This is a genomic window from Lysinibacillus sp. KCTC 33748 (assembly GCF_002237755.1).
Classification (GTDB): Bacteria; Bacillota; Bacilli; order Bacillales_A; family Planococcaceae; genus Lysinibacillus.
The window spans coordinates 57,672-115,342 of record NZ_MWSJ01000007.1 but is presented as its reverse complement, the minus strand read 5'-3'; the positions used below and the strand labels follow the sequence as shown (position 1 = coordinate 115,342).

Below are 57,671 nucleotides of genomic sequence, written 5' to 3'. Positions count from 1 at the left end.
TTGCCAGAAAGATGATTGTAAATTATGTTGTAAAGAGTAGAATAATGTTATTACTTTAGAGGAGGTACATCATATGGATTGGTTACAAGCTGCAAAGGAAAGACAAGATGAATTGATACAAGATTTACAGGAGCTTGTGCAAATTAATAGTGTTCTCGATGAGAATACGATCACTACTGAAGTACCTTTTGGTGTTGGTCCATTAAAGGCTCTTGAATGGTTATTAACAAAGGGCGAAGCTGAAGGATTACAAACTAAAAATATTGATAATTATGCTGGTCATATACAGATGGGTGAAGGTGAGGATTTATTAGGTATTTTATGTCATGTTGACGTGGTACCAGTTGGTGATGAAACAGATTGGACATATCCACCCTTTAGTGGCACTGTAGCAGATGGAAAGCTATTTGCTCGTGGTGCAATAGATGATAAAGGCCCAACAATTGCAGCATGGATGGCCATGAAACTTGTCAAGGATGCAGGTATTGAGCTTAATAAAAGAGTTCGTATGATAATCGGTACGGATGAAGAAACTGGCTTCCGCTGTGTCGACCACTATTTTAAACATGAGGAAATGCCGACGATTGGCTTTGCACCAGATGCGGATTTCCCGCTCATCAATGCTGAAAAAGGCATTGCAGAGCTAGTGTTCTCTCAAAATAGAACAGGCGATGCTTCGAAAGAACAGCTATTACTATTTAATGCTGGAAAGCGACCAAATATGGTACCAGATTTTGCAAAAGCAACAGTTCAATTTGTTTCCGAACAATTCGAACAGAATTTTCACACATTTTTAAGCAAAAATCAGCTAGAAGGCTCTTTATTAATTGAGGGTTCTCACTATATAATAACTATCAAAGGTAAAGCAGCCCACGCAATGGAGCCGGAAAAAGGTGTCAATGCAGCTGTTTATCTTTCAGCATTTTTACAACAAGAGTTGACGACAGAGGCAAGTAAGCAATTTGTCGACTTTACCGCAGATGTTTTTTATCAAGACCATTATGGCAACAAGCTTGATTTACAATTCGAGGATGAAATGTCTGGTAAAACTACATTAAATCCCGGAATTGTAACTTACGATGTAGCTAAAGGTGGTAGCTTGGTCATTAGCATGCGCTATTCTGTCACATATCCGTTTGATGAAAAAATCACGGAAGCACAACGTTTAGCTGTGGCAAAAGGATTTTCATTGGATATTCAAGATGACTCTAAACCTCATTATGTAAGCGAGGATGATGCATTTATCCAAACTTTAGCAAATATCTATAGACGTCAAACAGGAGATTATGAAACGCCTTTACTGTCTACTGGTGGTGGGACGTATGCGCGTGTCATGAAAAAAGGGGTAGCATTTGGCATGTTATTCCCAGGTGAACCTGACGTAGCGCATCGTGCGAATGAGTTTGTCGTCATTGAAAATCTTATAAAAGCAACAGCTATTTATGCTGAAGCAATTGTTGAACTTGCAGGAAATAAATAAATTAGATATGAAAAGGATGAACGAAACATGGCATATTCATTATGGAATGATCAAATCGTTGAAGAAGGATCTATTACAGTATCTCCAGAAGACAGAGGTTACCAATTTGGTGACGGCATTTATGAAGTAATAAAAGTATATAACGGAAATATGTTCACAGCACAAGAACACATTGATCGTTTCTATGCGAGTGCCGAAAAAATTCGTCTTGTCATTCCTTATACTAAAGACGTATTACACAAATTATTACATGAACTTATTGAAAAAAATAATTTAGAAACAGGCCATGTTTACTTCCAAATCACACGTGGTACAACATCTCGCAATCATATTTTCCCAGATGCAAGTGTTCCAGCTGTATTAACAGGGAATGTTAAAGCAGGAGAGCGTTCATATGAAAACTTTGAAAAAGGTGTTAAAGCTACCTTCGTAGAGGATATTCGCTGGTTACGTTGTGATATTAAATCATTAAACTTATTAGGTGCTGTAATGGCAAAACAGGAAGCATCTGAAAAAGGTTGCTATGAAGCTATTTTACATCGCGGTGACATCGTAACAGAATGTTCATCAGCAAATGTTTACGGCATTAAAGATGGTAAGCTATATACACACCCTGCAAATAACTTCATTTTAAACGGTATTACACGCCAAGTTATTTTAAAATGTGCTGAGGAAATTAATTTACCTGTTATTGAAGAACCAATGACAAAGGCTGATTTATTAACAATGAGTGAGATTATTGTGTCATCTGTATCTTCTGAAGTAACACCTGTTATCGATGTTGATGGTAACAAAATTGGTGCTGGAGTTCCAGGTGAATGGACTCGTAAATTACAACAAGCATTCGAGGCGAAATTACCACTTTCTATTTAATGGATAAGTGAATCTTGTAAGAGAGCTACCCTAAACTTTAGGTAGCTCTCTTTTTCTATAGAACAAATTATGGATGTTTTCTCCTGGAACGTCATGTAAAATAAAAACGATGACTACAGTTGTAGAATGATTGCCATCGGGATTTAATTTCAATGAGCAAATGTCGATGTAATGTATGCAATTGTCTATTTCTCTTCATTTAGCAATGTTTGCGACAACGCAATTACGTCAAGGCGAAATTGTTATTGCAATTGATTTGCTTTCTAAGCAAGAGTGGAGAAATTAGCAAATTAGATATAGGGCGAGTAGGATTGGAGTGACCAAAACACATGGCACAATTGGTGAAATTACAAGATTATATTTCACGCTATCAAATTGATTTAGCAAGATATCCAACACAATTTGTACGCTTAAAGCAAAGTCAGTGGGAGCGTGTTAAGCGACAGTGGGAGTTAGGAGAAGAAATTAGCGAGTGGCAACATAACGACGGCGATTCAGAAAATGATTCTTTTGAGGAAAAAGAAAGATTCTCTTTATTCAAAAAAATTTTTGCTGGTCGTCAGAGGGAAGAAATTGAGGATATTGAAGAGGTCGAAATAACGAATGAACTAGTGAGTGATGAAGATAGCATACCAGAAGAAGAAACGACTTTAACATTTGAACCAAAAATTGTTTACGCACCACAATCTATTCATGAATTAAAACGAATGTTTATCGATCAATTTTTCCATTTCCAAATGAAATGGGCAAGTTCAACACTACGTGAAAAGTCGTATGTGGATCCTCGTTTTATGCGTGATCCCTTGTTGCGAAATTTGTTACAAAAATTACCTGATAACTATTTGCTTTTTTATTATCCTATTTTACAAATTAGAAAAGCACCTATAGAGCTTGATGTCGTGCTAATGTCACCGACAGAATGTATTTGTATAACAGTACTAGAAGCTGAAAATCAAGCAGTTTATGTAGGAGGCAGTGAGCGATTCTGGATAAAGAAAGTAGGGACGAAGGATTCAAAAGTACTTAATCCAATGATAAGTTTAAATCGTATGGAGTCCGTATTAACTCAATTATTTAAGCAGGATAATATCAATATGCCGATTCGCAAGGTTATTTTATCACAGAATGGCTATTTCGATTATCCAGGCTCGCCTTACGGAATTCAATTTGTTGATCGTCGAAATTATGGAGAATGGATGGAGCATTTAAGGAAAGTTTCCTCTCCTATGAAGCATATGCAAATTCGTGCTTCTCAAACGATTTTAAGCAATGTACAAACAACTTCCTTTAATCGAGATATTTGGCAGCAATCTTCTCAACCAGCTGGGGATTAGTTAATGCAAGTATTATTTATTGTGAATGAAGCAGCAGGGCACGGGAAAGGTAAAAAAGTTTGGCATCGTCTTCAACAGCATTTAACAATTAACTATGACTTCGCCTTTACAGAATATGAGGGACATGGGCAGGAGCTTGCAAAAAATTGGGCGCAAGATGCTCAAACAAAAAAATTAATTGTTATTGTTGGCGGTGACGGCACAATACATGAGGTTATTAGTGGCGTTGTACATAATAAATTAATAGTTATTGGTGTAGTTCGTGCTGGTTCTGGTAATGATTTTGCACGATACTTTTCTACATTTCAAGATGCCTATCAAATTGAAAGCTATATACAAAATGAAATGGTTCACCTCCCAATGGATGTTGGTGCCATTCAGCTTGGAGATCATCAGCACGAGATATTTGTCAATAATGCGGGTGTGGGCTTTGACGCATTTGTCACTAAACGTATTAATACATCCCGTTTGAAGCTTTACCTCAATAAAATAGGGCTCGGTAAGCTATCCTATGCTGTGGCTGTTGTAAGGGGACTTTTTAGTTTTAGACGCTTTGATGTAAAGATACAAGCGGACAATCAAGAATGGCACTTTCAACAGGCATGGTTTGTTACGATGTGCAATCAACCTTATTTCGGAGGAGGAATGAAAATTTCACCTACTTCTAAACCTGATGATGGTCATATCGAAATAACAATCGTTCACGGTATTTCCCGACTTAAATTGTTACTAGTATTTGTCACAGTGTTTTTTGAAAAACATACAAAATTTAAAGAGATTACTTTTTTGCAAGGCCATCAATTTAATATTTTCGTGCACGGAAATGATGTTGATTGTCATACTGATGGTAACTATATTGGAGAAATAAGAGAGGGAACGAGGATTCATAGTACAGTGCAACGCGATGCTTGGCAGGTACTATCGGAGAAACATTGATATAATCGGTTTCTAACTAAAAGTTGGGGATGACAATTGTTAAACTATGCTATGCATAAAAGTTGATCTTCGTTACGACTGGGCGACTCCTTGGGGATCAGCGATATAGAGGAACGAAGGCTAAAAGCATCACGTCCTGTGATAACGCCTTCGTGACCAACAACAAAGCGCCCAGTCGGAACGGAAATCAACCCCACGTTATAGTGATGAGACTGAAAAATACCATTTCGCAATAATTTCATGCGAATTTTATAGTAATACGTTATACTATAAAAAATTAATAATTTCATGAAAAAGAAATGAGGAAGAAAATTGAGATTAAGAAATAAGCCTTGGGCGGAGGAAATGATTACGGATCATCCAGAGGTGATTGTTCCAAATCCTGAAGACTTTAAAGGAAATTGGCAGGTTGTTTTCGGAAATGACAACCCACTACATATTGAAGTAGGTACTGGGAAAGGACAATTTGTCACAGGTATGGCCTTACAAAATCCAGATATAAATTATATTGGCATTGAGCTTTATGATAGTGTAATTGTTTGTGCATTGGAAAAAATTTTAGAGGCTAAATCTCCAGCGAATTTACGACTATTAAAAGTAAATGGCGCAGATTTAAATAAATATTTTGAAAAAAATGATGTGGATCGTGTGTATCTGAATTTCTCAGATCCTTGGCCAAAAACGCGCCATGCTAAGCGACGTTTAACGCACGAGGGTTTTTTGAAATTATATGAGTCGATTTTGGTGGATAATGGGGAAATCCATTTTAAAACGGACAACCGTGGTTTGTTTGAGTATTCATTAATGAGTATATCTGAATATGGTATGTTACTAAAGTATGTATCACTCGACCTACATGCGAATATGCCCGAGGGTAATGTTATGACTGAATATGAGGAGAAATTCTCTGCTAAAGGACAACCAATTTATCGTCTAGAATCGCAATTCTTAACTAACTAGGGGGAGAATGGATGGATCAGTTAAAGTTTCACAATATGTCATTATCATGGCTAAACGGGGGTGTCACTTGCCTTGATGGGGGTGCTATGTTTGGAGTTGTGCCAAAGCCACTTTGGGCACGCAAATATCCAGTCAACGAAAAAAATCAAATCGAGTTACCAACTGAGCCAATATTAATTCAATATGAAGGCAAAAATTATATTGTTGATACAGGCGTTGGTTTTAACAAATTAAATGAAAAGCAGCTACGTAACTTTGGGGTAACTGAGGAGTCAACATTAGCGGCTAGCTTACAGGAGCTAAGATTAACAACTGCTGATATTGATGTAGTATTAATGACGCATTTACATTTTGACCATGCTGGAGGTTTAACGCAATGGGAAGATGATGTACTTGTGCCAACATTCCCGAATGCAAAAATCTTTGTAACGAAAATTGAGTGGGATGAAATGCGTGAGCCAAATATCCGCTCGAAAAATACGTATTGGAAAGAAAACTGGGAGCCAGTTCAGCACTTAATCGAAACGTATGAAGGTACGTTAGAGGTAGCTCCGGGTATTGAAATGATTCATACGGGTGGACATAGTGATGGACATGCCATTATAAAATTGACTCAAAATGGCGAAGTATTATTGCATATGGCAGATATTATGCCAACACATGCACATCAAAATCCATTATGGGTTTTAGCGTATGATGATTATCCAATGGCGAGTGTCTTTGCGAAGGAACGTATAATGAAAGAAGCGTTGGCGAATGGCTACGGCTTTATCTTCTACCATGACGCGTATTACCGCATGATTAAATGGGATGAAACAGGTAAAGAAGTTGTAGATAAATTAGAACGCAGCAGACAAGCTGTTATTACATTCTAAATAAAAAACGTGTGAACCTTTTGTGTTCGCACGTTTTTTATTGCGTTGAAAGTATCAATAAAATTAAGGAATTAAATAAAGTATTGCTCATTTGCAAAATTAGGTTTGATTTCCGTTCCGACTGGGCGCTTTGTAGCTGCCGCTTCGCTTTCGCTACAGAAAACATTTGTTGTTGCTGTCGCTACGCTTTCGCACAGAGCAAAGCTTCCTGGGGGCGTCCGATGAGCCGCTTCACTCGCGTTCCTCTATATCGCTAATCCCTAAGGAGTCGCCCAGTCGTAACGAAGATCAAACGCTTCACATAGTATGTCTCTCTGTTATGCCACTCTAATTTATAGTGATAAAACTGAACTTCAGCATTTGTTTTATATGCAAACGTATGCCATGCATATAAATTATTGAAGTTAAACTGTCGGAACGGAAATCAACTTTACGTTATGGTGATGAGCCTAATTGTCTATACTCCATCTTTTTGACACTTTTTTCGTGAACATTTTGGAAAATATGATACACTAAAAACTATACTAAAACACAAAAGAGAGTTGAAAATACATGGCAACGGAGCAACCATTTTTACCAGTATTACTAGGATCAGATATGAATGCATATGGTATGGCACGTGCATTTTATGAGGCATATGGAATTAAACCACTTGTATTAGGACGTTCACATTTAACGGCAACGCAAGACAGCCATATCATAAATTTCCAAGAAATTGATCGCTTAAATGAACAGGATGTATTTGCACCTGCACTTGCAAAGGTCGCAAAAAAATATTCTGATAAAAAACTATTGTTGTTAGCATGTGGAGATGATTATGCAAAGCTTATTATCAAAAATAAGCCAGCATTGCAGGAGCATTTTACAGTACCATATATTGACGAATCATTAATGGATGAAATTTTATTAAAAGAAAATTTCTATAAAATGTGTGATAAGTACGATTTTAAGTATCCAGGTACGACGACTGTGACAGCTGACAATTACGAAAACTTTACACCACCTTTTGAATATCCAATTATTTTAAAGGCATCGAACTCGGTGGATTACTGGGCATGTTCATTCCCAGGTAAGAAAAAAGTGTTTGTTGCACATGATGAAGCTGAAAAAACAGCTATCTTAAAAGCAATCTATAGCTCAACTTATCAGGATACAATGATTATTCAAGAATTCATCCCAGGTGACGATTCTTATATGCGTGTATTAAATGCATATGTAGGGAAAGACGGCAAAGTGAAGCTAATGTGTCTAGGAAATCCAATCTTAGAAGAGCATTCACCTGAAGGAATTGGTAGTTATGCAGCAATCGTTACAACATACGATAAAGAATTAATGGATCAAGTACGATTCTTCTTAGAGGATATCGGTTATACTGGCTTTGCTAACTTCGATATGAAATACGATATGCGCGACAAACAGTATAAGCTGTTTGAAATCAATTTGCGTAATGGTCGCTCAAGCTACTATGTTACAGCAAGTGGTCATAATTTAATGAAATATGTAGCTGATGACCATATGTTAAATATTGAGCAGGAAGTAACTTATGTTCAGGATAAGCATTTATGGATGATTATTCCTAAAGGTGTATTATTTAAATATGCATCTAATGAAAAGCTTAAACTAGAAGCTAAAAAATTAATTCGTGAAGGGAAATATACAAACTCCCTTTACTATAATCAAGATATGAATGCGAAACGTTGGGTGAAGCTAACGTTAAATAATTTAAATTATTACCGAAAGTATAAAAAGTACTTTAACAATAAAGGTTTGACTGAATAAAACAAAGAAGCCATCTCAATTAAATGAGATGGCTTTTTCGTAGAGTCGGAAAACTAAATTCCTTAATAAATGAGGGGGATTTCCGTTCCAGGCTACTCGCTTTGTTGTTGTTGTCGCTACGCTTTCGCACAGAGCAAAGCTTCCTGTGGGCGAGTGTCGAGCCGCTTCCTCCGCTAAAGGAACGAAGGCTAAATGCGTCATGTCCTGTGACAAGGCCTTCGTGACCAACATCGTGCTACTGCCGCTACGTTAGCACTACGCTTTCGCGCAAAAAACTTCGAGACCTTGCAGCGAAGCGAAGCGGCTCATCGGACGCCCCAAGGAAAGCGCTCAGCCAGAACGAAAATCAACCCCTCGTATTGCAGAAGGGCCACACTTTAATATGACCTTAATTTGATTGATATAATAGTTTTTCAACAACATGAAAGAAGCCCTCTCAAAAACTGAGATGGCTTCTTTTTAGGATTCTATAATATTTGTTCGAGTAATACTGTGTAAGATTATACTTCTTGTAGCTCTACTACAACACCTGAGCGAGCGTCAGCAGCAAATTCAAATGTTTGCATTTCACCCTCGTGTAAACGAGAGATACCTCCACGGTATACAGGAATTGTCATAATGCCGTTTGAGAAATTGTCTGTTTTCATAAAAATCCAAGAACCGTCAATCGGTGAATCTTTTTTAAATTCCTTTTTTATGTTTTCGAGTACTTGTCCTGCAGGTACATACGGAGAAACCTTTTCACTTGCTTCTTTAACAATGACTGCGGCAGCAAGGCCAGTAGCAACACCAATTAAAAAATCACGTAATTTCATGCTCTTTTCCTCCTTTTTCTATAGGTTCATTTTAACATAGCATACAGAGTGAATGCACGTTCACACGTTAGCACTTTTTTATGAAATGTATCATATTTGGAATTTGACATTCAATTTCACCTTGGCATAATTGTTGCTGTCGCTTCGCTTTCGCACAGAAAATAATTGTTGCTGTCGCTACAAATAAATACTTCAGCGAATTTGGGATACACTATGAAGAAAAACTACATGCGCACTTTTTCGCTACTCATTGGAAAATGGGAGTCTTCCGTTGAATATAGATAAATATGTTACAATGGACAAGGAAGAATATTCTACTTCGTGGGGAGAGAGTCAACATGAATGAAGAAACATTACAATTATTTAAAACATTAACAGAATTACCAGGTGCGCCGGGTAATGAACATGCGGTACGTGCATTCATGCGTTCTGAGTTGGAAAAGTACTCGGATGAGATCGTTCAAGATAATTTAGGGGGTATTTTCGGTGTAAAGCATAGTGAAATTGCTGACGCACCAAAAGTGTTGGTTGCTGGTCATATGGATGAAGTGGCATTCATGGTTACTTCTATTACCGATAACGGGATGATCCGCTTTCAAACATTAGGTGGTTGGTGGAACCAGGTAATGCTAGCGCAACGCGTTGAGGTATTTACTAAAAATGGCGCGATTCCAGGTGTGATTTCATCAATACCACCACATTTATTAACAGATACTGAACGTTCTAAACCGATGGATATTAAAAATATGCTTATAGATGTTGGTGCAGACAATAAAGAAGATGCTATTGCACTTGGCGTTCGTCCAGGTCAATCAATTATCCCTGTCTGCCCATTTACACCGATGGCTAATCCGAAAAAAATTATGGCCAAAGCTTGGGATAACCGCTATGGCTGTGGACTGGCAATTGAATTGATGAAAGAAGTTAAGGATGAAAAGCTAGCTTCACATTTATATTCAGGTGCGAATGTGATGGAAGAAGTTGGTTTGCGCGGCGCGCAAGTGTCTGCAAATATGATTAAACCAGATTTGTTTTTTGCTCTAGATGCTTCACCTGCAAATGATATGTCAGGTGAAAAAAATCAATTTGGTCAGCTTGGAAAAGGGACATTATTACGTATTCTTGACCGTACGATGGTTACTCATAAAGGCATGCGTGAGTTCATCTTAGATACTGCTGAAACGAATCATATTCCTTATCAATATTTTGTATCACAAGGGGGTACGGATGCAGGACGTGTGCACACAGCGAATGACGGTGTTCCTAGTGCAGTAATTGGAATTTGCTCACGCTATATTCATACGTCTGCGTCGATTATTCATATTGATGACTATGCAGCTGCAAAAGCTTTAATTGTAGAACTAGTGAAAAATGCAGATCGTTCGACATTAGCAACGATTCGCGCTAATGTGTAAAATAAGACATCCGTTGAAATAAGTTAAAAGATGCCTTTAGGGGCATCTTTTTCTATGCAAAGAAAGAGGGATTAGAAAATGAACATAGCTATTGGTACAACAAACAAAGCAAAAACAGAGGCTGTTGAAGTTATAGCTAGAAAGTATTTTGATAAACCAATTTTCACCTGCGTTAAGGCTGCATCACAAGTGTCTGATCAACCGATGACTCATGAAGAAACACGCATAGGCGCAATAAACCGTTCGAAAAACGCAATTGATGAGACGGGTGCCCAACTATCGTTTGGATTAGAGGGTGGAGTGACTGAAATTGATGGTGTGATGTATGTTTGCAACTGGGGAGCTCTTACAGTATCAAATGGCACAACTTATACAGCTTCGGGTGCACAAATTATATTACCAGAAGAAATTGCCCAGGAAATAAGAGCAGGGAAGGAACTTGGACCTGTAATGGAGCAATATACACAACGTAGGGATATCCGGCAAGGTGCGGGAGCTGTAGGTATTTTTACACAAGGATTAGTAAGTCGTCAGATGATGTTCGAACATATAGTTTCACTTCTTGTTGGTCAATATTTATTCTCATTAGCGCATGAGTAGTGTTTGTTAATTAGTAAAAATGGAATAGTGAAGTTGCATAATTGAAAAAGCTTTTTTAAAATAGAAAAAGGTTAGCAATGAAAGGAAGAAGAACATGTCTTTTACATCGGTGAGAGTTGTTGGCTTACTACTTTTACTTTTGGGGCTTACTGGTTGTAATCAATCGGTTGATGAACAAATTCAAGATGGACTTCAAAATACGAAGACCGTTTTTGCAGAACAACCAGAGGAGCAAACAGATCGTATTGGGGATGTAGAATTATACTTACCTTCAAACTTTAAGGTTGACGACAGTTCAGATGCATATAATATATTAGTAACGAAAGGAAAAGAGAGTTATATTCTTTTCATTAATGATCGTGAAGATGCAGATAGTAAACTATATTACATTCTATTAAAAGCTGATAGTTCAAAAAACATAATCGAAGAAAATACTTATGAAAAGAATGGTATTTTCGGCTTTGCTGCTGTTTTAAAAACTGATAATGAGAACGAATTTGAGCTTATTGTTAGTAATGGTGGTGTAAAAATGACGACCATTTCTCACGCGAAACATATTAAAGATAATCTACACGAGATGACGAAAATCGTTCATTCGGTTAAGATTAAATAATTGGATAGTTTTGAACAGAGCGGTTCACAAACATGTGAGCCGTTTTCTCTTCATTTGGTATATTTTAAGCTACAATAAAGGAACTCAGTTTATAAACGTCACATCCAGTGACATTATCTGCGCAACAGTGCTGAACCTAAATTGATTTTGAAGAAAGGATGTGAGCTAGGTGAAACAAATTAAATCAGAACAACTTGTGTCCCTATTAAAACAACAATTGAATGAGGAAAAGTTTGATTTTGAATTTGACAAAAAGCACGATAAATTACGTCTAAACCATAAAAAAATCGGTAAAGGGATGGAGCTTTCCCTGCCAGGCATTTTAGCCAAATATAATGACAAGCAAGAGGCTGCAATCGATGAAGTCGTTTATACAATCGAGCAAACCTTTAATGCGATGGAGCAAGAGATGGAGCAAGGATTCCAAACGACTACAAAAATTTATCCAGTTATTCGTGCGACATCCTACCCTCAAGCCTCAAAGGAGGGGCGTGCATTCATCAAAACTGAACATACAGCTGAAACACGTATTTTTTATGCACTTGATTTAGGAAAAACTTATCGTTTTATTGATGAATCCATGTTAGAGGTACTACAATTAACAGTAGAGCAAGTTCGTGAAATGGCACGATTCTCTGTAAAGCAACTACCAACAGTTTATAAGAAAGATGAAGTTGCAGGGAATGTTTTCTATTTTGTTAATGCTAATGATGGCTATGATGCAAGTCGCATTTTAAATGAAAGCTTTTTGAATGAAATGCAGACTAAAATTGAGGGTGACATGACGCTATCTGTGCCACATCAGGATGTATTAATAGTAGGTGATATTCGTAATGAAACAGGGTATGATGTATTAGCACAGATGACAATGCATTTCTTTGCTGTCGGTACTGTACCGATTACGTCATTATCTTTTATTTATGAAGATGGGGAACTTGAACCAATCTTTATATTAGCAAAAAACAGAATTAAAAAGGAGCAAGAAAAACAATGAATGTATTTTACAACAAAGAGCATGTAGGCGATGTATTGCTAGTACAATTAGCGACAGAATCAATCGTTAAAACAGTGGTAGAGCGTGCGGGTGATATCGCTATTTTAAAGGAAGCACAAACAGGAGAAATTAAAGCATTTAATTTATTTAATGCTAGTAACTATATACAAACTGAAGCACAAGGTTTAGTTGAAGTTACTCCAGAATTAGCTGCACAGCTAGAGGCAGCTATCACAAAAAACGGAGCTGAAATCAGCTTAGATGTAGATTTTTCTCCAAAATTTGTTGTGGGCTATGTAGAAACAAAGGACAAGCATCCGAATGCTGATAAACTAAGCATTTGTGCTGTAAACGTAGGTGACGAAACATTACAAATCGTATGTGGCGCACCAAATGTGGAGGCGGGCCAAAAGGTTGTCGTAGCGAAAATCGGTGCAGTTATGCCTTCTGGAATGCTTATAAAAGAAGGTAATTTACGAGGTGCTGAATCATACGGTATGCTATGTTCAGCACGCGAATTAGCAATACCAAATGCACCTTCTGAAAAAGGGATTTTAGTATTGCCAGAAGATGCGATAACTGGTAGTGCGTTCGAAGCGCCAACTAAATAAAGTCTTGGGAAACACGGTTTAGCTTTGCGAAAGTAAGCGATAACCCAATTTACACCAATATCAAATTGATTATATGTACTTAAAATCGTTATGCTACTAATATGCTAGTAACATAACGATTTTTTTGTCTAGAATGAGCCTCTAAATACAAGTTTCTATTACATTTTTATGGTATGCTTTTTGTTATAGACATTTAACTTCTTTCAGCAAAATGTTTTCTGTAGCGACAGGTACAGAAGTCTCCTATCTCTATAGGTGGTAGATGAAAGCAGATTTAGGCTACTTTTCAGCTGGTGTCCAAATATCTGCTGAAGCAGAGGAACCCAGCCTAAGAACGCCGCGTCCTGTGGTAATGACTGACTGACCAACATCGTGTTGGCCCAAAGCCTCCGGCGGATGTCACTGAATCGGAAAGGTGCTCACATAGGATGTTAGCCTAAAACCATCGCATACATGCGATATCGGCTAACTGACCTGCATCGGTAAAAACGTCACGTCCTGTGGCATTTCTGAAATGACCGACATCGTGTCGGCCCTCGTGCAGTCCCTAAGACAAAGCCGATTCCGGACGCAATTAATGCTGAGTCATAATTGATTTAGTTAATGCTATAAATGAAGTGTAAGAGAAATGAGTGAAACAATGTGAATTGGTTAAAAAAACAAATGGATAAATTTTTAAATAAAGATGACAATGATTACGAATATGAAGAGTTTTATGAAGACTATGAAGAAGAACAATCTGAGCAACAAAACTCATTTAAAGAAACAACAGTAGCAAAGCAAAAAACTTTTCGTTTTCCGTTAATTGAGGATGATGAATTTTCAACTCCACCATCATCAAAAGAAGCATTCAATCAAATGGACGATGTATTCTCTGAACAAATTGAAGATTTATCGCTACCGAGGCATTTAAATAATCATATTGTGGATTCAAGTGTGTATGATATTGAGATTTCAGGTATTCGAGAACTATTAGCAAATCGAACGAAAAGAACAGGTAGAACGACGATTACGCGAAGTCAGCCTGAACTAGAGAATCGTTCGAGGGCAAGTCTTGTTTTTCGAGATGCACAAAATGAATTACCTACATCGCCTAAGGAAACGAAGTATCCATTAGAAAAAACAGATGAAAGTGATTTACCCGCTAATCGCAAACGTTTTGTACCAACTGATGTTCCTTCACCAGTCTATGGTTTTACTAAGCCGAGCCCAATTGAGCAACTATTAGAGAAACGGAAGGAAGAGCACGACAAAAAAGAGTTAGAAATACCTACAGCAACTAAGTCTATAAAAGAAGCGACAACAAATGAGGCCATTGAAAATATACTAGAAGAAAAAGAGCCTATTAGCGCAGAGCAAAAAGATGGACTTGAACAGTTCCCTGAAACAATTGAAGCACTTACGAAGCAACCGATTACTTTTGATGATAAATTATCAGACGAAACCAATCATCCTAAAGATAAAACGACGGTGGAATTACCTGTACCGCTAACAACTTCTTTTGCCGTAGAATTTGAAGAACAAGTGAAAGAAGCTGTTCAGCATGAGCTGAATATTGAACAACTTCCGGTTGATCAATCAGAAATTCATGTGAAAGAAGTAGTTGTAGAACAAGTACAAATCGAAAATTCTACCATCCACATTGGTGAAGTTACTGTAGTCCAGCCATCCATGAATGAAGATAATGAGCAAGATATATTGCAAGAACAATCTGTAGAAGAGCAACCGGTAGAAAAGAAAGAAAAAAGTGGTGGCGTTCCATTCAATGTTTTAATGCTAAAAACAGATAAAGAGAAATGGAGAATTCGACAGCAATTAAAAAATACGAAGCCGACCCCTACAATTGTTGAAAATTATCAAGAGGAACAGGAGTCTTCTTCTGAGCCGTTTCATTTAGAGAAAGAACATCGATCTAATAAAGATCAGATTCAACAATCTATACATTTAGAAATTAGTGAGCTAAAGATGGATGATACAACAGCACCACAATCGTCGGAGGAAGACGAGGTTTCTATTCCAAATACTGCTCCATTCAATGCTACAACAGAGAGTGTGTCAGTCATTTCAATGGCACCAGTAACATCAATGTCGAACGTTTCGACATTAGAAAAGACTGTGATTGATGTTGGAAGCTCCGACGAAATTTCAGTGACTACTGAAAAGGAAGTAGAAGTACCCGAAAAGGAAGTGGAAGTAACTACTGAAGCGGAAATGGAAGCAACTGCCGAAAAGGAAGTGGAAGTAACTACTGAAGCGGAAATGGAAGCGACTGCCGAAAAGGAAGTGGAAGTAACTACTGAAGCGGAAATGGAAGCGACTGCCGAAAAGGAAGTGGAAGTAACTACTGAAGCGGAAATGGAAGCGACTGCCGAAAAGGAAGTGGAAGTAACTACTGAAGCGGAAATGGAAGCGACTGCCGAAAAGGAAGTGGAAGTAACTACTGAAACGGAAATGGAAGCGACTGCCGAAAAGGAAGTGGAAGTAACTACTGAAACGGAAATGGGAGCGACTGCTGAAAAGGAAGTAGGGGTAACTACCGAAACGGAACTAGCATCAACTACTGAACAGGCGCTTACTACCGAAAATGTAGTGATTCCCGAGGAGAATGATATTGATCTAGAAGAGTATCCAGAACAACCTTCTAAATCAGCTGATACATTCGTGGAAAATCAAGTGATGGAAATGCCTCGAAAACCTGTGCATGTGTATCAAAAGCCAGATGATGAGTTTTTAGAGCCACCTGAGGAAAAAACACAGGATACGGAGTGGATGGAGCAACAGGGAGATACGCTGGTAGAAGCTTTGTCTTATTTCCAAGTCTCAGCTCAAATAGAATCCATTATGCAAGGACCTGCCGTGACGCAATTTGAAATAACAGTGAGTCATGGTACGAAGGTTAGTAAAATCCGTAATCTATCAGATGATTTGAAGCTTGCATTGGCAGCGAAAGATATCCGCATCCAAGCACCGATTCCTGGGAAGAGCTCAATTGGCATTGAGATTCCGAACCGTGTATCTCGCGCTGTTCGATTATCGGAAGTGACAAATAGTGCTTCTTTCCTTGAGTCAGATTCACCGTTAGAAGCAGCATTGGGTCTGGATTTAACAGGGAAGCCTGTAACCATTGATTTACGAAAAATGCCACATGGTTTAATAGCCGGAGCTACAGGTTCTGGTAAATCAGTTTGTATTAATTCAATTTTGGTTAGCTTATTATATAAAGCTGCACCACATGAATTAAAACTGATGCTAATCGATCCTAAAATGGTAGAATTAGCACCGTTTAATCATATTCCACATCTAGTTAGTCCAGTCATCACAGATGTTAAAGCGGCTACAGCTGCACTTAAATGGGCAGTAGAGGAAATGGAGCGTCGTTATCAGTTATTTGCTCATGCGGGTGCGCGTGATATTACACGTTATAATGCAATTGCGGATAAAAATAATGAACATAGTTTAAAATTACCGTATATTCTAATTGTCATTGATGAATTAGCAGATTTAATGATGATGTCTCCTGCAGATGTAGAGGAGGCAATTTGTCGTATTGCGCAAAAGGCACGTGCTTGTGGTATCCATTTAATTGTTGCAACTCAAAGACCTTCTGTTGACGTTATTACAGGGCTTATTAAATCAAATATTCCTACACGTATTGCATTCGCGGTATCTTCACAAATCGATTCGCGTACTATTTTAGATGGGCAAGGTGCAGAAAGATTACTTGGACGGGGCGATATGTTATATTTAGGCAATGGTATGTCTGCTCCAGTGCGTTTGCAGGGTACATTTGTGACAGATGATGAAATTGAAGCGATTATTGAGCATGTTCGTGAACAAGGAGAGCCGGATTATATATTCGATCAAGAGGAACTTTTAAAGAAGACGGAAGTTTCGGCTGAGCAAGATGATCTGTTTGAGGATGTATGTCGATTTGTTTATGAGCAGGGAGGTGCTTCTACGTCCTTGATTCAGCGCAAATACCATATTGGTTATAATCGTGCTGCTCGTTTAATCGATATGTTGGAATCACATGGTTTTGTGTCCGAGGCAAGAGGCAGTAAACCAAGAGAAAGTTATATTACAGAAGAAGATTTAATTGCTATGTTTGAATAAGAATTGTATTGTTTTCGTATAGATTATCTTAATTACGTCGAAATTAGTTTTTTTAGAAAAGTTACACATTTATCCTTATGCATAAATAGTGCTATAATAGACGAGATGTGTTGATTAGTACGTATTTTTTTGTACTTCCAAAGGTATTAATACCTAATAATTAGTGAAAAAATACGTTACACCTAATAGATGATAGAAGGGATATTGAATTCCCGGGGGGTTTAATTAATGACAGTTTTTCATTTCACAGGCATTAAAGGTTCTGGCATGAGTTCACTTGCACAAATCTTATTTGATGCTGGTGAACAAGTACAGGGCTCAGATATTGATAAATATTTTTTCACGGAACAGCCGTTACGTGAGCGTAATATTTCAATTTTTCCATTTAATGCAGATAATATTAAAGAAGGTATGACAGTTATTGCAGGGAACGCATTTCCTGATGATCATCCCGAATTAGAGCGTGCACGTGAAATCGGTGTAGAAGTTATTCGTTACCATAAATTTTTAGGTGAATATATCGGTAATTATACGTCGATTGCTATTACGGGTGCACATGGTAAAACATCTACGACAGGCTTAATGTCTCATGTTGTAGGAGGTTATAAGCCAACTTCTTATTTAATCGGTGATGGAACAGGAGCTGGGCATGAAAATGCTGACTTCTTTGTGATGGAAGCATGTGAATACCGTCGACACTTTTTAGCTTACAATCCCGATTACGCAGTAATGACTAATATTGATTTTGACCATCCTGACTATTTTGCAAACATAGAGGATGTATATTCAGCCTTTCAAGCATTAGCATTACAAGTTAAAAAAGCCATTATTGCTTGCGGTGATGATGAACATTTACAACGTATTCAAGCGAAAGTACCGGTTGTTTATTATGGATTTGGGGCTGAAAATGATTTTGAGGCTCGTAATGTTGAAAAAACAACAAAGGGTACAAAATTTGATGTATTTGTCCGTAATGAATTTTATAGTACATTCTTTATCCCGTTGTTTGGCGATCATGCGGTATTAAATACCTTAGCTGTTATTACGCTTTGCCAATATGAAGGTATTTCACCAGACATCGTTCAAGAACGTTTAAACACATATAAAGGTGTGAAAAGACGTTTTACAGAGACGGAAGTTGGGAATAATGTTTTAATAGATGACTATGCACACCATCCAACTGAAATCCGTGCAACGGTTCAATCGGCACGACAAAAATTTCCGGATCGTGAGCTAGTAGCTATTTTTCAACCACATACATTTACACGTACACAAGCTTTTTTACAGGATTTCGCAGATAGTCTAAGTCTTGCAGATACAGCATATTTATGTGATATTTTTGGCTCTGCAAGGGAAACACAAGGCGCACTTTCAATCCAAGATTTAGCGTCTTTAATTGAAGGCAGTGCAGTGATTACCACTGAAGGAATCGATGTGTTGACAAAGCATAAGGGCGCAGTATTTTTATTTATGGGCGCTGGCGATGTTCACAAATTCCAAGATGCTTTTGAAGACGTGCTAAAGAACAACGAAACAGCTTAATCCGCAAGGAATAAGCTGTTTTTTCTCAAAAAAGAGAAGGGATTCCGTTTTTTTTGTCGAAAATAAGGAAATGAATAGTAAAGAGAATTTGTACTTGCAGGAGGTCTAGTTATGGAAGTTATTTTGTATATTGCAGCAATCATCGCAGCAATCGGTTTTTTAATTTTTTGTGTGAGCGTAGGAATGACATTATTTTCGCTCAAACCAATCCTTAACAGTTTAGCAGGAACATTATCGGGTATAGAAGGTCAAATGGAAGGTATAACACGTGAAACGACTTCCTTACTAGCTAAAACAAATAGCTTGGCAGAAGATATTCAAGAAAAATCTGAACAGTTAAATTCTGTTGTTCATGCAGTCAAAGGAATTGGTGACTCTGTGAATGGTTTAAATAAATCTGTACAGCAAATTACTTCTTCAATTTCTACAAGTGTGGAACAAAATGAAGAAAAAATTGCACAGGTTGTTCAGTGGAGCAATGTCGCAATCGGCATTGCTGATAAGTGGAAAAAACGTAAAATTATCGAACAGGCCAATGAGGTGATTCAAGATGATGTTTATCCTTTTGAATCAGCGCAAACTGAAAAATCGAAAAGAAAATGGGGCCGTAAAAAATAATTATTGTTCGGTAGGCGTTAATGCCAGCCGAATAAAAATAAAGTCTTAGGCATAAGTTGAAGAATGCATCCGCAAAAGCAGATGGACAACCAGTCTAGGCAAATTAGATAATAAGATGGGGAGGAATTGTTGCATGACAACTCAAAAGCCAAATTTTAATGAAGTGAAGGAACAACAACTTGAAAGTTCATTGCCGCAGCTTTATCATCCGCAAGAATCGATTTATGAAGAGGAGCGAGTGAACATGAAAGATTTCGTTATTGGTGCATTAGTTGGGGGTATAGTAGGTGCAGCTGCTGGCTTATTACTAGCTCCGAAATCAGGAAAAGATTTACTTAGCGATGTAGCAGTACAAGCTGTCAACCTAAAAGATAAGAGTGCAGATTTCTCGACAACTGCAAAAGATAAAACCGTTCAATTATCTAAACAAATTCAAGAACAATCTACACAATTAGTAGAAAAAGTAAAAACATTAAAATCAGCAAAGGCACCAACTGTTTTTGACGATGGTACTGTATCTTTCGAGGGTGAAGAGCCACTGGAGGATTTTATTTCTAGCGAAGGACCTAAAGCACAGGATGCTAGTGAAAAAAAGGAACAAGCTGAAGAAAAAAGTGAAGAAGTTCGCGCGTAATAGATAAAAGGGATACGATACATCTGACAACGATGTATCGTATCCCTTTTTTAAGATATAGGCGCTTTTTCTAGTAAAATTTCTAGTTTATCACCGCCGAAAATCTCCATATCGAAGCTTGCTGGTTGACCATTTCGTAAAATCGTAAAATTACCTTTAAAAGTAGTAGGCAGTTGCCAATTAGAGAAGCGGAACACATCCTGGTATATCCAACGACTTCGGTCTTTCTCTTTAAATGAAATAGCGGCCCCATTTGGGACGGTTGAATGAGGTGATACCACTACTTGATTAACGAGAACTTCGTTAGCCATTTTTTTTAGCTCTACTACTTCGTTTTGAAAGTGTATGATGATTTTATCCTCAAGTAAAACACTCATTTGGTCAGCAATCCGTTGAACGGAAGGATATGTTTGTTGCTGAAATGTAAGTACATCACCATCTTGTACAGCATATGACATTTTTGATGGTTTACCATTAATCATTAAATGAGCTGAAAAATCTGGTAAATAAAGTGGCTTTCCATCCACTTGAATATAAAATGACTCAAATTGTTTTAATAACGCCCAATTATTTGTGAGCTTAAATACATCCTCGACTGTTTCAGCTATTTCAAACATCACAACATCTCGATCATTTAATGCACTATTGAGTGATGCAAGGGAACCATTAACAGTTATTTGTGGTTCAATTACATATTTTGTTTCTTGAATCGTAACAGTTTTAATGGCAGCATCATCTACAATATCTCTCACCGTAGCATTAGCTTGCTGACCGTCTTGGCCTTCAATTAGCTGGATGGCATCACCTGTTTTAATCATCGTTTTAGTGGATGCTTGGTGGCCATTCACTAAAATTTCTGCCGGTTGACCGTGACCACCAGGAATGAAAATATCTTGTCCATTTACATTCACTGATAGTCCATGCCCTGGTTTTCCATATAACTGCTTTGCTCGAATATTGGCTGCTAAAAATGCATCAGCAACAGTCATTTCTTTTAATTCAAAAAGGCGCACTACTTGTTCATTGACAGTTAGACTCATATATTGAATAGGCGTTTTTTTTGCTGCAATCGCAATACCAATTGGAGTCACTAATTCAGGAGATGCTTTAATATGATCTTCCTTTGTTAAGTTTTGAATAGCGTCAATCCCTCGAACGGCAATGCGATTGGCAGGTAAATTTAGTATAAGTCCAAGTTCAGTTGTAAGTTTGGGTGTTAAGCTTCCTCCACCAACAAGCATTACCGCTTTAGGAGCTGACTGATTATTAAGACGTAATATTTCTTCTCCAATGGCTTTCGCCAGTTGCTTGACAGCAGGATCGATTGCTTGAAGAACTTCCTCTTTCGGATAATATTGATCAAAGCCTAAAATATCCTGAATTAATATTTCTTCTTCTGTTTGCAGTTGACGTTTCGCTTGTTCGGCAACTGGGAAGTCGAGTAAATAATGGTCACTTAATGCTTCTGTTATTTCATCACCAGCCGTTGGTACCATGCCATACGCAACAACAGTACTTTTATCGGTAATGGCAATATCAGATGTACCAGCACCAATATCAACTAGCGCAACATTTAAACGACGCATTGTTGGGGGGATAAGCACGTTAATAGCTGCAATAGGTTCTAATGTTAGTGCATCCATCTCTAAATCCGCCCGTTTAAGAGCTGCGATAAGTGATTCTACGACAACTCTTGGTAAGAACGTAGCGATAACTTCAATTTGTGCTTCATCGCCTTGCTGATCGAGTAGGCTCCCAATCTCCTCTCCATCTAAACGATAGTATAGAACTGAATAACCAACACAATAATAGTGGCTTATTTTAGCATCATCTTTGTGTTGAAGGAGCTGTTGCTGTGCCTGTTGAACAGCTTGTAGTTCTAAGCGGCTTATATCTTCTTCTGTAAAGATTGGCCGATTACGAATATTGATTGTCACGCTTGCTTGTTCTGTTTTCAGTGAGCGACCAGCAGCAGCGACACTCACTTTTGTTAAAGGACCATGCTTCTCTTCAAGTTCATGTTTAATTTCATTGATTAAATCTGCCACATACATGACGTTATGTATTTGACCATCTACCATGGCGCGTTCTTTATGTTCTTTTACTAAAATGTCTTCCACGTGAAAGTGGTCATTATCTTCTGCTAAAATAATGCCTACTACAGAACGTGTACCGATATCAAGTGCAAATAATTTTGAACTCAATGTACTCGCTTCCTTTCTCGTAATATGTTAATATAATTATATAATTTAGCGAGTTGAAGCGCTAAATTAAAAATGCGTGACATTCTGTGCAACATTGATTATAATGTTGCTATTATCTAAAAATGTAACATACATTTCAGAGTTCTGAAAGTGTCTGTCATAAGGAGAGGAGCAAGAAAGCATGAGCCAAAAAGATTTAGAAAGCTTACGTAGTCAAATTGACGGTTTGAACTTAGAAATTCTTCGTCTAATTAACGAACGAGCAGCAGTAGTAGATGAAATCGGTAAGATTAAAGAAAAACAAGGTGTGATTCGCTATGATCCATTGCGTGAACGACACATGCTTGATCTTATTAAAGAGCACAATCAAGGTCCATTAAACCAAATGACGGTAGATTATATATTTAAACAAATCTTTAAAACAGCTTTAAAACAACTTGAAGCAGACAAGAAAAAAGAGTTACTTGTATCACGTAAGAAAAAATCAGAAGATACTGTCATTAATATAAATGGTGAGCTAATTGGACAAGGAAAACCATCTTTCGTATTTGGACCTTGTGCTGTAGAGTCATACGAACAAGTAGCAGCGGTAGCAGAATCTATTAAAGCAAAAGGTGAAAAATTAATTCGTGGTGGTGCTTATAAGCCACGTACTTCTCCATATGACTTCCAAGGTCTTGGGTTAGAAGGACTTAAAATTTTAAAACGTGTGTCAGAGGAATACGGTTTAGGTGTTATTACGGAAATTGTTACACCAGGCCATTTAGAGGAAGCATTAGATTACATCGATGTTATCCAAATTGGTGCACGTAATATGCAAAACTTCGAATTATTAAAAGCAGCGGGGGCAACAAATAAACCTGTTCTTTTAAAACGAGGCTTAGCAGCGACAATTGATGAATTCATTCACGCAGCAGAATACATTATGTCTAAAGGAAATGAAAACATCATTCTTTGTGAGCGTGGTATTCGTACTTACGAAAAAGCAACACGTAACACATTAGATATTTCTGCTGTACCAATTTTAAAACAAGAAACGCATTTACCAGTATTTGTAGACGTTACGCACTCAACAGGTCGTCGTGATTTACTATTACCATGTGCTAAGGCGGCAATTGCTATTGGAGCTGATGGCGTCATGGCAGAGGTGCATCCAGATCCATCTGTAGCACTTTCAGATTCACAACAACAAATGGATATTCCAACATTTGATGCGTTCTACCAAACACTACAAAATTTCATGAAGAACCATGAAATCAATGCTTAACTTCTTTCAGCAATACCGGCTGAAATAGAGGAACTCGGTCTAAGAACGCCACGTCCTGTGGCAATTTATCTGTGCGAAAGCGAAGCGGCAGCAACACACGGCTGAGTGACCAACATTGGTGCTGTTGCTGGCTCTACGTTAGCACTACGCTTTCGCGCAAAAAACATCTGTTGGCACAAAGCCTCCGGTGGATGTCACGGAATCGGGAAGGAGTTTAATATAGGAAATTAGCCTAAAATCATCGCATCCATGCGATATCGGCTAACTGACCTGTATCCTGTTGTTGCTGCCGCTACGTTAATACTGCGCTTTCGCACAAAAAACATCTGCAGGCCTAAGCACAAAGCCGATCCCAGACGCAATATAAACACCGCTTGCTTTAATTGGCAGGCGGTGTTTACTATATAGTGACAAAATAATGTCTAGAAGAGTACTACTTGTACTTGGTTTTTCTTTTCATATACATACTGCTTCTTGAAAAGAATATGAAAATTATCGTATGATAAGGCTATTAAAGGAAAAAGGGAGGCACGTACGATGACTGTTACAATTTATGATGTTGCAAGAGAAGCAAATGTTTCTATGGCAACTGTCTCTCGTGTAGTCAATGGTAATCAAAACGTAAAACCGGCAACACGAAAAAAAGTATTAGAAGTGATTGAACGATTAGAGTATCGTCCAAACGCAGTAGCGCGAGGATTAGCAAGTAAGAAAACAACAACAGTTGGCGTGATTATCCCGGATATTGCAAACAATGTTTATGCGGAGCTGGCGCGTGGTGTTGAGGATATTGCAACAATGTATCGTTACAATATTATTTTAGCCAACTCAGACCAACATGAAGATAAAGAGCTTCAGCTACTGGATACAATGCTGGGGAAACAGGTTGACGGTATTGTCATGATGAGTGACGAAGTAACTGAAAAAATGCAACAAACTATGGATCACTCTCCTGTGCCAATTGTACTTGCAGGTTCAGTAGATGAATCACAAACAATTGCGACTGTTAATATTGATTATTACCAAGCAGCATATGAGGCGGTTACATTACTTATTCAAAATGGTCATAAGCGAATCGCTTTCGTAACAGGTCCGCTTTCGTATACTATTAATGGAAAATTCAAACTTGCAGCTTATAAAAAAGCCTTACAAGATGCAGGTTACCCTATAGATGAATCACTAATCGCTGCAGATGAATCGAGTTATGATATGGGCTTAGAGGCGTGGGAAACATTATCCTCACTTGAAAATCCTCCAACTGCTTATTTTGCAGGTAGTGATGAATTAGCAATTGGATTAATTCATGGTGCACAGGATGCAGGCAAAGATGTACCTGAGGATATCGAAGTAATTAGCTTTGAAAATTCAAAATTAGCTCGGATGGTTCGTCCACAGCTAACAAGTGTCGCGTTACCACTGTACGATATCGGAGCTGTCGCAATGCGCTTGCTGACAAAATTAATGAGCAAAGAGCCTGTTGAGGACGAAGCGGTTATTTTACCGCATCGTATTGAACATCGACAATCTGTCAAAAGTAAATAACGATACTTAACACGTAAATCTGTTTAAGGATTTACGTGTTTTTATATAGTCGTATAGATGACTAAGAGCAAACGAAAAGCCCCACGATTGTCGTGAGGCATATTGTTAAGCGCGGTTCTCATTGCGAATAATATGTAGCGCCTTGGTTAGCATTTGCGTGTTTTTTTCTTCAATTTCAGTCTTTCTAGGGATTGGCTCATATAGTGGGTTTGGATCCTCCCAAGTTGGAATCAAAGGCACTGGTGACTCAGGCTGCCAACGATCTAACCATGCTTGAGGGAGGGGTCCTGTTGGAAATTGCTGATCTGTCATTTCAAGCCAAAGCATAGACCATGCGCGAGGCACAACACGCCAAATATCGTAGCCTCCACCGCCAACAGCAATCCATTTCCCCCCACAATATTCATGTGCTAATTTATGTGCAAGCTTTGGAATTTCTCGATAAATTTTCATTGTTCCATATAAATGTGTTAATGGATCAAAAAAATGTGCATCTGCGCCGTTTTGTGTTAGCACAACATCCGGCTTGAAAAATTCAAAGACTTCTCGCATAGCTTTTTCATATATTTCTAGGAAACTCTCATCTTCCGTAAAAGCATCAATTGGAAAATTAAAAGAAGTGCCATAACCCTGTCCATTTCCACGTTCCGTAATATTACCAGTTCCGGGGAAAAGATAACGACCTGTTTCATGAATAGATAGTGTACAAACATCTGGATCTTCATAAAAACTCCATTGCACTCCATCCCCATGATGGGCATCGGTATCTACATAAAGTACACGAGCCTTGTATTTTTCCTGCAAATAGCGAATGGCTACAGAACTATCGTTATAAATACAAAAACCTGATGCACGGCCACGGAAGCCATGATGTAGCCCTCCACCTAGATTGAGGGCGTGCTCGGCCTTTCCTTCCATAACATAATCGACAGCTGTTAACGTTCCACCGACAAGCTGTGCACTTGCTTCGTGCATATTTTCAAAAATGGGTGTATCTTCAGTACCGATGCCATAGCTTTCACATTGTGCTTCTGAAAGCTCGCCATGTCCTGCTCTTTTAACGATATCAATATATTTTTGATCATGCGCAAGTAATAGCTCTTCCTCTGTAGCGACACGAGCTGGAACGATATCCAAATCATTAAGAGCATCAATATTCTTTAGCAAATCCATTGTAAGTGTCAAGCGTTTATGATTAAAAGGATGAGTATCTGAAAATTTATATCCGAGTTGCTCTGGTGAGTAAACAAATACTGCTTTTTTCATTGTAATGAAACACCTGGTAAATTTGGCCATAATACATCGAAGCCTTCTTTACGAAGTTCTTCAATCATAGCTAGTGGATTCAGGGTTTTTACTCGGACACTTAATATTTTATTTTGCGTATTTTCAGAGTCAGGATAAACTAAGACGCTTTGGACATTTGCATGATGTTCGCTAAAAATTTTTGTGACTTCAAATAATATTCCTGGCGTATCGGCTACACGAATTTCAATTTTTGAGCCGGGTTCAGTGGCGCCTGTTAACTCTATATATGTATAGAGTAAATCTGTAGTAGTTACAATCCCAACTAATTTCCCCCCAGAGACAATGGGTAAGCATCCTATTTTGGATTCATAAAAAGTAAGAGCTACTTCTTCTACGAAATCAAGCGGATGACCGACAAGTGGATTTTTAATCATAATTTCTTCCACTTTTGCATTAAAAACTGGAGAGTTAGGCTCATCCCGTAATGAGGAAGGTAAAGCCTCTTTTATATCTCTTTCTGTGATAACCCCAAGAACGTGATGTTCCTCATCTACAACTGGCAAATGACGTACTTTTTTCTCACGCATTAATTTCAGTGCTTCAACGACTGTATTTGTCGGAGCCAGTGTGTGAGGCTCATCATTCATAATTTCTTCAACGATCATATACTCATCCCCTTGTGTTGGTTTTAATACATGAAGCGATTTCTAAAACGAAGTCTATCAAATCTTTCCATTGTCTCAGGGGGTACGCGTTTTCCTTCACGTGCCATCAAGCAGTTAGCAGGATGTGATGTAATTTCAGGGTCATCTGTAGCAAAATATTCGAAGTTGGCAGAGCCCATCATTTTCTCCATCATTTTGCGATAATCCCAAACATTTAAACCAGTCCCTTTTAAGTCCCAATGCCAATAATATTCGGTAGTGATAACAAGATAATCTTCCATTTCATCTCCCATAAAAGACACGGCTAGTAGTGCCTTACCAGCACCTGTACCACGATATTCTGGAATGACTTCAATAGCACCTAGCTCAATCATGTTATCAATTCGATCTTCCGCCCATCGTTCAAGTGGATCGGGATATAAATAAGTGACGTAGCCTACAATAATGTTTTCATTTCGAATAATAATAATTCGTCCTTCAGGAAGCCCTGCAATTTCTATAATGGCTTGCTGTTGTTGCTTTGGAGGTCTAAAAGCAACCAAGCCTTCGTGGAATGAATATGTAGCTAATTTTTCTGGAGGAACAGGTCCTTCCACATACACAGTACCATGCTTTGTTTCCTTTGTGACAGAAAAAAAAGTTCTTTTATGTTCCATGATTACACCACCTGAGTTTAATAATTCCATTATAGCTGATTTCCTGCGGAAAAACGCTATTTATTGCAAAATATACCCGAGTTTTTAGAAAAATAAAAATATTAAGACAATCTTGATAAATTCGTGTAAAATATATGTATATTGCAACTGTTATTAAACAGATGAATGTAGTGTGAATAAGCATCCACTAATTTTATACTACCTAAACTGTTGTATAACAATTGCTACATAACGTATTTGTCTTTGGAGATGGTGGCGGATTTTGAAGGGGGAAAATAATGAAATTACGATTTGAAATTTGCTTACTAATATACTAAGGCGATAGCAAAGAGAGGGGTAGTTTCATGGGGATGAAAATGTTGGAGAAGTTGAATGCTTTACCGGGGCAATACAATTTGCTTGATTATGAAAAAGCTGCGGCAACACATGAATGGGCAGAGACAGAAAAGGGATTTAGTTGGTATGAAACAGGGCTTGTGAATATGGCATACGAGGCAATTGACCGTCATACGGAAACGCATCGAAAAAACAAAGTTGCACTTTATTTTAATGATGGAAAACGTAAAGAGGCTTATTCTTTCAATGAAATGAAGAAGCTGACAAATAAAGCTGCAAATATTTTTAAGGCAGCAACAAATTTAGAAAAAGGTGATCGATTATTTATTTTTATGCCCCGTTCACCGGAGCTTTATTTTTCTTTATTAGGCGCTTTGAAAATGGGCGTTATCGTAGGTCCATTATTCGAGGCATTTATGGAAGGCGCTGTTTATGACAGACTTGCAGATAGTGAAGCTAAAGTATTAGTGACAACACCAGAGTTACTTGAACGTGTACCTTTAGAAAAACTACCACATTTGCAGCAAGTCTTTTTAGTAGGGTCTGATATAGAGGAAACAACACAAATTTTAGATTTTAATAGACGCTTGAAAGAAGCATCTTCTCTATTTGACATTGAATGGGTAGACAGAGAGGATGGTATGATTCTTCATTATACGTCTGGATCAACAGGAGCACCAAAGGGAGTATTGCATGTTCATAATGCAATGCTTCAACAATATCAATCAACACAATGGGTATTAGATTTGCGTGAAGACGATATTTATTGGTGTACCGCTGATCCAGGATGGGTGACAGGCACAGCATATGGCATTTTTGGTCCATGGTTAAATGGTGTCACAATGCTAATTGTTGGTGGGAGATTTTCACCACAAGCTTGGTACCAAGCTATTGAGGATTATAGTGTAACAGTTTGGTATAGTGCACCAACTGCTTTCAGAATGTTAATGGGTGCTGGTAGTGGTATACTTGAGAACTATGATCTATCTTCGGTACGTCACATTTTATCTGTTGGTGAGCCGTTAAATCCAGAGGTCATTCGTTGGGGGACTGATGAGCTAGGTCACCGTATTCATGATACATGGTGGATGACAGAAACGGGTGCGCATATGATTTGTAACTATCCTTCTATGGATATTAAGCCAGGTTCAATGGGTAAACCATTACCAGGTATTCATGCGACGATTGTTGATGACGCTGGTAATGAAGTACCGCCTTTTACAATGGGAAATCTAGCAATCCGACGCGGTTGGCCAGCGATGATGCGTCAAATCTGGGGAAATCCAGAGCGTTATGAATCCTATTTCTTAAAAGGTGAATGGTACGTGACTGGGGACTCTGCCTATATGGATGATGATGGTTACTTCTGGTTCCAAGGACGTGTAGATGATGTTATTATGACAGCTGGCGAGCGGGTAGGTCCTTTCGAGGTAGAAAGTAAGCTACTAGAGCATCCTGATATCGTCGAGGCAGGGGTGATTGGCAAACCAGATCCTGTACGAGGTGAAATTATTAAAGCGTTTGTATCCTTACGTGAGGGTGTAGAACCTTCAGATGCATTGACTGAGGATATTCGCAATTTTGTTAAGAGGGGCTTATCTGCACACGCAGCACCCCGTGAAATCGAATTTAAGGATAAGCTACCAAAAACGCGTAGTGGTAAGATCATGCGTCGAGTGTTAAAGGCGTGGGAGTTAAATTTACCAACAGGTGATTTATCTACGATGGAAGATTAATTTTGTAATATAAGAAGCAGGAATTTATTCGGTCGACGAAAAATTCCTGCTTTCTTTTTTGAGAAAGTATAACTTCATTCAACGGGATATTTACTTCAATTTTACCGTTAGTTACTAAAAAAGCAGAAAAGAGTATACAAAAATTATTTGCATAATAAAACATCTCCTTTTAAGTAGAAAAATGCCTTACTCGATATAAAAGTAGTTATTTTAAAACGTATGCCATGTTGATTGAAGTGGAGACTGGGCGACTCCTTGGGGATCAGCGTTACAGATGAGACCCTGGAGCGAGCAAGCGAGTGAAGCGGCTCATCGGACGCCCCCAGGAAAGCGCCCAGTCGGAACGGAAATCAACCACACGTTATGATGATAATTGGTAAATATTTAGAAAAGTTTAAATATAAATAAAAATTCAATTGACTTAATAATTATGCAGACGTATACTAATTTTAACTTAATTCAGAGGTGAGTGCATTGAAAGTAGGAATTGTTGGTGCAACCGGATATGGTGGATTAGAGCTTATTCGATTTTTACATAATCATAAAGCGGTGGAGCGGATCGATTTATTCACATCCTCAGAAGAAGGTGTTATTTTTTCTTCTAAGTTTGGTCATCTCGTTCATATAGCCGATACACCTTTACAAAAAATAGATTATGGGGCTTTAGAGAAATTTGATGTTGTTTTTACAAGTACGCCTTCAGGGGTGACAAGTGAGCTATTACCTCCGCTGGTAGGGAAAGGTCCTAAATTAATAGACTTGTCTGGTGACTTTCGTTTACAAGATCCAGCGAGCTATGAAGCGTGGTACGGTAAAAAAGCGGCACCATTGGAAATCATTCAACAAAGTGTATATGGCTTAACCGAATGGAATGCAGAAAATATTCAACATGCTTCTCTTGTCGCAAATCCAGGGTGTTACCCAACAGCGGTATTACTTTCGTTGTTACCGTTGCTAAAAGAAAGATTGATTGATTCGAGCTTTTTAGTAATTGATGCAAAGAGTGGGATTTCAGGAGCCGGAAATAAACCATCGCAAACAACGCATTTTAGCGAGGTGAATGAAAGTTTATCAATCTATAAAACGAATACACATCAGCATATACCAGAAATTGAGCAGGCCATTTCAATGTTTACAGGGGCCGATACAACTATTACTTTTAATACGCATTTAGTGCCAATGACTAGAGGGATTTTATCTACCTCATATGCCCCTGTTATGCCTGGTGTTACAGAAGAGCAGCTAGTAGCTTGTTTACAGAGTGCTTATGAAAAGCATCCGTTTGTACGGATTGTTACAGATGCTAATAGTCTGGGAACAAATCGCGTTAAAGGTTCGAACTATTGCGATATTTCCGTGAAAGTAGATAGCCGTACGAATCGTGCCACAATCGTTGGCGTCATCGATAATTTAGTCAAAGGGGCTGCTGGGCAAGCCATTCAAAATATGAACGTTCAATTTGATTTACCACAAATTACAGGACTAGATGTCGTTCCATTCTTTATTTAACTTCTTTCAGAAAAATGTTTTAAGTAGCGAAAGTATAGCGTCAGCTTCAAATGTTTCTTATCTCTTATGTCGAGGATAATTGATTAACTAAGGAGGAAAGATTTTATGACATTAATAGCATCCGCAAGTATGATGAAAAAATTATCAATTAAAAATATTGTTTCACCAAAGGGCTTTAAAGCTGCGGGTTTACACTGTGGTTTAAAGCATAAGAAAAAGGATTTAGCTGTATTAGTCAGTGAAGTACCGGCGAGTGTAGCAGGTGTCTTTACAACGAATGCTGTGCAGGCAGCACCATTAAAAATAACGAAAGAAGTAGTGTACACAACGAAAAAAATGCAGGCGATGATTGTCAACTCCGGAAATGCTAATGCGTGTACAGGGAAGCAAGGGGCGAAGGATGCACAAACAATGCAATCCCTAGTAGCGGAAAAGCTTGGTATCGAGGCAAATTTAGTAGGAGTTTGCTCAACAGGTGTCATCGGTGAAATTATGAATATGGAGCCAGTAGCAAATGGGATTAATCAGTTAGAGCCAAAGGATAATTTAGAAAGTGCGATTGATTTTGCCCAAGCGATATTAACAACAGATACCGTTATGAAAAACACAAGTTACAGCACTATCGTTGATGGCAAGGAGGTTATTATCGCTGGTGTTGCAAAAGGTTCGGGGATGATTGAACCAAATATGGCGACAATGCTAGGTTTTATTACGACTGATGCAAATATTGAATCAGATGTTCTACAGGCTACTTTATCTGATATAACAAATTTGACTTTTAATGCAATTACAGTGGATGGAGATACATCTACAAATGACACAGTAGTTGTGATGGCAAACGGCTTAGCGGGCAATGAAGCTCTAACTCCTAATCATCCGGATTGGCAAAACTTCTACTTTACATTGAAAACAGTATCTCAAGACTTAGCGAAAATGATTGCCAAAGATGGTGAAGGTGCAACGAAGCTGATTGAGGTAGAAGTCGAAGGGGCAATTTCGGATGAAGAAGGACGTAAAATTGCTAAAACAGTAGTCGGTTCACCGCTTGTGAAAACAGCAGTATTTGGCTGTGATGCAAACTGGGGACGTATTATTGCAGCTGTAGGCTATAGTGGCGCAACGGTTGATCCGGAAAAAATTACGATCAAAATTGGCGGTGTAACTATGGTTGAAAACGGTGAGCCAGTTCCATTCTCGGAGGATGAGTTAATTCAAATTTTAAAAATGCATGAAGTGAAAATTTATGTGTCACTTGGTATTGGAGAAGGCAAGGGGCATGCTTGGGGATGTGATCTAACTTATGACTACGTTCAAATCAATGCCTCGTATCGCTCGTAAACGAATGGTCATTAAGCTTGGGGGTAGTACGCTAGAAGGCTTACATGAATCATTTTTTGAGAATTTTAAAAAACTTCAAGAGAGCGGTGCAGAGCTTATTATTACCCATGGTGGTGGCCCAGCTATCAACCGTGAACTTGCGGAGCGTGGAATAAAATCACATGCTATAAACGGTATTCGTGTAACGAGCGAAGCTGTAATTGATATCGTACAGTCAACGTTATTAGGAAAGGTCAATCCAGCGCTTGTTCATGAATTAACAACGGCTGGCATAGCTGCAATTGGTTTAAACGGATTTGATGATCAGTTGATTGTAGCCGATTACCTAGACAAAGATATATTCGGTTATGTTGGTGAAGTAAAGACCGTTAATACATCGTTACTAGAAGCATTAATAAATGCAGGGGTAGTACCAGTTATTGCTTGCGTTGGAGCGGATGTACATGGTCAGGCATTGAATATAAATGGAGATACGGTAGCAAGTGAAATAGCACTAGCTTTAGAGGCAGATAGCTTATTACTTGTAACAGATGTAAATGGTATTCGAATAAACGATGAATATCAATCGAAAGTAACACCTTCTTTCATCAATCAGTGGATTAATGAGGGGCATATTTACGGTGGGATGATACCTAAGGTTCAAGGAGCTCTCGAATGCTTAAATGCAGGTATTCCATCCGTGCAAATTGTTGGGGAATCCTTAGTAGGTACGACAATTTTATCTCATTTGAATTAAATGCTTGTCTTCACCTTTGAAAGTTACTCTTCGTTATAGTTGGAATGACTGTTCTAATGGCATATAGGTAGCAATATAGTTGAGTAAGATTGAAGATTTTTTTAGCTATGAATTTAAGTAGGGGTGATTAGATGAGTGCTTTATTTGGAAACTATGGCAAACGCCGCGCCCAAATTGTCAAAGGGCAAGGAACAGTTGTTGAAGATGCTGCTGGGAAGAAATATTTAGATTTTACAAGTGGAATTGCAGTAGTGAGTCTTGGTCATGCACATCCTGCGATTGTGGAGGCTATTCATGATCAAAGTAGAACGCTTTGGCATACTTCTAATTTATTTGATATTCCTGGTCAGGAGAAGGTTGCACAAAAATTAATAGCTGATACACATTTTTTATATGCATTTTTCTGTAATAGTGGTGCGGAAGCAAATGAGGCAGCCATCAAGCTTGCACGTAAGCATACAGGGAAAAATCATATTATTACTTTCGAGAAATCCTTTCATGGACGAACTTTTGGAGCAATGTCCGCAACAGGTCAGGGCAAGGTACATAATGGCTTCGGACCACTTGTTGAAAAATTTACAATTCTTCCTTTTAATGATGTGGCAGCACTTGAAGCAACGATTGACGATACTGTCGCAGCAATAATGTTGGAGATGATTCAAGGTGAGGGCGGCGTTAACAGTGTATCACCAGAGTTCGCAGCAGCAATAGCTAAAGCTTGTGACGACAAAGGAATATTACTAATAATCGATGAGGTTCAAACGGGTATTGGACGAACAGGAACAAAATATGCTTTTGAACAAACGATTTTAAAGCCGCATATTGTGACGTTGGCAAAAGGGCTAGGTGGAGGCTTCCCTGTCGGTAGTATGATTGGCACAGCAGAGCTATATGAAACGTTTAGTCCTGGCACACATGGGACAACATTCGGTGGAAATCCACTTGCAATGCGTGTTGCTGAAACTGTGCTAGATCATGTCTTTGAACCTGCATTTTTACAAAATGTACAGGAGCTATCCGCATATTTTGTGAAGGAGTTAAAAGCGAATCTCCCTTCTACGTTTACCGTACAGGGCCAAGGCTTACTTCTTGGCATTTGCTGTGGTGATACTGAGGTAGCCTCGTATATAACTGCGGCAGAAGAAAACGGCTTATTGTTAGTAGGTGCAGGGCCAAATGTTATACGTTTATTACCTCCATTAACCGTGTCAAAAGCAGAAATCGATGAAGCAATTGCGATTTTAAAAACGATACTGCTGTAGTATCTGGACAATTATATACGATAAAAAAATCTGCTAGACTCCTTTGCAAGAAATCTAGCAGATTTTTTAATGCTTATCTCCAAAATTGGGGATGATATTATTTAAAAAATATGCCATGTATATAAGTTGATTGGAGTGGAGACTGAGGGGCAGCGATAGAGGAACGAAGGCGAAAAACATCACATCCTGTGATATGCCTTCGTGACCAACGTCGGTGCTGTTGTTGCCGCCGCTGCGCTTTCGCACATTCCAAAACCTTTTGCTGTCGCTGAGCTTTCGCACAAACAAAACCAAAGCCTTCGCTATGGTGATATGTCTTTTAGTTAGTAAGATCTTATCCTGTTATGTTATTGCAGCTCTTTTACTAATGTTTTTACTAGTGTAGGGAGCCAATCGTGAAGTTGACTAAATGTAAAGCCTGCCGCTTCTGCCTTTGCAGTTGACATGTACCAATCTGCTGGAATCCCATATGGTGACTGCGACTTTTCATTGCCACCTACAAGAGATATTTTTGCATGCTTTCCGGTTGCATCTTCAATAAGACCTAGCAAATCCTTTAATGAAATTGCACCTTCCGCTGTTGCGTTATAAGTGCCTTCAATTGGTGTAATACCAGCAAAATACAAAAATGCAGCTGCTTCGTCATCTGTAATAAAGCTCATTTTTGCTTCAATATTTGGCAATGAAATAGGCTGTTCCTGTAAAATTCGTTCAACATGAAAATGTAAACGGCGTGTATAGTCGTTCACACCCATAACAATTGGGAAACGAACGGCGACAACAGGAAACATAGCTTCTTTGAAAAGTACTGCTTCTGCTAGACGCTTACCTTCACCATATGAAAAATCTTCGCGATTCCCCATTCGAATTTCATAATTAAATGGATTAAAATCTTCTTCTGTTTTGACAATCCCGTCTATTTCGTAAGTAGATAGAGTAGATGTAAAAACGAGCTTTTTCGTTTTACCTTCTAAAATTTCACATATTTTAAGAGCTTCATTCGGAGAGTAGCAAATATTATCATAGACAATGTCCCATGTAGTACTTGATAGCGCCTGTGATAATGAATCGGCATCATCTCGATTAACAATTAGCTGCTTCACCTTTGTACCAAAAGGATTTCCACTTTGTCCACGTGTTAAAATAGTTACATTATGTCCATTTTGAAGACAAAGCTCAACAAGTTTTTTACCAAAAAGGCGGGTGCCTCCTAAAACTAAAATGTTCAATTATTTCCACCCCTTCGAATTTATAGTCACCTATATAATGACAAAAAAACAGGCATACTACAATTACTTTTCAAATGTAGTATGCCTGTTTATTATTGTTTAGGTGGGTCAGTCGGCGGAGTAGTATTTCCGTTGTTTCCTCCATTAGAGCCGTTCCCGTTATTTGAGCCATTCCCAGTGTTACCGGAACCGTTGCCGTTTGAGCCATTTCCAGTGTTACCGGAACCGTTGCCATTTGAGCCATTTCCAGTATTACCGGAACCGCTGCCGTTATTAGAGCCATTTCCAGTGTTACCGGAACCGTTGCCGTTATTTGAGTTGTTCCCGTTACTACCATCAGACCCATCGCCATTCTCTGAGCCGTTTCCATTTTGGTCCGAGTCATTGCCGTCAGTCGGTGGAGTAGTTGTTGGGACCTCTTCTTCCTTGTCTTTTTCAGGTTGTTTTTCACTTGCGTCGCCACCCGTAGAAACGGTATTGGATTGCGCTGAAGTTAAACCTGTAATATCTACAGCGACAACAACATAGGCATGACCACTTGCTACCGTCATGCTTTGTGAAGATTCAAGCACTGATCCAACAAGGGTTCTTTCGCCATTTGTTACTCGATAAATTCGGTAACCGACTACATCGTTTGAAGAGCCTGTCCATGATAATGTATTTCCATTAATTGAAGCAGATACTGCTGCTGGTGCATTATTATCTGCTGGGAAATCAACACCTGATACCGATGAATTCGCTAATGTCGAATTTTTTGGTAATAGGCTGGCCGGATTACCGCCAAGTGGGCCTAGCATTCGTTTAATAAATGCCTGATTTATTCCTGCACCGCTTGCTTTTACAAATTCTGATGGTGTGCTAGGAAGGGCATTATAGGTTTTACCTTTTATTGTAACAACGCTTGAAGAAGCTAAGCTATCATCAGCTTGTGAAGGTAAAAATACTTTTGCATTAAACAAATCAGAGCGCACGAGACCAGCATTAGCACATGCTGCAGATGGCGCTAAACCAGAAATACCACAGAATGATGCAGTGACAACGTTTTTCGGTTGCACAAATCTATTTTTAGGGGCGATTAACTGTGGATCTACATCATATACAGAATTCATTAATGTTCCCCATAGCTTGTTAATTCGCACACTAGGCTGCTGATACGTATTATTAAATGTATACAGTGACTGATTGTTATCATATCCCATCCATACACCAAGAGAAACATTCGGGTTATAGCCAACTAGCCACACGTCTTTGTAGTTTTGTGAAGTACCTGTTTTAGCGGCAAAGTCAGAAGAGAATTTTAATGTATTTCTTGCGACTGTACCTGTTCCTTTTGTTAACACATCTCGTAACATATCTGTAATGATATATGAAGTTTCAGGACTAAATACTTGTTCAGGTTTAACTTCGTGTTTATATATGATATTTCCATTTTGGTCTTCAATTCTATCGATCATATAAGAGTCTATGAATTGACCACCATTTGCAAAAGTTGCAAAGGCATTGGTGTTCTCTTCAACAGTAATACCTTCTTTTACGCCTCCGATACCAGCTGCAATGTTTGTGAAGTCATCGGGCTTTAGGGTTGTAATCCCCATCTTTACTAAATAATCGGCAGGGCGTCTGTTAAGAATACTATGATATAGTCGTAAAGCTGATAAGTTTTGTGAATCTGCTAGTGCCTCACGTGCTGGAATTAGTCCTCGTTCATCACTAGTAATATAGTTGCTCGGGCTCCAGCTACCAATCGAGAATTTTACGTCGACTAATGGGCTACCTGCACCGATTACACCGTATTCTATTGCAGGTGCATATACGAGTAAAGGTTTCATTGTTGAGCCATTTGAGCGTTTTGCCTGTGTAGCATAGTTATAACTTTTTAATTCAAAATCACGACCACCGACAAAGCTTAAAATACGTCCGGTAGTATTTTCAATTAAAATACTTCCAACCTGTACAGGCATTTGAACATCAATTTCTTCACCTGTTACAGGGTCTTTGTCTTTAACAGTGTAAGTATGACCGTAAGTTTTAAAGTTTTCCGCTGCGCTTTGCATCGAATCGTACATATCTTTATTAATAGTTGAATAGATACGATAACCTTTTGAGCGGACATCACGATCTGCTAAAATCGTATACTTTTCTTTTAATTTTGTTTCATTTTTTAAGCGTTCTGGATCAACACCATCTGCTTCTGCTAGTTTTTCCGCAATAATGTCTCTTGCGCGACTTTCAAGCTCATACGTTAGCCAAGGATAGCGATCTTCTGCGCGCATCTCCGGTGAACGGAAGTCAGCAGTGATATCGTAAGCAAGTGCTTCTTTATATTGAGCTTCGTTAATATAACCTGCGTCTTTCATACGATAAAGTACAGTTTTCATACGATCAATACCCGGTTGCAGAGCTTCTTTACTTTTAAGTACACCTGTATTTGTGAAAGGTGTGTAAGCAAAAGGTGATTGAGGTATACCAGCTATATATGCTGCTTGAGGAAGTGATAAATCCTTTGCTTTTACATTGAAAATACCTTCAGCAGCTGTTTCTACCCCTGCAATGTTTCGACCGGAAGCGTTACGACCATAAGGAATTATGTTTAAGTAGGCCTCTAAAATTTCTTCCTTTTTCATAAAGTGCTCTAAACGCATCGCAAGTAAAAGTTCTTTTGCTTTTCGTTCATAAGATACTTCATTTGTTAATACTTGGTTTTTAATAAGCTGCTGTGTTAGTGTAGAACCACCTGTTTGTGTAGAAGAGTTGGTTACGTCTTGAAGTAACCCGCGGATGACGGCTTTCGGAACTATTCCGTTATGTTCACGGAAATACTCGTCCTCTGTCGCTAATACCGCATTAACAACATCAGGTGAGACAGCGTTTAATGTTGTTACTCGACGGTCTAAATCTGTACGTAATTTTCCGATATAAATATCGTTGGCAAAATAAATCTCACTTGTTGAATCATAGTTGAAAATTTCTTTTCGTAATTCTTCCTTAGAGCGTAGTGGCTCTTCTTTTACAAGTGAAGCAAAATAGCCAGCGCCAACTGAACCGGCAAATACAGTGCCTACCAATGCAAAGACTAAAAATAGTAAAAATAAGTTCCAGGCAACACTTCCTGAAATACGTAATTTCTTCATCCATTTTTGTTGAATTAATTCATCGATCTTTGCATTGATTTTCTCAATCCAATCTTTCAATGTATCGACCTCCTAAAATCTTGTCTATTATAGCACATATTGATTTAGGTCGAACATAATTATTGACAATGAAAAAGAATCGTTTAGAATTATGCTTATAGTTTTCTAGCGAAGAAGAGCTTGCAGTAGTGTCTATATTCCCTGTATAGAGAGCCAGCGGTTGGTGAAAGCTGGTCATAATGTAGAGACGAATTACGTGCTTGGAGCTTAGACGTGCGCGCCTGCGATAAAGGCGGTTGAATGAAGAGGAAGATGGATGACATCTTCAAGCTGGGTGGTACCGCGTTAGTTTATAACGTCCCTGCATGCAATATTTTGCGTGTAGGGACTTTTTTGTTTCTCCCTACACGGAATTATTAAACCCTTAGGAGGAATAAAAATGACGAACGAATTATTACAAGACTTAGAATGGCGCGGATTGTTATACCAACAAACTGATGCTGAAGGTATGGCCAAATTATTAGATGAACAATCTGTATCTTTATACTGCGGTGTTGATCCAACTGCGGATTCTATGCATATTGGACATATTGTGCCTCTTTTAACGCTACGTCGATTCCAAAAAGCGGGTCACCGTCCAATTTTATTAGTTGGTGGTGCGACTGGGATGATTGGAGATCCATCTGGACGCTCTGAAGAACGCCAATTACAAACGGTTGAGCAAATTGATAAAAATGTTCAAGGTATTCGTAGCCAATTAGAGCGTATTTTTGAATTTGCAGAAGATGGTAATGGTGCTCAGTTAGTTAATAACCGTGACTGGATTGGCAATATAAATACGATTGAGTTTTTACGTGATTATGGGAAATTAATTAACGTGAACTACATGTTAGCAAAAGATACAATTGCATCACGCCTTGATACAGGGATTTCATTTACTGAGTTTGCGTATACATTAATTCAAGGTATTGATTACAATCATTTATACAACCATTACAACTGTCGCATTCAAGTAGGTGGCTCTGATCAGTGGGGGAATATTACGACTGGTTTAGAAGTTATTCGCAAAACACATGAGGAAGAGACAAAAGCTTTTGGTATCACAATTCCGTTAGTAACGAAAGCAGACGGTACAAAATTTGGTAAAACAGCAGGTGGCGCTGTATGGTTAGATAGTAAGAAAACATCTCCATATGAGTTCTACCAATTCTGGATTAACGCTGCGGATGCTGATGTTGTAAAATACTTAAAAATCTTCACATTCCTTTCTCGTGAAGAAATTGAAGCTTTAGCAGTATCTGTAGAAGAGGAACCACATTTACGTAAGGCACAAAAAGCGCTAGCTGAAGAAATGACTCGTTTAGTTCATGGTCAAGAAGCATTAGACCAAGCAATCCGCATTACAGCTGCTTTATTCTCAGGTGACTTAAAAGCACTTTCTGCTGATGAAATGAAGGATGCGTTTAAAGATGTTCCTTCTATTGAAATGGCGAAAGAAGATAAAAATATCGTGGAGTTACTTGTGGAAGCAGGTATTTCTCCTTCAAAACGTCAAGCGCGTGAAGACGTAACGAATGGTGCGATCAGCGTGAACGGTGAAAAGGTCACTGAATTAGAATATGTCATCGACAGCAAAGATCGTTTAGAAGATGCATTCAGCATTGTTCGTCGCGGCAAGAAAAAATACCATATGGTGAAGTTTGTTTAATTCAGACTTATACAACAAGACATCCCCTCAATATTTGAGGGGATGTCTCTTTTGGATGGAAATCAACCCCTCTCTTTGCAGAAGAGCCATACTTTTATTTTTAACTATCTAAAAAACTAGGAAGCTTTATGTGCTCATATTCTTGGGGGTGAAGCAAATTCGCGAGCTTTAATGCACCCTCTATAAGGCGTGGTGATGGACGACAATAAAGCCATTCCTCCATTACGTAAAGCTGTTTCGTTTTAACAGCTCGAAGCACCTGCGCATTGGAACGTTTTAATAAATTGGCCGGTTGAATACGCTCAAAGGCAACTCCTACCCAAGCCATCATAATATAGTCTGGGTCACGCCTTACTACATCAGCCCAATCAGTTTGTACGCTTGCAAGTTCTACATCCTGAAACAGATTTTGCCCACCGGCAATGGCACTAATTTCAGTTAGCCAATTAATATTCCCTGGAGTAAAGATAGGATTTGGCCACCATTCCCAATAAAGAGTAGGTTTTTTAGGAATCGTTTGAGCAACTGTGCGAAGACGATCGATACATTGTAAATACTCCTCGGAAATTTCTTTAGCACGACCTTCAACCCTACAGGCCTTCCCTAAAGTATGGAGATCCTGTGCGATTTCCTCTAATGAATTAGCATTAAAAATAATGTGGGGAATATTTCTAGCTTGTAACGCTTCAATATTTTTTTCCATGCCGGGGACACTTAAGGATGCGAGTACAAGATCAGGCTGTAATGCTTCTAATGCATCCATATCAATTGATAAATCTGGGCCAAGTTGAGGTAAGTCTTTTACTGCTAATGGCCAATCCGAAAAATCATCGACACCAACAAGCTGATCAGTCAGACCTAAATAAGCAACAAGCTCGGTATTACTCGGACAAATTGAGATTAAACGCATCTTCTTATCTCCAATTCTTTTTAAGAAAAGTATAACGAGTGTTGGGGTCACATACAATGCCCGAACGATGTTCGCAATAAAAAGCATGCCTACAAGAGACATGCCTTTTGCTTACTTATTAAGAAAGTGCGATAGCTTCAAGTGATTCTTCTTTTTTCGCTACAGAGCCCATCGCATTTGTAATAATTTGTTTAATGTCTTCTAAAGTTGCTTTACGTGGGTTTGTTGCAGCGCATACATCTAAAATTGCGTTTTTCGCTAAGATTTCAATATCCTCATCTTTCGCGCCTAATTCGCGGAAGCCACTTGGAATGTTCAAATCTCTAGAAAGATTTTCGATTGCTACAATTGCTTTCTCAGCAGCATCACGTTTACTTAACGCTTCAACGTTCTCGCCTAACAATTCTGCGATTTTTGCAAAACGCTCAGTACGTGCTGTTAAGTTGAAGCGGCAAACATGTGGCAATAGAATAGCGTTACATACGCCATGTGGTAGATTATAGAAACCACCTAATTGATGAGCAATTGCATGCACATAGCCAAGGGATGCATTATTAAACGCCATGCCTGCTAAAAATTGTGCGTAAACCATTTGCTCACGTGCTTCTAAATCTGCACCGTTTGCATAGGCCCGTGGTAAATATTCAGGAACAAGCTGAAGTACCTTTTCTGCACATGCATCAGTAATTGGTGTTGCGTTTGTCGACACAAATGATTCGATTGCATGTGTTAATGCATCTAAACCAGTAGCCGCTGTTAGAGCAGGAGGTAAGCTAATCATTAACTCAGGGTCATTAATCGATAGTAGTGGAGTAACATGTTTGTCCACGATGGCCATCTTCACTTTACGAGCTGTATCCGTAATAATTGTGAAGCGAGTCATTTCACTTGCTGTACCAGCAGTTGTGTTAATAGCGATTAATGGAACCAGTGGGTTTTGTGATTTGTCAACGCCCTCGTAATCATGTATGCGTCCACCATTCGAAGCAATAAGTCCGATACCTTTTGCTGCATCGTGTGCACTACCGCCTCCAAGAGAAACGATTGAATCACAGTTTTCAGCATGATACACTGCAATCCCGTCTTCAATGTTTTGATCTGTTGGATTTGGTTCTGCTTTCGGGAAAATTGCTACATCTATTCCAGCAGCTATAATGATGTTAGCAATTTGTTCAGAGAGACCTAATTTGTGTAAGCCCTCATCTGTTACGATTAATGTCTTTTTCACTTCTAAATCATTTAAACGTTTACCAACTTCTTGAATTGCTCCAGGTCCAAATAAGTTTGTTTGCGGCATAACAAATTGCTTTAGAACGTCTGACATAATTCCAACCCCTTTAAAATAATTGTTATTGCTTGAATGATGGCGAACCACCTTTCGAAATTCATAGTATTCTATTCCATGTAAAAGTTCAACTCGTATTTTTATTAAAATTGTTAATTTTAATCATGTTATTATTTTACAAAAAAGATAGATAGGTTTTTGATATGATGAAAGGTTGGGTTGTCTAAGAGTGTTGAATTGAAGACGTTTTGAAAATTGTTTTCCTATGAAAGTAAAATATATTTTTTGGAATATGGTTCTATTTTATAGTAGTATTGAATAGTAAATAACTGATAATTTGTTATTAATATATTAGTAGTGATTATGTTGTTTTTTAATTGTGTAATTACTATTTTAAAGTACATAAAATCGTCATACTTTATAGGAATATATAAAATTATTCGACCCTCCTTTTTAAATTTTTTAAGGAAATCCATAATGCGAGAGTTACATAAAGAATGACAGTATATCCGAGTAATGCGCACATGTAAAAAATTCCCTTTGAATCTGAACTGATTGGAGGATAACCACTGTGAGCATTAAAATGATATATTTCCTGCTTATAACCGAACCAAATAGCTATTAATAAAAAGTTGATTAGAAGAAGAGCCAGTAAAGCTTTTTTATGAAAAGTGATGTGCAGCAGACTTTCTTTAAAAGTAATTGGACACTTTGTTTCCTTGCTTTTAAAGGGAACTAAGAAAAAAATCATGATGCCACTATAGACTAAAACCAGCACAGTAAGTTCAAAACTCCTCATTATTTCCTCCTTTGAATTTCTAATATTTCCTATTTAGACTTCCATGAAGATAAAAGGGTTCCTTTTTCATTGATATATATATTTACAAACTGAAATGAAAAAGTTTTTATAATCTGGGCACTTTTCAGGGATATTTGCAATTTTATTGAATAATATTTCAATGAAGATATATTCAATAAAGGGGTGGGGGAAATGTCAATTAGACATGAACAAAAAGAACAACGAAGGGCCTTAATTTTACAATCTGCATTAGATTTGTTTATTCGGAAGGGGTATGGTGAAACGAAAGTAGCTGATATCGCTAAAGCTGCTAATATGAGCATTGGGTTGCTTTTTCATTATTTTGACTCTAAGGAAAAGCTATATGAAGAGCTAATTCGCATAGGGTGTGAAAGACTTCAGATGGATTTTAGTTTTACTAATGAATCACCATTAGCAATTTTTACAGCTGCTGCGGAGGATTTGTTTGACATGATCTGTACAAACCCATCTGCAGCAAAAATGTTTGTCCTAATGGAGAATGCACAACATCTTGATTCCTTGTCGGAGGATTTAAAAGAAATGCTTATGGAAGCAGATAAATTAATTAAAAAGAGTATTCCATTAATAGAGAAGGGGCAATTGCTAGGTGAAATTAAACAGGGGAATGCTGAAGCGCTTGCAGTAGCATTTTGGTGTTCTATTCAAGGAATCGCTCAATACATTGCGCTGCATCCCGAGACTCCATGTCCCAATGCGATGTGGATTATTTCAATCCTTGAAAACAGGGAGGGGATTGAAAAATGAAAACTAAACGCAACATAATAATCTTTATAGTTGTTGTTTTACTATGTGGTTGGCTTGGCGTTTTTGTAGATCGCTTCGGCCCTGAACAGCCTAGAGGTGACACACTTGGGATGGGGATTTGGCTAGTATTTCCGCTGCTGACAACTATACTATTACGTGTCTTTGCGGGAGATGGTTGGCGAGATATTGGCTTATTGCCTAATTTAAAGGGTAACATAAAATGGTATATTGTCTCGCTCCTAGTCTATCCTATCGTCACTTCTATAGTTTTGTTAGTAAGCTATCTATTTGGCTGGATGGACTTTTCGGATTTTAATTTAAATACATTAGTTTCTGCTTTTGCGTGTGGTTTACTGATTCAATTTGTTAAAAACTTTTTTGAGGAATCAGTGTGGAGAGGTTATTTGACAAGTAAACTTTTAACGTTAAAAGTAAATGATTTTTGGTTGTATTGTATTGTTGGTGGTGTTTGGGGAGCGTGGCATATGCCGTACTTTTTAGTGTTCCTATCAGAAAGTGATATCCTTAGTGTGCTTCCTGTAAATAGGTGGATATTCGCGTTAATAGGTATTGTGACGATGATTTGCTGGACAGTAATGTATACAGAAATTTATTTAATGACGAAAAGTATTTGGCCGCTTGTCCTTATGCATATGACAGAAGATGCACTTGTGAATCCACTAATTCTTGATGGCTATATCAAAATTGCTCAAGGGAAAGAATTCCTTGTTTCTCCCACGGCAGGCATTGTTACTACAATGCTTTACCTATTGGTCGGGCTTTTATTACGAACTAAACGGAAAAAGCTTCAACTGCAATAGTTCAAGTTTTATAAACTCGCTTTCAAAGAACGGTTGAATACAGTTAACATCTTACCCTCTACTTATATTATAACCCCATCTGAAAATTATTTATAGACTACATTTTCGCCCATTCCTTACCTTATACTGTTATACGCAAGTCAAAAAAAGTATAAGGGGTGCGTTTATATGAATGACAAAGAAAATATCTTAGATCCCGGTCCGTTTTTTCATGGTACTAAAGCAGAACTGAAAATCGGAGACCTGCTTGAACCTTTGCACTTATCCAATTATCAGGATAAAAAATCTAACCATATCTATTTTACTGCAACATTGAGCGCGGCTAAATGGGGTGCTGAATTAGCAAAATCTAACTCAAAAGAGAGGATTTATATTGTAGAGCCATTAGGTGATTTTGAAAATGATCCGAACGTAACTGACAAACGGTTTCCTGGAAACCCAACGCGTTCTTATAGGTCTAAATCTCCTTTGAAAATATTAGCTGAATTAAGTTCATGGGAAAGACATTCCGATGAAGAAATAAATCATATGCTTACATCTTTAAAAAAATTAAGTGAACAAGGACAAAATGTAATATACGATTGATTCTCACATTATTACAACACTCCCACCAAAGACATGAGCTAGTGGGGTAATTACAAGCTTATAACAGGAATGAGGAACTTTACATGAAGAAAATGGGGTTGCGTAAGCAGCTCTTTTTTCTTTGTTGAACTAAAGGCGCATTTAATTGAAAGAGGAAAAAATTACATATATAAAATAAGGCAATACATTGTTAAGATTTGATAGGTAAAGTATTCTATGTAATATAATTGGAACGGTGACGTTTTTCCAACAATGAAAACGTTTTTTTTCTGACTGTGCAGGTTAGTGTAATAAGAAATTGAAATTATTTTTGGGGATAAAAATTAATCATAGAAAAGAAGATAAAAATAATATTGGAACAACTAGATTACCACAAAAAGACCGTATTACTGTATTAGAATATTTAGAACATAGAGAGTGAGGAGTGGCATTAGAACACCTATGTGCAACCATTTGTGAAGAAAATATTCTTATTTCAGAGAATGTTGTTCACCTGATTAAAGACACTTCACAACAAATGGATATTTGGGATGAGATTAAGGAAGAAATTAAAGATTTTATTTAATCATTATTCAAGAAACGGGTGCGATTGTTCAATATTCAGTCGCTTTACTTTTCCCTACCAATTGGTAATTTTTAACACTTAATAACTAGCCAATATTAAATAAAGAAAGAAGGAGGGGTATTCAAATGTTAGATACAGTATACGTTAGTATTCGTCATATGAATTTTTGGTTTGGAGAATATGAACTTTGTGATAAAAGCTGTAATGTTGAGATATCAATTTATTCAGATGCTAATAAGGTCAATAAATTGGGTTTTTTTGAAATTACCACTCAGATAAGTCTAGCTTATTTATATAACAACGAATTAAACCACGAAGAAGATTATGATTACAAGAAGGAAATTGAAGAATTTTTGAATGATGATTCTCAGATAATATACAATTATATATATCCGAGAGATGATGAAGATTTAATATATCAGGTTGCCCATTTTGCCCCTTTAAACAGAAATAATCATAAACCCGTTTATATCGATATGTGGACTAAGCTTTCAGGTGAATTTGACATACATGAAATTAAGAATTGTGTAAAAATATTAGTTAAAGAATTCTTCTCCGAAAATGTCTCAAATGTTCAATTTCTTGATATTCCAACATACGATGAAACTAAAAATGCATATGATGAGATTATAGGTATATTTAAAGATTAAAAAGTAAGGTATGAACAAAATTATAAGATTGTGAAGAAATATACTTAAAGTAACGGGGTGCTTTAGTTAAATTTCGATTCGCGAACTACTGACACTAAAATACCCTTAATTTAACCCTTGATCAACCCTAACTAAAAGGGTTTCAATATATTTAATTGCAAAGTTTCGCAAAAGAAAAAAGCCTCGGAATCCTTGAATTAACAAGTTTTCTAAGGCTTTTTTTGTTGCTAAATGCAACGAAGTTTTATTAACGAGAGTAGTACTCTACGATGAATGCTTCGTTGATTTCAGCTGATAATTCAGAACGCTCTGGAAGGCGAGTGAATGTACCTTCTTTTTTGTCAGCGTCAAATGTTAAGTAGTCAGGTACGAAGTTGTTTACTTCGATTGCTTCTGTTACTACAGTAAGGTTTTGAGATTTTTCACGAAGAGAAATCGTTTGACCTGGTTTTACGCTGTATGAAGGGATATCAACGCGTTTGCCATCTACTAAGATGTGGCCGTGGTTTACTAATTGACGAGATCCACGACGAGTACGAGCTAAACCTAAACGGTAAACTAGGTTGTCAAGGCGAGTTTCAAGAAGGATCATGAAGTTTTCACCGTGTACACCTTTCATTTTACCAGCGCGGTCGAATAGAGTACGGAATTGACGTTCGTTCATGCCGTACATGTGACGAAGTTTTTGTTTTTCTTGAAGTTGTAAACCGTATTCTGATAATTTTTTACGTTGGTTTGGACCGTGTTGACCTGGTGCGTAAGGGCGTTTTTCGATTTCTTTACCTGTACCGCTTAGTGAGATACCAAGACGACGTGATAATTTCCAAGATGGACCTGTATAACGAGACATATTGTTGTCTCCTCCTTTAAATTTGGTTTTTTTGTTGTAAAACAAAAACCAGTAGTACCCATTCTTATACGCATTTTATTTTCATGTATTTTCGCCTATGCAGCCGTTAGGTTACACAATACACCATCTATTTGAATCTGTTTAGTTATCCTAAAAAATAGAGGAATAAAATACAGTAATAAGCTCATACCACTGCTGCGTTTATTTTACACAAATTTCATTGTAACTGCTTATTACATAGACGTCAATTATAACACTAACTATTTTCAAAAAAGAACTATAGTAAATATTTCCTTTATGTACACGATGCGAAATTTTAGAATAGTTAATGATACAGTGAGAGATGTAAAATGTAAAAGTAAAGTAGAATAACATAGTCAAAATGACACAAATTATGTATAATATACAATAAGTTAATAGTAATTGATTTGTACGTTATATAGAAAAGGTGATTTCATGACAGACCATTTACAAACGCTAAAATATATAAAATCAGATGTTTTGAGCATTTGGGTGAGTTCTAAAGAACAAACTGGTTTAAATGAGTATTTTCACCCATTGGAACAGTGTCTAAAGAAGCATTTTGGAATTGTGAATGTGGCATTCCTCGGTTTTGAAGGTAATTCTTTAATACCTGTAGAAGAGATGGCTACTTTAACAATTGAAACGAAACTAAATGCTGTGTCATGGTTAATGATTGAAGCTAGTTTTTATCAACAGAAAATGGTAAAAATCCCTTATATATTAAAAGAAAAAGAAGCCTATTCGAAGATGACAGATATGGTTCTTTTCCAAGTAGAAGGTAGGAATCCAATAGGTGGGCTACTAGTAGAGGCAACAGATGCTTGGACAGACTTTATGACTTCTAATTACGGGGAAGAAAGTATAGAAACGCTTACGAAAGTTCTTCAGTTGATAAGAGAAAATTATGAAGTAAAAGTGAATGAAGATCAATTTAGAAAATTGTATAATATGACAGATTTATTTCATTCAACAATGGATATTGATTTAATTTTAGAAAACGTCTTAAAAAATATTAAGGATAATTTCCCCGAATTTAATGTGGAGCTTATACTATCGAATGATCAAGACCGCCATACGACTATCGATATTAAGCTTTTTGATTACTTATCTGAAAGGCCTGCGACTATTGAGGCTTTTGTCTCAGGAGAGCTGACGACGGAGCTTGCTAGCGATTTGAATTGCCGAGTTTTAAACGCCCCTATTAAAGGAAGACAAGCTATTTATGGCATTTTACAAGTAAGTGCACCTACAACGTATCTTTTTTCAACGACTGAAAAAGATTTTGTACGAATGCTAGCGCAAACATCAGGAAATGCGCTCGAAAACGCAAAATTATATCATCAGTCACATCGCCTTGTGAGTGATTTGCAACTCATCAATGAAACATCACATCGTTTAAATATGAGGATAGGCATTAATGAAATGTTACTTTTCCTTCAAAAGCAGTTAATGAAATCATTTCAACCAATGGAAGTTTGTTTCGCTTTTAAGCATAATGACACATTTGAAGTGACGGATGCTAGTACGGCCTTATTTAATACAGAAAAGGGTCAAACATTTATAAAACATGTTGAACAACATTTTAAAAGTACCAACGATCCACTATTTATTGCTGATTTCAGCCGTTTAACCCCTACTCATATTGAATATCGTTCAATTATGGCAATCCCGATTTTAATGGAAGAAAAAATAAATGGCTTTAGTATTGTGTTACACAAGGAGCCATATTTCTTTTCGTTTGATAGTTTTAAGTTAATGCAATCATTAATTCATCACTCTTCTTTAGCAATTGCAAACTCAATATTACGACATCAACTTCAGGAAATGGTAGATTTAGACCATTTAACAAAATTGTATGCAAGAAGTTATTTAGACAAGTATGTAGAAAAGTCACTTATTAATGATCAATCTGGGATGTTCCTACTCATTGATATTGATAATTTCAAACGTGTGAATGATACGTATGGTCATCAAATTGGTGATAAGATTCTTATGCAAATTGCGGTACAGTTAAAAGAAATGATTGGAGCTCGCGGTATTTGTGCACGCTGGGGTGGAGAGGAAATGTCTGTGTATGTTCCGAATATTGATGAGAAAGAAGCAATCGAATTGGCTGAAGAAATTGTTGCAGTAATTCCAAATACAACAGATCCTCGGGTGACAATTTCAGCAGGTCTCATAACATGGGATGAACTGTATCGTCCACCGTTTCAATCTGTTTTCCTACATGCAGATACAGCGCTGTATGAAGCGAAAAATAGTGGTAAAAATCGATTCTGTATGCATGATCGACCGTATCAAATAAACTAATAATTCGCTCCTAAAATTAGGGGTGACATCTCGGTGGAGGGTGGACAACTCTTTCGGAATCGTGGCTCATCGGACGCTACAAGGAAAGTGCTCAGAATGAAAATAGACTTCACGAAATTAAATGTCATCCATTTTTTTGCAATGAAATACCCTGAAATGACAATAAATCATTTCAGGGTATTTTTTTTATAAATGGGAGAGTAAGGTTACTACGAATAGCTCTAATCCCTCTTGATCTTCCTTAGAAAAGCGATTAACGATTGGGCTATCGATATCAAGAACACCGATGACCTCTCCTTCTTTTTTCAAGGGAATCACGATTTCGGATTGGGAAGCGGCGTCGCAGGCAATATGACCAGGGAAGTCGTGTACGTCTTTTACGACCATTGTTTCTGCTTTACTTACTGCTGTTCCACATACCCCACGTCCAATTGGTATTCTGACGCATGCAGGTAAGCCTTGAAATGGCCCTAATACAAGTTGCTCTCCTTGTAATACATAAAAACCAACCCAGTTAATGTTCGGCAGAAACTGATTTAGTAATGCAGAGGCGTTACTTAAATTAGCAATGCGATCGCTTTCTCCTGTAAGTAGGGCATCTAATTGTTTGGCCAACGTATTATATTGCTCGGCAATTGGCCCTTCATAATTAATTTGAGTAAACATAAAAGCACCTCGTTTGAAAGTTATTATTTTGGATATATAACATTAAAGTGTTGATGCAAATCAGCAACAGTATGAGCATCTGAACCGAAAACCATTGGAAGCCCAATAGATTTACTATAATCTATGAAGGAAAATGGTGGATAAGTTTCCTGACAATATGTTTTACTTAATCCAGCGCTATTTAAATCTAACTCATAGCCTTCTTTCTTCATTACATCTAAAACTTTTCGAATCTGCGCAGAATCATCAATCTTCACCGTATGTGCTAATTGGAATTTGTGAATAAGTGAAGGGTGCCCAATGCGCTTAGGTTTGTATTGTCCTAAATCTGCTTTAATGGATTGTAGGACGGTATCGTAATATAAATTATACACTTGTTCAATAGAGCCGACTTTCTTTGCAAAAGCCATAAAACTTTCTGGAGAAAAGTCTATGCATTCAAAGATATTGTCCCATTGTAAAAAATGAACTGATAAAATAGAGTCATCTAAAAAGTGTCCGTATGTATCAAGAAATTGACGAGTTTCTTGTTCAAAGCCTTGAATATAGTCGACCTCTAGCCCTATATGAATGCGAATGTCTTGTGCGTACTCCTTTTGAAGGCGTTGCAAATCTTCAAAATAAGGCATTAAAAATTCCGGATTCATACCACTGTCTTGCTGTGGTGTAGGGTCTACAAAATTCAATGGTAATGGTGCATGTTCTGTAAAGCTAATATCTGTGAAATCATGAGAGATTGCTTTTTCTATATACTGCTTAAATGAATCAGAGGTACCATGTGGACAATATGGGCTATGAACATGGCCGTCACATTTCATAAATACCACTCCTTTATATTTTTGGATAATACACTTATATTTGCGCATATTGTTCAAAAATTAAGTTATTGTTATTCTTAAAAGGCGTAATTACACAAAAAACACTCAAATTTTAGTACAAAAGGCGATAACATAGTATATAATAAATACAACTAGCCAATTCGTTTATTGTAGAATAGGAGGCTTACGATGGAGTATATCATCATTCCAGTTATCCTACTATTAATTTTAGCGATAGTAGGATTTATGATGCGACGAAAACATACAACAATCATTGCTAAACTTGAAAATGAAAAATCACAAATACAAAACAATCCCATAAATGAGGAAATTTCAAAAGTTAAATCTTTAAACATGAACGGTGAAACGGAAGAAATGTTTGAACGATGGCGTAATAGTTGGGATGAAGTCATCGATGTACATATGACAAAAATTGATTCACTCTTATTCGATGCAGAGGATCAAATCAATAGACTTCGTTTTAATAAAGCAACATTAATTGAACGTGAGATAGAAGATTACATTAAAAAGTGTGAACAAGATAAAGATAAAATCTTAGAAGAACTAAATGAATTAATTGGCAGCGAAGAAAAAAATCGTATTGAAATTGAACAATTAAAAGAATACTATCGCTCTGCACGTAAAACATTGTTAGCGCACCAACATTCATTTGGGGTAGCATTACCAGCTCTAGAGAAAAAACTGGAGACGTTTGTTCAAAAGTTTGAGGAATTCGATATGCTTACTAGTGAAGGGAATTATTTGCAGGCGCGGGAAATTGTTATTGGCTTAAACCAAGAATCACAACAGACATTTGAATATATCAATGATGTCCCAGCAATTTTGACTGAATTGCAAGTGAAGCTTCCAGGAGCGGTACAGGAGTTACGAAGTGGCCAGCGTGAAATGGAAGATCAATCCTATTATTTACAACATTTAGAGCTAACTGAAGAGCTTAATAAATTTGAAGAAGAATTTGTAACATTAAAAAGTGAATTAGCAGAGCTTAACTTAAATGTTGTTAAACCACGTGTTACGGATATAAATGAAGAAATTGATCATTTTTATGATCTTCTTGAAAAAGAGGTTATTGCTAAAAATTATGTTGACCAAAATTGTGATCGTTTATTAAGCTCAATCACCAATGTTATTAGTTCAACAAGATTAGTAAGTGATGAAGCAACTTTTGTGCAGCAAAGTTATCGCTTAAATGAAAAAGATGCTGAAATTCCAAAAGCTGCATTAAAGCAATTAGAAGCTTTACAACGTCGCTATGACTTATTGGCGATGCGTGTTAGAGAGGAAAAATCTGCATATTCAAGTTTACAGGAAGAATTGATTGAAATTAGTGAAGAGCTAGAAAGGATTCATGAGGAGCAAGGTCATTTGTCAAATACGATGAAGAAGCTACGAATTGATGAAAACAAGGCTCGCATGCAAGTAGAAAGCTTAAAGAAAACATTACAAGAAACAGATCGTCTATTGAATAAGGCTAATATTCCAGGTATCCCTGAAGAGATGGATGCCCGTCTAGATGAGGCAGCAGAGCATATTTATTTAGTTATGCAAAGCCTGCAAGAGGTGCCTCTCAACATGGGAACAGTTCATAATAATTTAAATGCCGCAACACTTTGTGTAGAAGATGTAAAAACGAAGTCGCGTGAATTAATTGAAAATGTAATGCTGATTGAGCGCATTATTCAGTACGGTAACCGTCATCGTGCAACAAATCCAAAATTGAATTCTCGTTTAAAAGAAGCAGAAGGATCTTTCAATCAATTCCGTTATTCCAAAGCATTAGAAGAGGCTGGAACAGCAGTTGAAGAAATGGAGCCAGGTGCTTTAAAGCGAATTCAAGAACTTGTGGCTGAAGAAACAATATCAAAATAGTCAAGTATAATAAGAAATTACAGCAGCTGTCTAAAAGGTATAGTTATTACTTTTTAGACAGCTTTTTATTAAGATACGAAGTAAGCGCCCTGCTGGAACGGAAATCACCCCCTCGTTGTAGATATAAAAGCTAAAGATGGAACATCAAATGAGGCGGAGACTTTAATTATTTTTGATTCGAAATGATGAAAAATAGAGGTGTTCAACATGCAATTTTATAGTCGGGAAATGAATGAAATGCATGCGACTGATATATTAAATTGGAAATATGAAGAACCATATGATTTTTACAACAATGAACTTTGCGACGAATCTCTAAAAGAATTTCTTGAAAGTCCGTATTATTCTATTGTCAATGATCAAGAAGAGCTAGTCGGTTTTTTCTGTACAGGAACATCTGCACAAGTACCTAAAGGACATGACTATGGTGCATATATAGACGAATGCATTGATATTGGAATAGGGATGAAGCCTGAGTTAACAGGAAAAGGGGATGGTGCAGAGTTTTTTTCATTTGTTTTAAATCATCTACAACAAGAAAAAAATTGTCCTCTTCGTTTAACAGTAGCTACCTTTAATACAAGAGCCATTCACCTATATGAAAAATTAGGCTTTAAAAAAGTTATGAATTTCACAGCTTCAACTGAATTTATAACAATGGAGAAAGCTTAATGAATCAGCCAGTCAATTAAGAAAAATTTGTGGGATTGCTTGTTTTTCTTGAACTACTAGTGTGAAATTAGCTTACAATATAGTTAAATATAGCAGCGTTAGCTTTTACTGAAAGTAGAGGGTGACATTAAAAAAACATGCTATGTGTATAAGTTGATCTTCGTTACGACTGGGCGACTCCTCGGGGATTAGCGAAAGCAACAAATGTTTTAACTGTGCGAAAGCGAAGCGGCAGCTACAACAAATGTTTTCTGTAGCGAAAGCAAAGCGGCAGCTACAAAGCGCCCAGGAACGGAAATCAACTACACGTTAGGGTGATGAGCCTAACAATGCAGAAATCAAATTTTTTTGCTGCTTAATTTTTAGTTAGAAACGTTCATAGCAAGTCTTTAAGATGCCACTCTAAAAAGGGTGGTTTTTCACATTAAAAGCAAACAAATAGGTGATTAAATTAGGATAATTGTTAAAGTTAGTAGTCAATCGCTGAAGATTGCGTTATGATAAATACCGTTAAATCAACGTTTTGAAAGTGTGTGATAATAATGGAAGTTAATACAATCTATTTAGACAACAGTGCAACAACAAAACCTATAAAAGAGGTTATGCAAGCATTTATGGTAGTGAATGAGCAGTATTATGCCAATCCTGCTTCCATTCATGCAATGGGTGTTGAATCAAATGAATTATTAATGCGTGCACGTGAGCAAGTAGCAGATATTTTGCATACAGAAGCAAAAAATGTGCTATTTACATCAGGTGGTACTGAATCCAATAACACGGCTATATTTGGTTTAGCACGTAGCAACACACATAAAGGAAATCATATTTTAACAACTGAAATTGAACATCCATCTGTCCTAGAATCTGTGAAGCAGCTTGAGCAAGACGGTTTTGATGTGGAATACTTGCAAGTAGATGAAAACGGAGTTATTTCTTTAGAGGAGCTTCGCGCAAAAGTGCGGAAGGATACCATTTTAGTAAGTATGATGCATGTAAATAATGAAATGGGCGCGATTCAACCAATTTTTGAAGCTGCAAAAATTATTCATGAATCGAGTCGTGCAGCTTTTCACGTAGACGCTATACAAAGCTTCGGGAAGTTACCGATATCATTTAACGATGACGAGGGTCCAGACTGTATTTCAATTTCTGGTCATAAAATTCATGGCTTTAAAGGTTCAGGTGTACTCGCATTCCGTAAAAAAATGAAATGGCAACCGTATGCACTTGGCGGAGGGCAGGAATTTGGTTTGCGTAGCGGAACAGTAGCTGTACCGCAAGCTGTAGCCTTATCAAAAGCAGCTCGAATAGCGATAGAGACGATGAATGACCGTGCAAAAAAATATCGTCAATGGTATGAAGAAATATGCACTCAATTACGTGGATATGGAGATGAAGTGCATATTTTATCAACACCAAAAGGAGCTGCACATATTTTATCTTTTAGTATTCGCGACTTAAAAGGTGAAGTCATTATCAATGCATTGCAAAAACGTAATGTAATTGTATCGACATCGAGCGCATGTTCATCGAAACAGACAAAAACAAGTCATGTTGTTGAAGCTCTAAATATCGATGAGCATTTTAAAAATGGTGTTATTCGTATAAGTTTTGGCGCACATGTAACAAATGAAGATATTGTAAAGTTTAAACAAGTATTAGATGAAGTATTGACGGAACTAAAAGGAGAATTTTAAAAATGATTTGGAAAGAAATTTTAATTCGATATGGAGAGCTTTCTACAAAAGGTCGCAACAAGATGGATTTTATTCGTCGTTTACGAGAGAACATTCGTCATGCGTTTGCGGATTTAGGACATTTACACATTCGCACAGAGCGTGATCGAATGTTTATAGCCATTCAAGATGAAGCACAAATGGACGTACTATTAAAAGGTTTACCTAAAATTTTTGGTATTCAATCATTTAGTCCTGTGGCTGCATGTGAAAAAGATATCGAAGCCATGAAAAAACTAGCCATAACAATTATGGATACATTTAAAAATGAGCAGCTTACATTTAAAGTAGAAGTAAAGCGCACAGATAAAACATTCCCGTTAGAATCACATGCCATTCAACGCGAAATTGGTGGTCATGTATTACCACAATATCAAAATTTATCAGTAAAGGTGAAGAAGCCTGATATCGAACTTCGCGTAGAGGTGCGTCATGATGCAACATATATGATGGCGCAAGTTATTCCGGGTGCAGGTGGAATGCCTGTAGGCTCGAATGGTAAATCTTTATTAATGCTTTCAGGTGGTATCGATAGCCCAGTTGCCGGTTATTTAATGATGAAACGAGGAGTGCGCTTAGAAGCGATTCACTTCTTTAGCCCACCATACACAAGCCAAAACTCATTGGAAAAAGTAAAGGTACTTGCTAATGAATTAACGAAATTCGGAGCGAGTATACGTTTACACGTTATTCCTTTCACTGAAATTCAAGTTCTTATTAAAGAAAAAGTACCATCTAATGTATCGATGACAACTACTCGTCGTATGATGCTAAAAGTTGCTGACAAAGTACGTGAAGACATTGGTGCACTAGCTATAGTTACAGGTGAAAGTCTTGGGCAAGTAGCGAGTCAAACTCTTGAAAGCCTTACAGCTATTAATGCAGTAACGAACACACCGATTTTACGTCCATTAATCTCATCAGATAAATTAGAAATTATCGATATTGCTGAGAAAATTGGCACATACGAAACGTCTATTCAGCCATTTGAAGACTGCTGTACAATTTTTACTCCTGCAAGTCCAAAAACAAAGCCAAAGCTTGAAAAGGTTGAGCATTACGAAAGCTTCTCGGATTTTGATGAACTCATCGAACGAGCAGTGAAAAACCGTGAAGTTTACATTTTCCCGAAAAAAGAACAAGATGCCGATAAATTTGCGGATCTTTTATAGAAGAACCTTGCGAATTCATAAGAGCCGACTCAAAAGTACATTTTGAGTCGGCTTTTTTAGTCCATTTCCTTCTGAGGTACAATTTACCTGAAATATTTTTGTATTAAAAATCTAAAATCGCACATTCTATATTCACAAGGAGGTGAGAAACACATGGCAAACAACAACAACCGCAGTTCAAATCAACTTGCTGTACCTGGTGTAGAGCGCGCACTTGATCAAATGAAATACGAAATTGCACAAGAATTTGGTGTTCAATTAGGAGCTGACGCTTCAGCTCGTGCTAACGGTTCCGTTGGCGGTGAAATCACTAAACGTCTTGTACAAATGGCAGAATCTCAATTAAAAGGTATGCCGAACAACCAATAATTGC

The 57,671-nt window shown here is 37.6% G+C and carries 48 protein-coding genes and 1 other annotated feature; of the genes, 35 read left to right on the top strand and 13 right to left on the bottom strand.

The window, feature by feature from the left end; genetic code table 11:
• Positions 1-73: 73 nt before the first annotated feature.
• From pepV to B1B04_RS11710, 7 genes are all read left to right on the top strand, one after another.
• A complete protein-coding gene (gene pepV / locus B1B04_RS11740) occupies positions 74-1,480 on the top strand; it encodes a dipeptidase PepV (protein ID WP_079561655.1) in 1,407 nt (468 codons plus the stop codon).
• 27 nt (positions 1,481-1,507) lie between these two features.
• On the top strand, positions 1,508-2,353 hold the full coding sequence (gene dat, locus B1B04_RS11735; protein ID WP_079561654.1) for a D-amino-acid transaminase: 846 nt from the start codon (positions 1,508-1,510) through the stop codon (positions 2,351-2,353).
• A gap of 329 nt (positions 2,354-2,682) precedes the next feature.
• Positions 2,683-3,687 carry a nuclease-related domain-containing protein gene (locus tag B1B04_RS11730; protein ID WP_079561653.1) on the top strand — a complete coding sequence of 335 codons (1,005 nt, stop codon included), beginning with the start codon at positions 2,683-2,685 and terminating at the stop codon, positions 3,685-3,687.
• A gap of 3 nt (positions 3,688-3,690) precedes the next feature.
• Positions 3,691-4,623 carry a diacylglycerol/lipid kinase family protein gene (locus tag B1B04_RS11725; protein ID WP_079561652.1) on the top strand — a complete coding sequence of 311 codons (933 nt, stop codon included), beginning with the start codon at positions 3,691-3,693 and terminating at the stop codon, positions 4,621-4,623.
• A 312-nt stretch (positions 4,624-4,935) separates the two neighbouring features.
• Complete coding sequence (gene trmB / locus B1B04_RS11720) at positions 4,936-5,583, top strand: tRNA (guanosine(46)-N7)-methyltransferase TrmB (protein ID WP_079561651.1); 648 nt, start codon at positions 4,936-4,938, stop codon at positions 5,581-5,583.
• Positions 5,584-5,594: 11 nt separating this feature from the next.
• Positions 5,595-6,458, top strand: coding sequence for a YtnP family quorum-quenching lactonase (locus tag B1B04_RS11715; protein ID WP_079561650.1), 864 nt, complete (start codon positions 5,595-5,597; stop codon positions 6,456-6,458).
• A 552-nt stretch (positions 6,459-7,010) separates the two neighbouring features.
• On the top strand, positions 7,011-8,237 hold the full coding sequence (locus B1B04_RS11710; protein WP_079561649.1) for a carboxylate--amine ligase: 1,227 nt from the start codon (positions 7,011-7,013) through the stop codon (positions 8,235-8,237).
• A gap of 500 nt (positions 8,238-8,737) precedes the next feature.
• On the opposite strand, the gene B1B04_RS11705 is transcribed toward B1B04_RS11710, so the two are convergent.
• Positions 8,738-9,052 (bottom strand): peptidase M4, encoded by a 315-nt coding sequence (locus B1B04_RS11705; protein ID WP_053485038.1) that lies wholly within the window; start codon positions 9,050-9,052, stop codon positions 8,738-8,740.
• Positions 9,053-9,390: 338 nt separating this feature from the next.
• On the opposite strand from B1B04_RS11705, the gene B1B04_RS11700 reads away from it, so the two are divergent.
• The 9 genes from B1B04_RS11700 to B1B04_RS11660 all read left to right on the top strand — a co-directional run bounded on the left by B1B04_RS11700 (position 9,391) and on the right by B1B04_RS11660 (position 20,192).
• Entirely contained in the window at positions 9,391-10,467 is a 1,077-nt protein-coding gene (locus B1B04_RS11700) for a M42 family metallopeptidase (protein WP_079561648.1), read from the top strand.
• Positions 10,468-10,545: 78 nt separating this feature from the next.
• Positions 10,546-11,067 (top strand): DUF84 family protein, encoded by a 522-nt coding sequence (locus B1B04_RS11695; protein WP_079561647.1) that lies wholly within the window; start codon positions 10,546-10,548, stop codon positions 11,065-11,067.
• Positions 11,068-11,161: 94 nt separating this feature from the next.
• Positions 11,162-11,680 carry a hypothetical protein gene (locus B1B04_RS11690; protein ID WP_079561646.1) on the top strand — a complete coding sequence of 173 codons (519 nt, stop codon included), beginning with the start codon at positions 11,162-11,164 and terminating at the stop codon, positions 11,678-11,680.
• Positions 11,681-11,849: 169 nt separating this feature from the next.
• On the top strand, positions 11,850-12,674 hold the full coding sequence (locus B1B04_RS11685; protein WP_079561645.1) for a DUF1444 domain-containing protein: 825 nt from the start codon (positions 11,850-11,852) through the stop codon (positions 12,672-12,674).
• Positions 12,671-13,285: a YtpR family tRNA-binding protein gene (ytpR, locus tag B1B04_RS11680; protein ID WP_079561644.1), complete on the top strand. Its 615-nt coding sequence runs from the start codon at positions 12,671-12,673 to the stop codon at positions 13,283-13,285. The genes B1B04_RS11685 and ytpR overlap by 4 nt, the downstream gene beginning before the upstream one ends.
• Before the next feature lie 642 nt (positions 13,286-13,927).
• Complete coding sequence (locus B1B04_RS11675; RefSeq protein ID WP_240518278.1) at positions 13,928-17,398, top strand: DNA translocase FtsK; 3,471 nt, start codon at positions 13,928-13,930, stop codon at positions 17,396-17,398.
• Positions 17,399-17,626: 228 nt separating this feature from the next.
• Positions 17,627-18,940 (top strand): UDP-N-acetylmuramate--L-alanine ligase, encoded by a 1,314-nt coding sequence (murC, locus tag B1B04_RS11670; protein WP_079561643.1) that lies wholly within the window; start codon positions 17,627-17,629, stop codon positions 18,938-18,940.
• Positions 18,941-19,051: 111 nt separating this feature from the next.
• Positions 19,052-19,558 carry a DUF948 domain-containing protein gene (locus B1B04_RS11665; protein WP_079561642.1) on the top strand — a complete coding sequence of 169 codons (507 nt, stop codon included), beginning with the start codon at positions 19,052-19,054 and terminating at the stop codon, positions 19,556-19,558.
• Positions 19,559-19,691: 133 nt separating this feature from the next.
• Positions 19,692-20,192, top strand: coding sequence for a YtxH domain-containing protein (locus B1B04_RS11660; protein ID WP_079561641.1), 501 nt, complete (start codon positions 19,692-19,694; stop codon positions 20,190-20,192).
• A 50-nt stretch (positions 20,193-20,242) separates the two neighbouring features.
• Here the strand turns inward: B1B04_RS11660 and B1B04_RS11655 are convergent, their stop codons facing one another.
• Positions 20,243-22,396, bottom strand: a complete 2,154-nt coding sequence (locus B1B04_RS11655) for a cell division FtsA domain-containing protein (RefSeq protein ID WP_079561640.1) — start codon at positions 22,394-22,396, stop codon at positions 20,243-20,245.
• Between the two features lie 181 nt (positions 22,397-22,577).
• On the opposite strand from B1B04_RS11655, the gene B1B04_RS11650 reads away from it, so the two are divergent.
• Together B1B04_RS11650 and ccpA are read left to right on the top strand one after the other, a co-directional pair.
• A complete protein-coding gene (locus tag B1B04_RS11650) occupies positions 22,578-23,663 on the top strand; it encodes a bifunctional 3-deoxy-7-phosphoheptulonate synthase/chorismate mutase (RefSeq protein ID WP_079561639.1) in 1,086 nt (361 codons plus the stop codon).
• A 537-nt stretch (positions 23,664-24,200) separates the two neighbouring features.
• The gene (gene ccpA / locus B1B04_RS11645; RefSeq protein WP_079561638.1) at positions 24,201-25,205 is read left to right on the top strand and encodes a catabolite control protein A; all 1,005 of its coding nucleotides are present in this window, start codon (positions 24,201-24,203) and stop codon (positions 25,203-25,205) included.
• Positions 25,206-25,310: 105 nt separating this feature from the next.
• Here the strand turns inward: ccpA and B1B04_RS11640 are convergent, their stop codons facing one another.
• The 3 genes from B1B04_RS11640 to B1B04_RS11630 are packed head-to-tail and all read right to left on the bottom strand — an operon-like array spanning position 25,311 to position 27,774.
• Positions 25,311-26,471, bottom strand: a complete 1,161-nt coding sequence (locus B1B04_RS11640; RefSeq protein WP_079561637.1) for an acetoin utilization protein AcuC — start codon at positions 26,469-26,471, stop codon at positions 25,311-25,313.
• Positions 26,468-27,118, bottom strand: a complete 651-nt coding sequence (locus B1B04_RS11635; RefSeq protein WP_079561636.1) for an acetoin utilization AcuB family protein — start codon at positions 27,116-27,118, stop codon at positions 26,468-26,470. Before B1B04_RS11635 ends, B1B04_RS11640 begins: the two co-directional genes overlap by 4 nt.
• 23 nt (positions 27,119-27,141) lie before the next feature.
• Complete coding sequence (locus tag B1B04_RS11630) at positions 27,142-27,774, bottom strand: GNAT family N-acetyltransferase (protein WP_079561699.1); 633 nt, start codon at positions 27,772-27,774, stop codon at positions 27,142-27,144.
• Positions 27,775-28,118: 344 nt separating this feature from the next.
• Here B1B04_RS11630 and acsA point away from each other — a divergent pair, with 344 nt between their 5' ends.
• From acsA to B1B04_RS11605, 5 genes are all read left to right on the top strand, one after another.
• Positions 28,119-29,846 (top strand): acetate--CoA ligase, encoded by a 1,728-nt coding sequence (acsA, locus tag B1B04_RS11625; RefSeq protein WP_427483205.1) that lies wholly within the window; start codon positions 28,119-28,121, stop codon positions 29,844-29,846.
• 474 nt (positions 29,847-30,320) lie between these two features.
• Positions 30,321-31,355 carry an N-acetyl-gamma-glutamyl-phosphate reductase gene (gene argC / locus B1B04_RS11620; protein ID WP_170938965.1) on the top strand — a complete coding sequence of 345 codons (1,035 nt, stop codon included), beginning with the start codon at positions 30,321-30,323 and terminating at the stop codon, positions 31,353-31,355.
• Between the two features lie 105 nt (positions 31,356-31,460).
• Positions 31,461-32,693, top strand: coding sequence for a bifunctional glutamate N-acetyltransferase/amino-acid acetyltransferase ArgJ (gene argJ, locus B1B04_RS11615; protein ID WP_079561634.1), 1,233 nt, complete (start codon positions 31,461-31,463; stop codon positions 32,691-32,693).
• Positions 32,656-33,429 (top strand): acetylglutamate kinase, encoded by a 774-nt coding sequence (gene argB / locus B1B04_RS11610; RefSeq protein WP_079561633.1) that lies wholly within the window; start codon positions 32,656-32,658, stop codon positions 33,427-33,429. Before argJ ends, argB begins: the two co-directional genes overlap by 38 nt.
• 131 nt (positions 33,430-33,560) lie before the next feature.
• Positions 33,561-34,691, top strand: a complete 1,131-nt coding sequence (locus tag B1B04_RS11605; protein ID WP_079561632.1) for an acetylornithine transaminase — start codon at positions 33,561-33,563, stop codon at positions 34,689-34,691.
• A 347-nt stretch (positions 34,692-35,038) separates the two neighbouring features.
• On the opposite strand, the gene B1B04_RS11600 is transcribed toward B1B04_RS11605, so the two are convergent.
• Together B1B04_RS11600 and B1B04_RS11595 are read right to left on the bottom strand one after the other, a co-directional pair.
• Positions 35,039-35,920 carry an NAD-dependent epimerase/dehydratase family protein gene (locus B1B04_RS11600; RefSeq protein WP_079561631.1) on the bottom strand — a complete coding sequence of 294 codons (882 nt, stop codon included), beginning with the start codon at positions 35,918-35,920 and terminating at the stop codon, positions 35,039-35,041.
• Between the two features lie 92 nt (positions 35,921-36,012).
• A complete protein-coding gene (locus B1B04_RS11595; protein ID WP_079561630.1) occupies positions 36,013-39,111 on the bottom strand; it encodes a transglycosylase domain-containing protein in 3,099 nt (1,032 codons plus the stop codon).
• 102 nt (positions 39,112-39,213) lie between these two features.
• Positions 39,214-39,417: a binding site (T-box leader), on the top strand.
• 73 nt (positions 39,418-39,490) lie between these two features.
• Between B1B04_RS11595 and tyrS the strand changes: the two genes are divergently transcribed.
• Positions 39,491-40,759: a tyrosine--tRNA ligase gene (gene tyrS, locus B1B04_RS11590; RefSeq protein WP_079561629.1), complete on the top strand. Its 1,269-nt coding sequence runs from the start codon at positions 39,491-39,493 to the stop codon at positions 40,757-40,759.
• 100 nt (positions 40,760-40,859) lie between these two features.
• Here the strand turns inward: tyrS and B1B04_RS11585 are convergent, their stop codons facing one another.
• From B1B04_RS11585 to B1B04_RS11575, 3 genes are all read right to left on the bottom strand, one after another.
• Positions 40,860-41,669: a cobalamin-binding protein gene (locus B1B04_RS11585; RefSeq protein WP_079561628.1), complete on the bottom strand. Its 810-nt coding sequence runs from the start codon at positions 41,667-41,669 to the stop codon at positions 40,860-40,862.
• Positions 41,670-41,787: 118 nt separating this feature from the next.
• Positions 41,788-42,993 carry an iron-containing alcohol dehydrogenase gene (locus tag B1B04_RS11580; RefSeq protein WP_079561627.1) on the bottom strand — a complete coding sequence of 402 codons (1,206 nt, stop codon included), beginning with the start codon at positions 42,991-42,993 and terminating at the stop codon, positions 41,788-41,790.
• Positions 42,994-43,390: 397 nt separating this feature from the next.
• Positions 43,391-43,753 carry a hypothetical protein gene (locus B1B04_RS11575; protein WP_079561626.1) on the bottom strand — a complete coding sequence of 121 codons (363 nt, stop codon included), beginning with the start codon at positions 43,751-43,753 and terminating at the stop codon, positions 43,391-43,393.
• A gap of 192 nt (positions 43,754-43,945) precedes the next feature.
• Between B1B04_RS11575 and B1B04_RS11570 the strand changes: the two genes are divergently transcribed.
• The 5 genes from B1B04_RS11570 to B1B04_RS11555 all read left to right on the top strand — a co-directional run bounded on the left by B1B04_RS11570 (position 43,946) and on the right by B1B04_RS11555 (position 47,160).
• On the top strand, positions 43,946-44,539 hold the full coding sequence (locus B1B04_RS11570; protein ID WP_079561625.1) for a TetR/AcrR family transcriptional regulator: 594 nt from the start codon (positions 43,946-43,948) through the stop codon (positions 44,537-44,539).
• Complete coding sequence (locus B1B04_RS11565) at positions 44,536-45,360, top strand: CPBP family intramembrane glutamic endopeptidase (RefSeq protein ID WP_079561624.1); 825 nt, start codon at positions 44,536-44,538, stop codon at positions 45,358-45,360. Before B1B04_RS11570 ends, B1B04_RS11565 begins: the two co-directional genes overlap by 4 nt.
• Before the next feature lie 168 nt (positions 45,361-45,528).
• Positions 45,529-45,945 carry an NAD(+)--rifampin ADP-ribosyltransferase gene (gene arr / locus B1B04_RS11560; RefSeq protein WP_079561623.1) on the top strand — a complete coding sequence of 139 codons (417 nt, stop codon included), beginning with the start codon at positions 45,529-45,531 and terminating at the stop codon, positions 45,943-45,945.
• A gap of 424 nt (positions 45,946-46,369) precedes the next feature.
• On the top strand, positions 46,370-46,510 hold the full coding sequence (locus B1B04_RS25660; protein WP_170938964.1) for a hypothetical protein: 141 nt from the start codon (positions 46,370-46,372) through the stop codon (positions 46,508-46,510).
• Positions 46,511-46,635: 125 nt separating this feature from the next.
• Positions 46,636-47,160, top strand: coding sequence for a hypothetical protein (locus B1B04_RS11555; RefSeq protein ID WP_079561622.1), 525 nt, complete (start codon positions 46,636-46,638; stop codon positions 47,158-47,160).
• Between the two features lie 247 nt (positions 47,161-47,407).
• On the opposite strand, the gene rpsD is transcribed toward B1B04_RS11555, so the two are convergent.
• Positions 47,408-48,010 carry a 30S ribosomal protein S4 gene (gene rpsD, locus B1B04_RS11550; RefSeq protein WP_079561621.1) on the bottom strand — a complete coding sequence of 201 codons (603 nt, stop codon included), beginning with the start codon at positions 48,008-48,010 and terminating at the stop codon, positions 47,408-47,410.
• Positions 48,011-48,466: 456 nt separating this feature from the next.
• On the opposite strand from rpsD, the gene B1B04_RS11545 reads away from it, so the two are divergent.
• Positions 48,467-50,344 carry a sensor domain-containing diguanylate cyclase gene (locus tag B1B04_RS11545; protein ID WP_079561620.1) on the top strand — a complete coding sequence of 626 codons (1,878 nt, stop codon included), beginning with the start codon at positions 48,467-48,469 and terminating at the stop codon, positions 50,342-50,344.
• A 186-nt stretch (positions 50,345-50,530) separates the two neighbouring features.
• Here the strand turns inward: B1B04_RS11545 and B1B04_RS11540 are convergent, their stop codons facing one another.
• On the bottom strand, positions 50,531-51,010 hold the full coding sequence (locus B1B04_RS11540; protein ID WP_079561619.1) for a GAF domain-containing protein: 480 nt from the start codon (positions 51,008-51,010) through the stop codon (positions 50,531-50,533).
• Between the two features lie 23 nt (positions 51,011-51,033).
• Positions 51,034-51,828, bottom strand: coding sequence for a histidinol-phosphatase HisJ (gene hisJ / locus B1B04_RS11535; protein ID WP_079561618.1), 795 nt, complete (start codon positions 51,826-51,828; stop codon positions 51,034-51,036).
• 189 nt (positions 51,829-52,017) lie between these two features.
• Here hisJ and ezrA point away from each other — a divergent pair, with 189 nt between their 5' ends.
• The 5 genes from ezrA to B1B04_RS11510 all read left to right on the top strand — a co-directional run bounded on the left by ezrA (position 52,018) and on the right by B1B04_RS11510 (position 57,667).
• A complete protein-coding gene (gene ezrA / locus B1B04_RS11530) occupies positions 52,018-53,718 on the top strand; it encodes a septation ring formation regulator EzrA (protein ID WP_079561617.1) in 1,701 nt (566 codons plus the stop codon).
• A 207-nt stretch (positions 53,719-53,925) separates the two neighbouring features.
• Positions 53,926-54,390: a GNAT family N-acetyltransferase gene (locus B1B04_RS11525; protein ID WP_079561616.1), complete on the top strand. Its 465-nt coding sequence runs from the start codon at positions 53,926-53,928 to the stop codon at positions 54,388-54,390.
• Positions 54,391-54,932: 542 nt separating this feature from the next.
• On the top strand, positions 54,933-56,087 hold the full coding sequence (locus tag B1B04_RS11520; RefSeq protein WP_079561615.1) for a cysteine desulfurase family protein: 1,155 nt from the start codon (positions 54,933-54,935) through the stop codon (positions 56,085-56,087).
• Positions 56,088-56,089: 2 nt separating this feature from the next.
• A complete protein-coding gene (gene thiI, locus B1B04_RS11515; RefSeq protein WP_079561614.1) occupies positions 56,090-57,298 on the top strand; it encodes a tRNA uracil 4-sulfurtransferase ThiI in 1,209 nt (402 codons plus the stop codon).
• Positions 57,299-57,451: 153 nt separating this feature from the next.
• Positions 57,452-57,667 (top strand): alpha/beta-type small acid-soluble spore protein, encoded by a 216-nt coding sequence (locus B1B04_RS11510; protein ID WP_079561613.1) that lies wholly within the window; start codon positions 57,452-57,454, stop codon positions 57,665-57,667.
• Positions 57,668-57,671: the final 4 nt, after the last annotated feature.

Excerpts from the sequence above, each read along its gene's own strand:
- ezrA (WP_079561617.1), top strand. The coding sequence starts at position 52,018 with ATGGAGTATATCATCATTCCAGTTATCCTACTATTAATTTTAGCGATA.
- arr (WP_079561623.1), top strand. The coding sequence starts at position 45,529 with ATGAATGACAAAGAAAATATCTTAGATCCCGGTCCGTTTTTTCATGGT.
- rpsD (WP_079561621.1), bottom strand. The coding sequence starts at position 48,010 with ATGTCTCGTTATACAGGTCCATCTTGGAAATTATCACGTCGTCTTGGT.
- B1B04_RS11710 (WP_079561649.1), top strand. The coding sequence starts at position 7,011 with ATGGCAACGGAGCAACCATTTTTACCAGTATTACTAGGATCAGATATG.
- ccpA (WP_079561638.1), top strand. The coding sequence starts at position 24,201 with ATGACTGTTACAATTTATGATGTTGCAAGAGAAGCAAATGTTTCTATG.
- tyrS (WP_079561629.1), top strand. The coding sequence starts at position 39,491 with ATGACGAACGAATTATTACAAGACTTAGAATGGCGCGGATTGTTATAC.
- ytpR (WP_079561644.1), top strand. The coding sequence starts at position 12,671 with ATGAATGTATTTTACAACAAAGAGCATGTAGGCGATGTATTGCTAGTA.
- pepV (WP_079561655.1), top strand. The coding sequence starts at position 74 with ATGGATTGGTTACAAGCTGCAAAGGAAAGACAAGATGAATTGATACAA.
- acsA (WP_427483205.1), top strand. The coding sequence starts at position 28,119 with ATGGGGATGAAAATGTTGGAGAAGTTGAATGCTTTACCGGGGCAATAC.
- B1B04_RS11640 (WP_079561637.1), bottom strand. The coding sequence starts at position 26,471 with ATGAAAAAAGCAGTATTTGTTTACTCACCAGAGCAACTCGGATATAAA.
- dat (WP_079561654.1), top strand. The coding sequence starts at position 1,508 with ATGGCATATTCATTATGGAATGATCAAATCGTTGAAGAAGGATCTATT.
- B1B04_RS11545 (WP_079561620.1), top strand. The coding sequence starts at position 48,467 with ATGACAGACCATTTACAAACGCTAAAATATATAAAATCAGATGTTTTG.
- B1B04_RS11695 (WP_079561647.1), top strand. The coding sequence starts at position 10,546 with ATGAACATAGCTATTGGTACAACAAACAAAGCAAAAACAGAGGCTGTT.
- B1B04_RS11605 (WP_079561632.1), top strand. The coding sequence starts at position 33,561 with ATGAGTGCTTTATTTGGAAACTATGGCAAACGCCGCGCCCAAATTGTC.
- thiI (WP_079561614.1), top strand. The coding sequence starts at position 56,090 with ATGATTTGGAAAGAAATTTTAATTCGATATGGAGAGCTTTCTACAAAA.
- argJ (WP_079561634.1), top strand. The coding sequence starts at position 31,461 with ATGACATTAATAGCATCCGCAAGTATGATGAAAAAATTATCAATTAAA.
- B1B04_RS11725 (WP_079561652.1), top strand. The coding sequence starts at position 3,691 with ATGCAAGTATTATTTATTGTGAATGAAGCAGCAGGGCACGGGAAAGGT.
- hisJ (WP_079561618.1), bottom strand. The coding sequence starts at position 51,828 with ATGAAATGTGACGGCCATGTTCATAGCCCATATTGTCCACATGGTACC.
- B1B04_RS11565 (WP_079561624.1), top strand. The coding sequence starts at position 44,536 with ATGAAAACTAAACGCAACATAATAATCTTTATAGTTGTTGTTTTACTA.
- B1B04_RS11730 (WP_079561653.1), top strand. The coding sequence starts at position 2,683 with ATGGCACAATTGGTGAAATTACAAGATTATATTTCACGCTATCAAATT.
- B1B04_RS11705 (WP_053485038.1), bottom strand. The coding sequence starts at position 9,052 with ATGAAATTACGTGATTTTTTAATTGGTGTTGCTACTGGCCTTGCTGCC.
- B1B04_RS11525 (WP_079561616.1), top strand. The coding sequence starts at position 53,926 with ATGCAATTTTATAGTCGGGAAATGAATGAAATGCATGCGACTGATATA.
- B1B04_RS11555 (WP_079561622.1), top strand. The coding sequence starts at position 46,636 with ATGTTAGATACAGTATACGTTAGTATTCGTCATATGAATTTTTGGTTT.
- argB (WP_079561633.1), top strand. The coding sequence starts at position 32,656 with ATGACTACGTTCAAATCAATGCCTCGTATCGCTCGTAAACGAATGGTC.
- B1B04_RS11520 (WP_079561615.1), top strand. The coding sequence starts at position 54,933 with ATGGAAGTTAATACAATCTATTTAGACAACAGTGCAACAACAAAACCT.
- B1B04_RS11715 (WP_079561650.1), top strand. The coding sequence starts at position 5,595 with ATGGATCAGTTAAAGTTTCACAATATGTCATTATCATGGCTAAACGGG.
- B1B04_RS11635 (WP_079561636.1), bottom strand. The coding sequence starts at position 27,118 with ATGATCGTTGAAGAAATTATGAATGATGAGCCTCACACACTGGCTCCG.
- B1B04_RS11665 (WP_079561642.1), top strand. The coding sequence starts at position 19,052 with ATGGAAGTTATTTTGTATATTGCAGCAATCATCGCAGCAATCGGTTTT.
- B1B04_RS11540 (WP_079561619.1), bottom strand. The coding sequence starts at position 51,010 with ATGTTTACTCAAATTAATTATGAAGGGCCAATTGCCGAGCAATATAAT.
- B1B04_RS11585 (WP_079561628.1), bottom strand. The coding sequence starts at position 41,669 with ATGCGTTTAATCTCAATTTGTCCGAGTAATACCGAGCTTGTTGCTTAT.
- B1B04_RS11650 (WP_079561639.1), top strand. The coding sequence starts at position 22,578 with ATGAGCCAAAAAGATTTAGAAAGCTTACGTAGTCAAATTGACGGTTTG.
- B1B04_RS11660 (WP_079561641.1), top strand. The coding sequence starts at position 19,692 with ATGACAACTCAAAAGCCAAATTTTAATGAAGTGAAGGAACAACAACTT.
- murC (WP_079561643.1), top strand. The coding sequence starts at position 17,627 with ATGACAGTTTTTCATTTCACAGGCATTAAAGGTTCTGGCATGAGTTCA.
- B1B04_RS11630 (WP_079561699.1), bottom strand. The coding sequence starts at position 27,774 with ATGGAACATAAAAGAACTTTTTTTTCTGTCACAAAGGAAACAAAGCAT.
- B1B04_RS11580 (WP_079561627.1), bottom strand. The coding sequence starts at position 42,993 with ATGTCAGACGTTCTAAAGCAATTTGTTATGCCGCAAACAAACTTATTT.
- B1B04_RS11700 (WP_079561648.1), top strand. The coding sequence starts at position 9,391 with ATGAATGAAGAAACATTACAATTATTTAAAACATTAACAGAATTACCA.
- B1B04_RS11510 (WP_079561613.1), top strand. The coding sequence starts at position 57,452 with ATGGCAAACAACAACAACCGCAGTTCAAATCAACTTGCTGTACCTGGT.
- B1B04_RS11575 (WP_079561626.1), bottom strand. The coding sequence starts at position 43,753 with ATGAGGAGTTTTGAACTTACTGTGCTGGTTTTAGTCTATAGTGGCATC.
- B1B04_RS11690 (WP_079561646.1), top strand. The coding sequence starts at position 11,162 with ATGTCTTTTACATCGGTGAGAGTTGTTGGCTTACTACTTTTACTTTTG.
- B1B04_RS11570 (WP_079561625.1), top strand. The coding sequence starts at position 43,946 with ATGTCAATTAGACATGAACAAAAAGAACAACGAAGGGCCTTAATTTTA.